The 56,299-nt window shown below is 69.7% G+C and carries 53 protein-coding genes (2 of these 53 only partly in view); 23 read left to right on the top strand and 30 right to left on the bottom strand.

Annotated features, from left to right (window positions below; all coding sequences use genetic code 11):
- Window positions 1-782: the beginning of an IucA/IucC family C-terminal-domain containing protein gene (locus ACTMTI_RS33630; protein ID WP_441124683.1), read on the bottom strand. Its footprint begins 784 nt before the window's first position; the window shows 782 of its 1,566 coding nt (coding positions 1-782); its start codon is at window positions 780-782; its stop codon lies beyond the left edge, outside the window.
- A 79-nt stretch (window positions 783-861) separates the two neighbouring features.
- Here ACTMTI_RS33630 and ACTMTI_RS33625 point away from each other — a divergent pair, with 79 nt between their 5' ends.
- A complete protein-coding gene (locus ACTMTI_RS33625) occupies window positions 862-2,385 on the top strand; it encodes an IucA/IucC family protein (RefSeq protein ID WP_441124682.1) in 1,524 nt (507 codons plus the stop codon).
- On the opposite strand, the gene ACTMTI_RS33620 is transcribed toward ACTMTI_RS33625, so the two are convergent.
- Window positions 2,382-3,482, bottom strand: a complete 1,101-nt coding sequence (locus ACTMTI_RS33620; protein WP_441124681.1) for a sialidase family protein — start codon at window positions 3,480-3,482, stop codon at window positions 2,382-2,384. The genes ACTMTI_RS33625 and ACTMTI_RS33620 overlap by 4 nt on opposite strands.
- Window positions 3,483-3,699: 217 nt before the next feature.
- Here ACTMTI_RS33620 and ACTMTI_RS33615 point away from each other — a divergent pair, with 217 nt between their 5' ends.
- The gene (locus tag ACTMTI_RS33615) at window positions 3,700-5,103 is read left to right on the top strand and encodes a dihydrolipoyl dehydrogenase family protein (protein WP_441124680.1); all 1,404 of its coding nucleotides are present in this window, start codon (window positions 3,700-3,702) and stop codon (window positions 5,101-5,103) included.
- An 11-nt stretch (window positions 5,104-5,114) separates the two neighbouring features.
- Here ACTMTI_RS33615 and ACTMTI_RS33610 read toward each other — a convergent pair whose 3' ends face one another.
- The 3 genes from ACTMTI_RS33610 to ACTMTI_RS33600 form a co-directional block, all read right to left on the bottom strand.
- Entirely contained in the window at window positions 5,115-5,525 is a 411-nt protein-coding gene (locus tag ACTMTI_RS33610) for an STAS domain-containing protein (RefSeq protein WP_441124679.1), read from the bottom strand.
- A 145-nt stretch (window positions 5,526-5,670) separates the two neighbouring features.
- The gene (locus ACTMTI_RS33605; RefSeq protein WP_441124678.1) at window positions 5,671-6,666 is read right to left on the bottom strand and encodes a hypothetical protein; all 996 of its coding nucleotides are present in this window, start codon (window positions 6,664-6,666) and stop codon (window positions 5,671-5,673) included.
- The gene (locus ACTMTI_RS33600) at window positions 6,663-7,877 is read right to left on the bottom strand and encodes a hypothetical protein (protein ID WP_441124677.1); all 1,215 of its coding nucleotides are present in this window, start codon (window positions 7,875-7,877) and stop codon (window positions 6,663-6,665) included. The genes ACTMTI_RS33605 and ACTMTI_RS33600 overlap by 4 nt, the downstream gene beginning before the upstream one ends.
- Before the next feature lie 274 nt (window positions 7,878-8,151).
- Here ACTMTI_RS33600 and ACTMTI_RS33595 point away from each other — a divergent pair, with 274 nt between their 5' ends.
- The 5 genes from ACTMTI_RS33595 (at window position 8,152) to ACTMTI_RS33575 (ending at window position 14,606) form a co-directional block, all read left to right on the top strand.
- Window positions 8,152-10,302 carry a transglycosylase domain-containing protein gene (locus ACTMTI_RS33595; RefSeq protein WP_441124676.1) on the top strand — a complete coding sequence of 717 codons (2,151 nt, stop codon included), beginning with the start codon at window positions 8,152-8,154 and terminating at the stop codon, window positions 10,300-10,302.
- A gap of 225 nt (window positions 10,303-10,527) precedes the next feature.
- The gene (locus tag ACTMTI_RS33590; RefSeq protein WP_441124675.1) at window positions 10,528-11,499 is read left to right on the top strand and encodes a LacI family DNA-binding transcriptional regulator; all 972 of its coding nucleotides are present in this window, start codon (window positions 10,528-10,530) and stop codon (window positions 11,497-11,499) included.
- The gene (locus ACTMTI_RS33585) at window positions 11,486-12,730 is read left to right on the top strand and encodes a serine/threonine-protein kinase (protein WP_441124674.1); all 1,245 of its coding nucleotides are present in this window, start codon (window positions 11,486-11,488) and stop codon (window positions 12,728-12,730) included. The genes ACTMTI_RS33590 and ACTMTI_RS33585 overlap by 14 nt, the downstream gene beginning before the upstream one ends.
- Before the next feature lie 305 nt (window positions 12,731-13,035).
- Entirely contained in the window at window positions 13,036-14,085 is a 1,050-nt protein-coding gene (locus ACTMTI_RS33580) for a lytic polysaccharide monooxygenase (protein ID WP_441124673.1), read from the top strand.
- Window positions 14,082-14,606, top strand: a complete 525-nt coding sequence (locus tag ACTMTI_RS33575; protein ID WP_441124672.1) for a hypothetical protein — start codon at window positions 14,082-14,084, stop codon at window positions 14,604-14,606. Before ACTMTI_RS33580 ends, ACTMTI_RS33575 begins: the two co-directional genes overlap by 4 nt.
- Before the next feature lie 169 nt (window positions 14,607-14,775).
- Here ACTMTI_RS33575 and ACTMTI_RS33570 read toward each other — a convergent pair whose 3' ends face one another.
- The 3 genes from ACTMTI_RS33570 to ACTMTI_RS33560 form a co-directional block, all read right to left on the bottom strand.
- Window positions 14,776-16,353 carry a cellulase family glycosylhydrolase gene (locus ACTMTI_RS33570; RefSeq protein WP_441124671.1) on the bottom strand — a complete coding sequence of 526 codons (1,578 nt, stop codon included), beginning with the start codon at window positions 16,351-16,353 and terminating at the stop codon, window positions 14,776-14,778.
- A gap of 65 nt (window positions 16,354-16,418) precedes the next feature.
- On the bottom strand, window positions 16,419-18,974 hold the full coding sequence (locus ACTMTI_RS33565; protein ID WP_441124766.1) for a glycoside hydrolase family 9 protein: 2,556 nt from the start codon (window positions 18,972-18,974) through the stop codon (window positions 16,419-16,421).
- Complete coding sequence (locus ACTMTI_RS33560) at window positions 18,917-21,817, bottom strand: glycoside hydrolase family 48 protein (RefSeq protein ID WP_441124670.1); 2,901 nt, start codon at window positions 21,815-21,817, stop codon at window positions 18,917-18,919. The genes ACTMTI_RS33565 and ACTMTI_RS33560 overlap by 58 nt, the downstream gene beginning before the upstream one ends.
- A gap of 321 nt (window positions 21,818-22,138) precedes the next feature.
- Between ACTMTI_RS33560 and ACTMTI_RS33555 the strand changes: the two genes are divergently transcribed.
- Window positions 22,139-24,490 (top strand): glycoside hydrolase family 6 protein, encoded by a 2,352-nt coding sequence (locus ACTMTI_RS33555; protein ID WP_441124669.1) that lies wholly within the window; start codon window positions 22,139-22,141, stop codon window positions 24,488-24,490.
- 233 nt (window positions 24,491-24,723) lie between these two features.
- Here ACTMTI_RS33555 and ACTMTI_RS33550 read toward each other — a convergent pair whose 3' ends face one another.
- From ACTMTI_RS33550 to ACTMTI_RS33530, 5 genes are all read right to left on the bottom strand, one after another.
- On the bottom strand, window positions 24,724-25,140 hold the full coding sequence (locus ACTMTI_RS33550; protein ID WP_441124668.1) for a DUF1992 domain-containing protein: 417 nt from the start codon (window positions 25,138-25,140) through the stop codon (window positions 24,724-24,726).
- A gap of 9 nt (window positions 25,141-25,149) precedes the next feature.
- Window positions 25,150-26,049, bottom strand: coding sequence for a dihydropteroate synthase (gene folP / locus ACTMTI_RS33545; RefSeq protein ID WP_441124667.1), 900 nt, complete (start codon window positions 26,047-26,049; stop codon window positions 25,150-25,152).
- A 46-nt stretch (window positions 26,050-26,095) separates the two neighbouring features.
- A complete protein-coding gene (locus tag ACTMTI_RS33540) occupies window positions 26,096-26,569 on the bottom strand; it encodes an ATP-binding protein (protein WP_441124666.1) in 474 nt (157 codons plus the stop codon).
- A 118-nt stretch (window positions 26,570-26,687) separates the two neighbouring features.
- On the bottom strand, window positions 26,688-27,737 hold the full coding sequence (locus ACTMTI_RS33535) for an NAD-dependent epimerase/dehydratase family protein (protein WP_441124665.1): 1,050 nt from the start codon (window positions 27,735-27,737) through the stop codon (window positions 26,688-26,690).
- 51 nt (window positions 27,738-27,788) lie between these two features.
- Window positions 27,789-28,970 (bottom strand): zinc-dependent alcohol dehydrogenase, encoded by a 1,182-nt coding sequence (locus ACTMTI_RS33530; RefSeq protein WP_441124664.1) that lies wholly within the window; start codon window positions 28,968-28,970, stop codon window positions 27,789-27,791.
- Between the two features lie 260 nt (window positions 28,971-29,230).
- Between ACTMTI_RS33530 and ACTMTI_RS33525 the strand changes: the two genes are divergently transcribed.
- The 4 genes from ACTMTI_RS33525 to ACTMTI_RS33510 are packed head-to-tail and all read left to right on the top strand — an operon-like array spanning window position 29,231 to window position 34,909.
- A complete protein-coding gene (locus ACTMTI_RS33525) occupies window positions 29,231-30,280 on the top strand; it encodes a polyprenyl synthetase family protein (RefSeq protein WP_441124663.1) in 1,050 nt (349 codons plus the stop codon).
- A gap of 12 nt (window positions 30,281-30,292) precedes the next feature.
- A complete protein-coding gene (locus tag ACTMTI_RS33520; protein WP_441124662.1) occupies window positions 30,293-31,267 on the top strand; it encodes a 4-hydroxy-3-methylbut-2-enyl diphosphate reductase in 975 nt (324 codons plus the stop codon).
- Window positions 31,264-32,673 (top strand): family 2B encapsulin nanocompartment shell protein, encoded by a 1,410-nt coding sequence (locus ACTMTI_RS33515; protein WP_441124661.1) that lies wholly within the window; start codon window positions 31,264-31,266, stop codon window positions 32,671-32,673. The genes ACTMTI_RS33520 and ACTMTI_RS33515 overlap by 4 nt, the downstream gene beginning before the upstream one ends.
- A gap of 52 nt (window positions 32,674-32,725) precedes the next feature.
- Window positions 32,726-34,909, top strand: coding sequence for a terpene synthase family protein (locus ACTMTI_RS33510; protein WP_441124660.1), 2,184 nt, complete (start codon window positions 32,726-32,728; stop codon window positions 34,907-34,909).
- Here ACTMTI_RS33510 and ACTMTI_RS33505 read toward each other — a convergent pair.
- The gene (locus ACTMTI_RS33505; protein WP_441124659.1) at window positions 34,894-35,238 is read right to left on the bottom strand and encodes an STAS domain-containing protein; all 345 of its coding nucleotides are present in this window, start codon (window positions 35,236-35,238) and stop codon (window positions 34,894-34,896) included. The two genes, ACTMTI_RS33510 and ACTMTI_RS33505, sit on opposite strands and share 16 nt — an antisense overlap.
- A 459-nt stretch (window positions 35,239-35,697) precedes the next feature.
- Here ACTMTI_RS33505 and ACTMTI_RS33500 point away from each other — a divergent pair, with 459 nt between their 5' ends.
- Window positions 35,698-36,234 carry a C40 family peptidase gene (locus ACTMTI_RS33500; RefSeq protein WP_441124658.1) on the top strand — a complete coding sequence of 179 codons (537 nt, stop codon included), beginning with the start codon at window positions 35,698-35,700 and terminating at the stop codon, window positions 36,232-36,234.
- Window positions 36,235-36,468: 234 nt separating this feature from the next.
- Here ACTMTI_RS33500 and ACTMTI_RS33495 read toward each other — a convergent pair whose 3' ends face one another.
- Complete coding sequence (locus ACTMTI_RS33495) at window positions 36,469-36,789, bottom strand: hypothetical protein (protein ID WP_441124657.1); 321 nt, start codon at window positions 36,787-36,789, stop codon at window positions 36,469-36,471.
- Window positions 36,790-37,453: 664 nt separating this feature from the next.
- On the opposite strand from ACTMTI_RS33495, the gene ACTMTI_RS33490 reads away from it, so the two are divergent.
- On the top strand, window positions 37,454-38,359 hold the full coding sequence (locus ACTMTI_RS33490; protein WP_441124655.1) for a helix-turn-helix domain-containing protein: 906 nt from the start codon (window positions 37,454-37,456) through the stop codon (window positions 38,357-38,359).
- A gap of 89 nt (window positions 38,360-38,448) precedes the next feature.
- Here ACTMTI_RS33490 and ACTMTI_RS33485 read toward each other — a convergent pair whose 3' ends face one another.
- Entirely contained in the window at window positions 38,449-38,895 is a 447-nt protein-coding gene (locus ACTMTI_RS33485) for a MarR family winged helix-turn-helix transcriptional regulator (RefSeq protein WP_441124654.1), read from the bottom strand.
- Complete coding sequence (locus tag ACTMTI_RS33480; protein WP_441124653.1) at window positions 38,892-39,509, bottom strand: type 1 glutamine amidotransferase family protein; 618 nt, start codon at window positions 39,507-39,509, stop codon at window positions 38,892-38,894. The genes ACTMTI_RS33485 and ACTMTI_RS33480 overlap by 4 nt, the downstream gene beginning before the upstream one ends.
- 61 nt (window positions 39,510-39,570) lie before the next feature.
- Here ACTMTI_RS33480 and mads6 point away from each other — a divergent pair, with 61 nt between their 5' ends.
- Both mads6 and ACTMTI_RS33470 read left to right on the top strand, forming a co-directional pair.
- On the top strand, window positions 39,571-40,920 hold the full coding sequence (mads6, locus tag ACTMTI_RS33475) for a methylation-associated defense system protein kinase MAD6 (protein ID WP_441124652.1): 1,350 nt from the start codon (window positions 39,571-39,573) through the stop codon (window positions 40,918-40,920).
- Entirely contained in the window at window positions 40,917-41,429 is a 513-nt protein-coding gene (locus ACTMTI_RS33470; RefSeq protein ID WP_441124651.1) for a GNAT family N-acetyltransferase, read from the top strand. Before mads6 ends, ACTMTI_RS33470 begins: the two co-directional genes overlap by 4 nt.
- A 20-nt stretch (window positions 41,430-41,449) precedes the next feature.
- Here the strand turns inward: ACTMTI_RS33470 and ACTMTI_RS33465 are convergent, their stop codons facing one another.
- Complete coding sequence (locus tag ACTMTI_RS33465; protein WP_441124650.1) at window positions 41,450-42,253, bottom strand: FKBP-type peptidyl-prolyl cis-trans isomerase; 804 nt, start codon at window positions 42,251-42,253, stop codon at window positions 41,450-41,452.
- Between the two features lie 98 nt (window positions 42,254-42,351).
- Between ACTMTI_RS33465 and ACTMTI_RS33460 the strand changes: the two genes are divergently transcribed.
- Window positions 42,352-43,398 (top strand): DUF2293 domain-containing protein, encoded by a 1,047-nt coding sequence (locus ACTMTI_RS33460; protein WP_441124649.1) that lies wholly within the window; start codon window positions 42,352-42,354, stop codon window positions 43,396-43,398.
- On the opposite strand, the gene kynU is transcribed toward ACTMTI_RS33460, so the two are convergent.
- The 7 genes from kynU to ACTMTI_RS33425 are packed head-to-tail and all read right to left on the bottom strand — an operon-like array spanning window position 43,391 to window position 47,865.
- Window positions 43,391-44,587, bottom strand: coding sequence for a kynureninase (kynU, locus tag ACTMTI_RS33455; protein ID WP_441124648.1), 1,197 nt, complete (start codon window positions 44,585-44,587; stop codon window positions 43,391-43,393). The two genes, ACTMTI_RS33460 and kynU, sit on opposite strands and share 8 nt — an antisense overlap.
- Window positions 44,588-44,591: 4 nt before the next feature.
- Window positions 44,592-45,698: an ABC transporter substrate-binding protein gene (locus tag ACTMTI_RS33450; RefSeq protein ID WP_441124647.1), complete on the bottom strand. Its 1,107-nt coding sequence runs from the start codon at window positions 45,696-45,698 to the stop codon at window positions 44,592-44,594.
- Window positions 45,699-45,710: 12 nt separating this feature from the next.
- On the bottom strand, window positions 45,711-46,100 hold the full coding sequence (locus tag ACTMTI_RS33445; protein ID WP_441124646.1) for an amidohydrolase family protein: 390 nt from the start codon (window positions 46,098-46,100) through the stop codon (window positions 45,711-45,713).
- Complete coding sequence (locus ACTMTI_RS33440) at window positions 46,070-46,216, bottom strand: hypothetical protein (protein ID WP_441124645.1); 147 nt, start codon at window positions 46,214-46,216, stop codon at window positions 46,070-46,072. Before ACTMTI_RS33440 ends, ACTMTI_RS33445 begins: the two co-directional genes overlap by 31 nt.
- A complete protein-coding gene (locus tag ACTMTI_RS33435) occupies window positions 46,213-46,638 on the bottom strand; it encodes a RidA family protein (RefSeq protein WP_441124644.1) in 426 nt (141 codons plus the stop codon). Before ACTMTI_RS33435 ends, ACTMTI_RS33440 begins: the two co-directional genes overlap by 4 nt.
- The gene (locus tag ACTMTI_RS33430; protein WP_441124643.1) at window positions 46,635-47,432 is read right to left on the bottom strand and encodes a 2-keto-4-pentenoate hydratase; all 798 of its coding nucleotides are present in this window, start codon (window positions 47,430-47,432) and stop codon (window positions 46,635-46,637) included. Before ACTMTI_RS33430 ends, ACTMTI_RS33435 begins: the two co-directional genes overlap by 4 nt.
- Window positions 47,425-47,865: an aldehyde dehydrogenase family protein gene (locus ACTMTI_RS33425; RefSeq protein WP_441124642.1), complete on the bottom strand. Its 441-nt coding sequence runs from the start codon at window positions 47,863-47,865 to the stop codon at window positions 47,425-47,427. The genes ACTMTI_RS33430 and ACTMTI_RS33425 overlap by 8 nt, the downstream gene beginning before the upstream one ends.
- A 138-nt stretch (window positions 47,866-48,003) precedes the next feature.
- Here ACTMTI_RS33425 and ACTMTI_RS33420 point away from each other — a divergent pair, with 138 nt between their 5' ends.
- From ACTMTI_RS33420 to ACTMTI_RS33410, 3 genes are all read left to right on the top strand, one after another.
- The gene (locus tag ACTMTI_RS33420; RefSeq protein WP_441124641.1) at window positions 48,004-48,546 is read left to right on the top strand and encodes a VanZ family protein; all 543 of its coding nucleotides are present in this window, start codon (window positions 48,004-48,006) and stop codon (window positions 48,544-48,546) included.
- 153 nt (window positions 48,547-48,699) lie between these two features.
- Complete coding sequence (locus ACTMTI_RS33415; RefSeq protein ID WP_441124640.1) at window positions 48,700-49,452, top strand: GntR family transcriptional regulator; 753 nt, start codon at window positions 48,700-48,702, stop codon at window positions 49,450-49,452.
- Between the two features lie 123 nt (window positions 49,453-49,575).
- On the top strand, window positions 49,576-49,818 hold the full coding sequence (locus ACTMTI_RS33410; RefSeq protein ID WP_441124639.1) for a hypothetical protein: 243 nt from the start codon (window positions 49,576-49,578) through the stop codon (window positions 49,816-49,818).
- Between the two features lie 343 nt (window positions 49,819-50,161).
- Here the strand turns inward: ACTMTI_RS33410 and ACTMTI_RS33405 are convergent, their stop codons facing one another.
- Complete coding sequence (locus tag ACTMTI_RS33405) at window positions 50,162-51,115, bottom strand: hypothetical protein (RefSeq protein ID WP_441124638.1); 954 nt, start codon at window positions 51,113-51,115, stop codon at window positions 50,162-50,164.
- A gap of 159 nt (window positions 51,116-51,274) precedes the next feature.
- On the opposite strand from ACTMTI_RS33405, the gene ACTMTI_RS33400 reads away from it, so the two are divergent.
- Window positions 51,275-51,796: a gamma carbonic anhydrase family protein gene (locus ACTMTI_RS33400; protein WP_441124637.1), complete on the top strand. Its 522-nt coding sequence runs from the start codon at window positions 51,275-51,277 to the stop codon at window positions 51,794-51,796.
- Here ACTMTI_RS33400 and ACTMTI_RS33395 read toward each other — a convergent pair.
- The gene (locus ACTMTI_RS33395; RefSeq protein ID WP_441124636.1) at window positions 51,768-52,670 is read right to left on the bottom strand and encodes a hypothetical protein; all 903 of its coding nucleotides are present in this window, start codon (window positions 52,668-52,670) and stop codon (window positions 51,768-51,770) included. The genes ACTMTI_RS33400 and ACTMTI_RS33395 overlap by 29 nt on opposite strands.
- A 55-nt stretch (window positions 52,671-52,725) precedes the next feature.
- Here ACTMTI_RS33395 and ACTMTI_RS33390 point away from each other — a divergent pair, with 55 nt between their 5' ends.
- The gene (locus tag ACTMTI_RS33390; RefSeq protein ID WP_441124635.1) at window positions 52,726-54,069 is read left to right on the top strand and encodes a hypothetical protein; all 1,344 of its coding nucleotides are present in this window, start codon (window positions 52,726-52,728) and stop codon (window positions 54,067-54,069) included.
- Window positions 54,070-54,253: 184 nt separating this feature from the next.
- Window positions 54,254-54,445, top strand: a complete 192-nt coding sequence (locus ACTMTI_RS33385) for a hypothetical protein (protein WP_211370473.1) — start codon at window positions 54,254-54,256, stop codon at window positions 54,443-54,445.
- 129 nt (window positions 54,446-54,574) lie between these two features.
- Here the strand turns inward: ACTMTI_RS33385 and ACTMTI_RS33380 are convergent, their stop codons facing one another.
- From ACTMTI_RS33380 to ACTMTI_RS33370, 3 genes are all read right to left on the bottom strand, one after another.
- The gene (locus ACTMTI_RS33380; RefSeq protein WP_043615428.1) at window positions 54,575-54,856 is read right to left on the bottom strand and encodes a metal-sensitive transcriptional regulator; all 282 of its coding nucleotides are present in this window, start codon (window positions 54,854-54,856) and stop codon (window positions 54,575-54,577) included.
- A gap of 94 nt (window positions 54,857-54,950) precedes the next feature.
- Entirely contained in the window at window positions 54,951-56,018 is a 1,068-nt protein-coding gene (locus ACTMTI_RS33375) for a glycosyltransferase (RefSeq protein WP_441124634.1), read from the bottom strand.
- Window positions 56,015-56,299 carry the 3' end of a hypothetical protein gene (locus ACTMTI_RS33370; RefSeq protein ID WP_441124633.1) on the bottom strand. It continues 546 nt past the right edge of the window, so the window shows 285 of its 831 coding nt (coding positions 547-831); its start codon lies off the right edge, out of view — the gene reads right to left on this strand; it ends in the stop codon at window positions 56,015-56,017. Before ACTMTI_RS33370 ends, ACTMTI_RS33375 begins: the two co-directional genes overlap by 4 nt.

Genomic DNA, 56,299 nt, shown 5'->3' with positions numbered 1-56,299 from the left:
CGGCGCACGTCGTTCGTGACCCGCACGTCGAGGCTGAACTTGCAGAACAGGTCCGGCTCCGGCAGGTACACCGTGCGGATCGACGAGGTCGGCACGGCCACCGCCGTCGCGTCCAGCCGGCGCAGCCGGCTGTCACGCAGGCCACCGAGCAGCTCCACCTGCCAGGGGTGGGCGGGCAGCGGCGCCAGGCCGTCGCCCAGGCCGAGCCGGTCGAGCGCGCTCGTGTCCCCCTCCTGCACCAGGAGCTCCGCGGGCACGCCCAGGAGCGGCAGGGCGAAGCTCGCGTACGCCTCCGGCGAGTAACGCAGCCACGTCTCAGGGCCCGACCCGCCACGCGCCTTGGGCGCCGGGTGGTAGCGGTGCCCGGCGACGAGAGCCTGCTCCGAACGCACGTACGGGTCCGCGGGCGGCGTCGCGGACCGCCTGGCCAGCAGCAAGGCGGCCATGACGTCCCGGCTGTGGAGCACCTCGGCGAGCAGTCCGTCGTTGGCCACCCCGGTGCCGGCGCGGAGCTCGGCCGACGTCAGGGCGAGCAGGTCGTCCAGCGACAGCGGGCACCAGCCGCCGGGCGTGTGGAGCGCGGGCGCGGCCGGGAATCGCTCGCCGCCGACCCGCAGCACGTGACCGGTCGCGGGCAGCACGAACGTCCGCGGCTCGGGACGGGGCCGGGCCACCTCCCTGATCAGGCAGTTGAGCAGCGCCGTCACCGCGAGGGCGGCCGCGTCCGCCCATGCCTCGCGCTCCGGCCCGCGGGTCGGGAGGAGGCCGTCGATGGGTACCATGGCGACCTACTCCCGCCTTTTGTACCCATTCATGCCCACAAGGTAGCTATCAGGCATCCTTCTGGAAATAGTGTGAAATATGGGGCGGTTGGAGGAGGTATTCGCAGCCGAGCTGGCCCTCGTACGGCCCGATCTGTCCACGCGGTACGCGCGGGCGCTGCCGGGCGCGCGGGCCGCCGTCATGGGCCGCCTGTGGCGCAGCCTCCTCGCCGAACCCCTGCCCGGGGCCGCCCGGGGACAGGGCGAAGTGCTGCTGGCCGACGGGCGCCGGTTGACCGGCCCGCCGCGGCTGCCGTACGACCTCGGCGGCGAGCCGGTCCTGTGGCTGGACGGCCGCCCTTGGACGCACCCCGCCGAGTTGCTGGCCGCCCTCGGCCTGCCCGGCACCGCCCGGCTCGTCGAGGACCTGGACAACAGCGTCGCCTCCCTGGCCCTGTCGCGCGCCGGCGCCACCGCGACCGTCCCGGAGAGCCCGGAGGACTACGAGCAGAGCGTGGTCGACGGCCATCCCTACCATCCGTGCTGCCGCAACCGGCCGGGCGTCTCCGTGGCCGAGCAACTCGCGTACATGCCCGAACACCGCCCCGTCGTCCCTGTCGACCTGGTCGCGGTGCCCGTCGCGGACTGCCTCGTCACGGGGTCGTGGCCGGCCTCGCTCATGGCCGGCGACCGGTTGCTCCTGCCCGTGCACCCCTGGCAGACCCGGCACCTCGACCTGAAGCCGTACGCCACGGGGGCGATCCCGGCGCGCCCGCTCATGTCCGTACGCACCCTCGCCCCGCTCGACGGCGGCCCGCACCTCAAGACGGCGTTCAGCACACGGATGACCTCGGACGTCAGGGACATCTCACCCGGCTCGGTCCGCGCCTGCGTGGCCCTGTCGCGCCTGCTCACGGACCTGTCCGCGCGGCTCGGCGGCCGCCCGCGCATAGCCCGCTACCTGGCCGGCGCCGCCGCCCCGGTGAACGGCGAGCACAGCGCCGACCTGTCGGCCATGCTGCGCGAGCCGACGTCCGCCCTCGCCCCGAAGGCGACCGTGCTCCCCGTCGCGGCAGTCACCCGTGAGCTGGCCGGCGACGCGGCCGGATGGCTGGCGGCGTTCGCGCGACTCGCCATGGCGGACGCCCTGGGCCTGCTGACGCTCGGCGTGGCCCTGGAGGCGCACGGCCAGAACCTGCTGATCTCGCTCGACCGCCACGGCCGCCCGTCCCATCTGGTCTACCGGGACCTGGCCGACGTCAGGATCAGCCCCGCCAGGCTCGCCCGCAGCGGGATCGAGGTGCCTCCGGTCGGCGCCAGGCTGCTCAGCGACGACCCCGGAGTTCTGCACGCCAAGCTGTTCGGCTCCCTCATCGGGACGACGTTCGGCAGCCTGATCTCCCTCTTCTGCCGGGGCGACCGCGCCGCGGAGTCCCGCATGTGGAGGATCGTGGCCGCGGCCGCGCGGCAGGCGTCCGACCGGCTCCCCTGCCGCCCGGAGGACCGCGACGCCCTGTTCGGGCCGGACATCACGGTGAAGGCGCACCTGCTCACGCAGCTGGAAGGCGCCCCGCCGGGAGACAGCTGGACGAGGCTGCCCAACCCGCTCGCCACACCGGCCTAGCGCGCGAGCTCCGCGACGGGGATCCGGCGGAAGGCGATGCTCTCGTACGGGCCGAAGTTCCCGGTCTCGAACAGCAACCCCACTGTGTCCCCGTCCAGCCTGACCAGGTCGGAGTAGGCGGCCGGCAGCCCCGACACCGAGTGCGCGACGCGCCAGGTGACGCCGAGGTCGTCGCTCGCGCGCACCGTCATCAGGGCACGCGCGTCGGGCGCCGCGGGACCCGAGAACAGCAGCACGTCCGGGGACCCGCACCACAGCACGCTGCCCTCCACCACCGGGCCGACCAGGCCGGCCTGGGGGCGGAAGGGCAGTTCCAGCGACTGGCCGCCGTCGGAGGAATAGGCGTCGGCCCTGGTGCCCGGGGCGGTGGATTCGGTGCGGGTGTTGAAATAGACCCGCCCGTCGGGCAGCTCGGTGGCCGTGGTCTCGTTGACGTTGACGTAGCCGTCCGGGTTGTCGTCGACGTACCCGATCCGCCAGGTCTGGCCGCCGTCGTCGCTCAGCAGCGCGTGGCCGCCGTTGTACTTGCCCTCGGTCCCGTTGTCGGAGCCGGCCGGGGGCAGCGAGTGGTTGGCCGGGACCACGATCCGCCCGGCGTGCGGGCCCTGGCGCAGCTCCACGGCGTGTCCCGGCGCGGTCGCGTACCAGCGCCACTCCGGCCGCTTCACGCTGCCGGTGATCTCCCGGGGCGCCGACCACGTCACCCCGTCGTCCGCGCTGACCTGCACGAACACCCGCCGCCCATCCGCCGCCGCCACCTGGCCGCGTCTGATCTTGTCCTCGGTGGCCGACGGGCCCTGGCGGACGAAGACGAGCACGATCCTGCCGTCGGCCAGCGCCACCGGCGCCGGGTTGCCCGCGGTGCCGCGGCGCGGCTCGGTGGCGACGACCTGCAGATCGCCCCATGTCTGGCCGCCGTCGGCGGACCGTTTGAGCACCAGGTCGATGTGGCCGGAGTCCCCCGCCGAGCCCCGCCGCCCCTCCGCGAACGCCAGCACCGTGCCCGCCCTGGTGACCACCGCCGCGGGGATCCGGTAGGTGTGATAGCCGTCCGTGGCCCGCCGGTACGGGACCGACATGGGGTAACGATCTGCCATGCGGGGCACGCTACGGCCTCCGGGTTAACGGCGCACAAGGGGTGCGTGAAGACGAGCGTGGTCACCGGTGGAACCGTGCCCATGGGGGTGCGCGAGACCGCGTACAAGGGACTGCCGGGGGCCCGCCGCGTCCTGGAGATCCCGGTACGCCCGCCGCTCCTTCGGCTTCTCGGCGTGAAAGAGTGCTTCTCACGGACGAATGCTTCTGGAGGCTGGGGTGGCTGACGAGTTCGACGTCATCGTGATCGGTGGCGGTCCGGCAGGTGAGAACGTCGTGGACCGGGCCGTACGGGGCGGCCTGACCGCGGCTCTCGTCGAGGAGCGGCTGGCCGGCGGCGAGTGCTCCTACTGGGCGTGTGTGCCGAGCAAGGCGCTGCTGCGGCCGGTCGATCTGGCGGGCGAGGTGAGCCGGGTTCCGGGGCTCTCGCTCGGGCCGATCGACGTGGCCGCGGTGCTGGCGCGGCGCGACGAGGCCGTCGGGCACTACGACGACGCCGGCCAGGTGCGGTGGGTCGAAGGCGTGCCGGCCGAGTTCGTGCGCGGGCACGGGCGGCTCGACGGCGTCAAGAAGGTGCACGTCACCACGGCGAGCGGCGGCGAGCGGGTGCTGACCGCCAGGCAGGCCGTCGTGCTGGCCACCGGCAGCACGGCGGTGGTGCCGCCGGTGCCGGGCCTGGCCGAGGCGGAGCCGTGGACCAGCCACGAGGTGACCGCGGCCACCGAGATCCCCGAGCGGCTGGCCGTGCTCGGCGGCGGGGTGGTGGCCTGCGAGATGGCGCAGGCCATGCACGGGCTGGGCGCCCGGCAGACCACCGTCCTCGTCCGCGGCGGGCTGCTGGGCAGGATGGAGCCGTTCGCCGGTGAGCTGCTCGCCGAGTCGTTCGCCGCCGCCGGGATCGAGGTGCGCACCCGTACCGACGTCGTCGAGGTGGAGCGGCCCGAGCCCGGTGGGAAGGTGACGGTGCGGCTGGCCGAGGGGCCGCCGGTGGAGGCCGACGAGTTGCTGGTGGCCACCGGCCGCAGGCCCGCCACGCGCGACCTGGGCCTCGGCTCGGTGGGCCTGCCCGACGACGCGTCCGTCGAGGTGGACGACAGCATGCGGGCGACCGGGATCCCCGAGGGCTGGCTGTACGCCGTGGGCGACATCAACGGGCGCGCGCTCCTCACGCACATGGGCAAATACCAGGCCAGAGTCTGCGGTGACGTGATCGCGGCGCGGGCGCGCGGCGACGAACTGCCCGCGATGCGCGACCTCGCCGGCGGCTACGGGGCCCCGCAGGTGGTGTTCACCGATCCGCAGGTCTGCGCGGTCGGCCGTACCGAGGCGGCGGCTCGCCAGGCGGGCTTCCGGGTGCGCGTGGTGGACTACGACCTGGGCGCCGTCACCGGGGCGTACCTGATGGGCGCCGACTATCGCGGCCGGGCCAGGGCCGTCGTGGACGAGGACAGGAAGGTGCTGCTGGGCGTGACGTTCGTCGGGCCTGGCGTGGCCGAGCTGTTGCACGCCGCCACGATCGCGGTCACCGCCGAGGTGCCGCTCGACCGGCTCTGGCACGCCGTGCCGTCGTTCCCGACGGTCAGTGAGGTGTGGCTGCGCCTGCTGGAGACGTACGGGCTATGAACCGGGCACGCTCAGCCGCGGCATGACTGCGCGGTGGCGCGCGACCACTCCGGCGCGGGGCTACCGGGCTCTCCCGACTGCAGCATCAGCTCCGCGACCGTCTCCTCGACGCTGTCCCGCAGCTCCACGTGGGACAGCAGGTCCGTCAGCCGCAACACGGACAGCAGGTGGTGGGAGGGCCGTACCAGGATGATCCGTCCGCTGCCCTCCTCCTCCATCCGCTGCATCACCATCGCCAGCACGCCGATGACCGAGGAATCGTAGAAGTCCAGGTCAGCGAGGTCGAACACGAGGACGGGACCTGCGGACCAGTCCCATACGGCATTGATGCAGGCGCTGAACCGGACCCGTCCCGCGTGGTCGAGCTCGCCGCTGGCGCGGAGCACGGTGCACTGAAGGTATCGGGTCGTCTCGATTCGCAAGCCGCTCCTGCTCACATATTTCCACTGCCCGCTGAGCGGCGTTATCACAGGTGATCGCGAATTTTCCTCGGCGATTAAGCCACACGATCCCTCTGGTTACCCAGAGGAATCGTGAGCAGCTCGTGGACGGCCGAGACGGGGCGGGCTAGTACGAGGTGCCGGACTCCAGGGTCGGGATGGCGCCCTGGCAGGGAGCCATGATCACCAGGAGCGGCGACGCGGCCGGGCTGGACAGCTCCAGCTCGGTGATGTTGCCCTGCACGTGCTGCTGCGGCTTGCCCACATCACCATCCCGGACGCTGAGGACCCGCTGCACCGACGGCGCCGCGGACCGCATGAGCTTCCTGGTGGCGTGGCGCAGCCAGCGTAGCTCCCCGTTGATCCGCCGCCACGTCGCCGGGATGACGCTGGCCGGCTCCGCCTTGGTGCCGAGCCGGAGCGTGATCCGACCGGATCCGAACGTGTCGGGCAGCACCGGGTTGACCACGAACATGCCGGAGCGCAGCAGGCGTACGCCCTGCCGGTTGAGGTTCGCCAGGCCGCCGGCGCTGATCAGCGAGTACAGCTCGCAGCGGGCGCCGTCGAGCGTGTCGGGGTCGAAGTCGACCGCCGGCGGCTCGTCGAACACGATCTTGTTCAGCCGCACCCCCGCCGCGCCGTCCGCCGCCACGCGTCCCGCCAGCGCCCGGCGTACCTCTTCGCAGACGCCGTCGCCCTCCATGATGTCGAGCAGTTCGACGGAGATCAGCCCGTCGTCGGGGATCTCCTCGGCGGCCAGGTCGAAGGCCACCTGGGCGTTCGCCTTCCGGCCCTTGAGCAGCACGCACTGGCGTAGCCGCCCTTGGGAGCGGATCTGCACGAGCCGGGGCAGGGAGCTCGGGGGCTTCGGATCGTCGGTGTTCCAGCCGCTGACCGACAGTTCGTCCGCCGACACCGACATCCGCACGCGGAGCGGGCGGCCCTGGGCGGCGATCTTGAACCCGGCCAGCCCGGAGGTCTCGAACCTGCCCACGATATGCGTGCCCCGGTGCAGGTTGTCGGTCACCTGCAGCGCGGCGATCTGGCCGCTGAGCAGGTGTGCGGGTGGTATCGCGGGAAGGACCACCTGATCGAGGTCGGTGGCGGATCCTACGCTGCTCATCGAGTGCTCCTCGCGGGGGTGATTGAGGTGGACAGCCCTGCCGGGTGGTGGAAGTCGAAACGGGTGAGCAGGGGTTCACGCCGTTCCCACATGCGGCGCACCGCGCTGAAGAGGGGATCGCCGTCGGGGTCCGCGTGCCGGAGGCTGACGGCCAGCATCCGCGTGTAGTCGTCGCCGTCGCCGTGCTCCCAGTGCGGCAGGATCTGGGTCGGCACGTCGGCGCCGCAGCGGCGCAGCCAGAGCCGCAGGCGGGCGCGCTCGCGCTGCTCGGAGTCCAGGAGGGACTCGCCCTTGGAGTGCCTGGCGACGGCCTCTTTCAGCAGCACGTGCTGATCCGACGGCGAGCGGGCGACATGCGTGGCGCCACAGCCGCTGCCTTCTGACCAGCCGGCCTGGATGACGGGGATGCCGAAGGCGGGCAGATCGCTGTCGCCGAACGCCACGGCCACGTCCGTCAGGCTCCACAGGAGGTTCTTGGACAGGACGCCGGCCACGTATTTCACACGGGAGTGGCCCGCGGCGACGGGGTCGTGGAACAGCCAGTTCACCGACTCCTCCGACGCGGCGAACTCCGCCGTCGTCTCGAACAGCTCCGCGTCCTGACCGGGCACGTGGCCGAAGACGGTGATGGTCGGCAGGCCGGGGTCGAGGCCCAGACGGGCGAAGCCGTAGCTGCGGAGCTGGCGGCGTTCGGTGTCCGTACGGACCTGGTAGCCGCGTTTCGCGCGCCAGGCCACCCGTTCGGCGCTGGGCCTGATCAGCTCACGGTGCGGCCAGACGTGCTGCTCGAAGAACGCGCCGACCTTGCCGGGCAGGTCCGCCTGGAAGGAGCGCGGGCGCTCATCGGGAAACAGCGCATACGCCTGCAGCGACCCGGTGCCGTGGACATGCACGACCGGGACCTCCCTGGGCACGCCGCGGTCCACCCTGCCGGTGACCAACGCGACCGGCGGCGTCTCCGGCTGGATGTCGCTCGCCGCCCCGAACGCCTCGGCCAGCCGCCGCGACTCCGGGTCGCCCAGCACGACCAGCCGCGCCGCGGCCACCTCGCTGATGGCCTTGGCGACCATGAGCGTGCGCGCCACGACCCTGATGTCCTGGTCGAACGCCTCCGCCACGACACATCCCGCGCCCCGGGGGCTGTCTCCCCAATACGTACGGGCGACGTGGAGCAGACGATCGAGGTGCTCGCCATCCCCGACACGACGCATGAGATCCTCCACCGAGGCCAGGTAGAAATGCCCTGGTAGACGTTGCCAGACCGGCGGCCGATCACTGGGCGGCCGACACGCTTCTTTGCCGGTCCCTGACGGAAACTCGGCCGCGCCGATGCCGTACCGCGGCGCATGATCAGCGGAATGTGCCGGAAATCACGGCATCTCGGCAGAACAATCTGCCCGCCCGCATGGTCCAAGTTCTTACCAGGAGCACGCCATCGGCGGGTTTAGGATGCACCCTATTGCCACAAGGGGGAGGAATTTCCGCATGGGTTCCCGTATGTCGAGTATCGCGCGCCTTACCGGGGCCGCGGTAGCAGCCGGCGTGGTGGCCGCTGCGATCGCGTTGCCCGCCGTCGGGGGCACCGGAGCGATGTTCGTCTCGGCATCGGAGGATCTCGGCATCAAACCCGAGGACCTCAAGGAGCCCCCACTCGCGGAGAGAACGACGGTGCTCGACGCCAAGGGCAACGAGATCGCGCAGTTCTACGAGGAGTACCGCGAGAACGTCTCGCTCGACCAGGTGGCCGAGATCATGAAGACGGCCATCATCTCCATCGAGGACTACCGCTTCTACGCGCACGGCGCGATCGACATCGAGGGCACCGTCCGCGCCCTGGCCAAGAACGTCACCTCGGGCGGCATCGCCCAGGGCGGCTCGTCCATCACCCAGCAGTATGTCAAGCAGGTCCTGCTCAACTCGGCGACCACCGACAAGGAGCGGAACGCCGCGCTCGAGGCCAGCTACGCGCGCAAGCTCAGGGAGCTGCGTTACGCGATGGCGATCGAGAAGAAGTACACCAAGGACCAGATCCTGGAGAAGTACCTCAACATCGCCTACTTCGGCGCCGGCGCCTACGGGGTGGAGGCGGCGGCCAAGCGCTTCTTCGGGGTCAAGGCGGCGGAGTTGACCTTGGTGCAGGCGGCGACGCTGGCCGGCGCCGTGCAGGACCCCAATGCGACGGACCCCAACCTGGGCAAGGAACAGAAGGATCGGCTGCTCCAGCGGCGCAACGTGGTGCTCAACCGGATGGCCGAGCTGAAGAAGATCACCCCTGAGCAGGCAGAGGAGGCCAAGGCCAAGAAGCTCGGCTACAAGGGCACCCCGTTGCCCGGCGGCTGCTCGGCCAAGACCGTCACGGCCTCGTACTTCTGCGTGTACGTCCGCAACGAGATCCTGAGCAACCCGAACTTCGGCAAGTCGGCCAAGGCCAGGAGCCAGTTCCTCAACCGGGGCGGCCTGGAGATCCAGACGACGCTGGACCCGCAGATGCAGGAGGCCGCCGAGAAGGCCATCAAGAAGCACGTGTTCGCCTCCGACAACCCGGTCGCCTCCGAGGCGCTGGTCGAGCCGGGCACGGGCGCGATCAAGGCCATGGCCTCCAGCCGCAAGTACGGCAACAACAAGCGCAAGAAGGAAATGTCGTACAACGTCGTGGCGGACGCCGTGCACGGCGGCGGCACCGGCTTCCAGGCCGGCTCGACGTTCAAGACCTTCACCCTGCTCACCGCGCTGAAGCAGGGCATGAAGATCAACGACGGCCTCAGCGTGAGCAGCGGCTACCGCGCCCCCTATTACTCGTCGTTCAAGAACTGCAAGGGCGAGAACATCGGCGACCCCAGCCACACCGTTACCAACGACGAGGGCGGCGGCGGGTTCAAGTCGCTGGCCACCGGCACCTGGGGGTCGGTGAACACCTTCTTCATGGCCCTGGAGCAGAAGGTGGGCCTGTGCAACGTGATCAAGACGGCCCAGTCGCTCGGTATCAAGCGGTCCGACGGCCAGAAGCTGCAGGAGTACTCCACCTTCACCCTCGGTATCAACGAGATGGATCCGGTGACCGTCGCCAACGCCTACGCCGCGATCGGCGCGCGTGGCAAGTACTGCGCCCCCATGGTCATCACCAAGATCACTAACCGCGACGGCAAGGTGACCAACTACAAGCCGAAGTGCAAGCAGGCACTGGACCCCGAGGTGGCGGACGCCGCGGCGGACATCCTGTCGGGCGTGTTCACCAAGGGCACGATGCGTAGCGTCGGCGGCATCGGCCGCCCTGCCGCCGGCAAGACCGGCACGACGGACTCGCAGGCCACGGCCTGGTTCGCCGGGTTCACCCCGGACCTCGCGGGGGCGGTCAGCATCGGTGACCCGCGCGGCGCGATCAACAACAAGCTCAACAACATCACCATCGGCGGCCGCTACTACGGATCCGTCTTCGGCGCCTCGATTCCCGGGCCGATCTGGAAGGACACCATGATCGCCGCGCTGAAGGGCGTGCCCGCGACGGACTTCACACCGGTGAACACCGCCCGCTTCGGCGGCTGCGGCCAGAGCTGCCAGCCCGTGCGGGTGCAGCCCGACGACGGCGACGAGCCCGACGAGCTGGATGACGTGGAAACGGGCCTGGGCCTGGATTGATCGACATCGAAAGCCCCTCCGGGACTTCAGTGCGACAAATCGGACGACGAATATGAGGTGATTCACTCCGTCCACAAAAAACCCGGAGAGTTACCAACGCCACTAGCTCCACAAATTCGGAGTGCGTCCGCACAATGGGACGCACTCCTTGCAAAGGCCCTATTAACAGCGGCGAAACATTGGTACCTTGGGAGCGCTCCCAGGATCTTTTCCGCGAGGTGCTCCATGACCGAGCAGCCCACACTGGCACAGGTGGCGGCCGCTGCAGGGGTTTCCCCCGCGACCGCATCTCGAGTCCTCACCGGCTCGGTGCGGGTCAGCACTTCGACCCGCCGCCAAGTCTACGACGCCGTTTCCCGCATGGGATACGTCCGGCAACGGGCGCCCAGGGGAACGGCCGCCAAAACCATGGCCGACGGCGTAACGGCCGTGATCTGTGACCATCTCCCCCGTCTGTTCTCCGAGCCCTATTACGCCAGGCTCCTGTCCGCCGCAGGCGCCGTGATCGCCGAGCACGGCACCCACCTCATGGTCACGACCGTGACCCCCACCTCATCCACCCTCCCCGCGCTGTCCGGCGCCGTGCTCATCATCGGCGCCAGAGAGCGCCACCCCTTGGCGATCAAGCTGTCCACCTCGGGCGTCCCCGTGCGCAACATCGGCCGCCCGCCCCACGACCTCAAACTCCCGTACGCCGACGTCGACAACTTCGACGGCGGCCGCCAGGCGGCCGAGCACTTCCTGCTGTCAGGACGCCGCAACGTCGCGGCCATCGGCGGCCCGCCATCCCTGCCCGCCGCCCGTGACCGGCTGGAGGGCCTGGTCCGCACCCTGCAGGCGGTCGGCGCCCCTGACGTGCCGGTGGCGTACGGCGACTTCACCGCCGCCTCGGGCACCCACGCCATGCAGTGGCTGTTACGCCATGCCCCTGGACTGGACGCCGTCTTCGTCGCCTCCGACCTGATGGCGGCGGGCGCGATGCAGGCCCTGCGCAGGGCAGGGCGCAAGGTGCCCTCCGACGTCGCGGTGATCGGGTTCGATGACGCCCCGGTCGCCAAGCACACCGTCCCCGCGTTGACCACGATCCGCCAGCCCGTCGAGGAGCTCGCCACGGTCGCCACCCGGCTGCTCCTGACGGGAGCCGCGGGGATCGACCCCGTCCTCCCCACAGAACTGGTCGTCCGTGAGTCGGCTTGAGCCTGGGGATGTCCTGGCCCGTCGGTATCTGCTGCTGGATCCGCTGGCCCGCGGGGGCATGTCGGTCATCTGGCGTGCCTTCGACCAGTCACTGCACCGTATGATCGCGGTCAAGGTGCTCACCTCCTCGCTGCACACCGACCACGGCGAGCGCATCGCCGTACGCAGCGAGGCCCGTGCCGCGGCCAGGTTCATCCATCCCGACACCATCGAGATCTACGACTACGGCGAGACCGTCACCACGAGCGGCGGCGTCGCGGCCTATGTGGTGATGCCACTGCTCGACGGCACGCCGCTGGCCGAGCGCATCGAACAGGGCCCGCTGCCGTGGACCGAAGCGGCGGCCATCGCGCTGCGGCTGGCGCGGGTGCTGATGGCCGGGCACGCCCGCGGCCTGGTCCACCGGGACGTCACGGCCGAGAACGTGCTGCTCACCGCGGACGGGCCCAAACTGCTCGACTTCGGCATCGCGGCCTGGGCCGGCGATCCGGAGGACGACCGCGGCACTCCCCCCTACGTCGCCCCCGAACGCCTGCTCGGCGCCCCGACCCATCCCGCGGTCGACGTGTACGCCCTGGGCGTGCTGCTGCACACCATGCTCACCGGGCGGACGCCGTACCCGGAGACCACGTGGGAGGAGATCGAGGCGGCCTGCCGTACCTCTCCCCCTCCCCGGGTCGCGGGGGTGCCGCACGCGATCGCCTCGCTCTGCCAGAGCTGCCTGGCGCACCGGCCGGAGAAACGACCGACGGCGGCGGAGATCGTCGCGGGGCTGACCTCCGCGCTCGGCACGGCGACCCTGGGCCGGCACGTCCGGCGGGGGCTCACGGTGGCGGGGTCCGCGGCGGTCGCGCTCTCCGCGTTGCTGTGGTTCCAGCAGACAGGGCTCCAGCAGCCGGAGAAGGCCGTGATGAGGTCCTCGCCGCCGCCGACGGCGCAGCGCGTCGAGCGGTCGCCGGCCGCGGCGGTCACCGTCGAGCAGGCGGTGGACCACTTCACGACCGTGCTGGAGGCCAGGACGCCGTGCGGCGCGACCGACGCCGACGTCGTGCTCGACCTCAAACAGGTCCTGCGCGGCGCCGTGACGCCGCGGGGCCCGCACGGGTCCGCGACGGAGGGAGTGCGCAGGAAGCTGTCCGACCGCATGCGGGAAGGCAGGCTCGCGCCGGCTTGCCTGAGCGAGCTGGAGGCCAGGCTGGACGACATCGACAACGCGCTCCAGCGAGATTGACGACAAGAGGTTGACGAGGGGTACGGCAGCACCCGCCGTACCCCTCCGGTCGCGCCACGCGTGCCCCTCGCAAAAGCACGCCCACGCGAGCTCCACACATGCCACAGCCTACTGGGAGCGCTCCCATCTCGCCGCCTTGAGCGGCGCCCGACTTCGCCCAACAGCGCTGGAGCAGCAGCTGGGCACCAAGATCGGCTGAAAGTTTCATCGTGCGTTGTCGAAGCGCCGGGCGCGTGATTCAATGCGCTGGCCGGGCGGGCTGTTCGTGGGCAGGTTTCCTCTGTCGTCAGCGCAAGGGAATCCCCATGAAATTAAGCAAGTCGGCGGCGATCACCGCCGTCATGGTCCTGATCACGACGATTCTGATGGTGCCCACGCAGGCACAGGCGCACGGGGTGTCGATGTTCCCCGGCGCCCGCACGTTCCTGTGCTGGCAGGACGGACTGCGGGAGAACGGCCAGATCATCCCCTACAACCCCGCCTGTGCGGCGGCCGTCCAGCAGAGCGGCGCGACCCCCCTCTACAACTGGTTCGCGGTGCTGCGCTCGGACGGCGCGGGCCGGACCACCGGCTTCATCCCCGACGGGCAGATCTGCAGCGGCGGCACCGGCGGGCCGTACGACTTCTCGGCGTACAACGCGGTCCGCTCCGACTGGCCGCTGACGCACTTGACCTCGGGCGCCAGCATCCAGATGCGGCACAGCAACTGGGCCAGGCACCCCGGCGCGTTCAACTACTACATCACCAAGAACGGCTGGAACCCGGACGCGCCGCTGAAGTGGTCCGACCTGGAGCCCTTCGGCAGCGTCACCAACCCGCCTGAGAGCGGCGGCGCCGGCGGGCTCAACTACTACTACTGGAACGCCCAGCTCCCGTCCGGCAAGACCGGGCGGCACATCATCTTCACGCACTGGATCCGCTCGGACAGCAACGAGAACTTCTACAGCTGCTCCGACGTCGTCTTCGACGGCGGCAACGGCGAGGTCACCGGGGTCGGCCCGGGCCAGAGCACGCCCACCGCCACCACGACGGCCACACCGAATCCGGGTGCCTGCACCGCGACGTGGAAGGCCACCGACACCGGCTGGGCCGGCCACTTCCAGGGCGAGGTGACCGTGAAGAACACGGGCAGCAGCTCCATCAACGGCTGGACGGTCAGCTGGACCTACAACGGCGGGCAGGGCTTCGAGGGCTCTCCGTGGAACGGCGTGCTGAGCGGGCAGCCACCTAACGTGGCCGTCAAGAACGCCAACTACAACGGGCAGCTGGCGCCGAACGCCACGACCACGTTCGGCTTCAACGCCACCGGCTCGGTTCCCAACCCCGCACCCACCTTGACCTGCACCAGCCCGTGATCAGAACACGTCGCGGGCTCGTCGCGGCGATCGTCACCCTGGCCAGCCTGACCCTGGCCGGGGTGATGTTTTTCGCCGCCAGGCAGCCGTCCGCCCAGTTGCACGCGGAGCTCGCCGCCGAGGTGACGCGGATACTCGAGCAGTCCTCTCCCGAGGAGCACCAGCACCACGGGCACGGCTTCAAATCCCGGGTCGTGTGCGCGGTCGAGCCGTTCGGCACCGCGCCGGCCGACGCGTCGTCCCTGGTCGAGGTGCAGTGGGTGTACGCCCGGCACATGTGCGCGGTCACCGGCGAGAGCAGCGAGTGGTCGGTCTCCGTCCGCGCCTCCGGCCCGCTCGCCGTGCGGCTCGGCGTCATTCCGCCGCAGGTCAAGGTGCCGGAGCCGGGAACGGGTTATCCCGAGCGGGTCAGGCAGCTCATCCCGGCGCGCTACCACGAGCAGGCGTTCGCCGAGTTCGAGGACGACGCGGCGATCGAAGCGGCTCGTGAAAGGTTCGCCCAGGTGAGCCAGGTGAAATAGGTGCAGACACCGCTACCTGTGGTGGACCGCTGAACGCGGCCCACCATAACGGACGCGGCCGACTGGAGGAATCGGCCGCGTCCGTCCCATCCGGGCGGGATGGTGTTCATCGGGCAGGGATATGAAGTTGTGGCCTCACCTCCTCATACGCAGCGGGGGGCTGCTGTGTTCAATTGGCGCACGTGTACCCGGAGGGCAGGGACGTGTTGCCGTTCGGGCGACTGGCCTGGAACCCGAAGCTCGTGCTCGCGTTCGGCGCGAGCGTGCCGTTGTAGGTCAGGTTCTTGGCCGTCACGGTCTGGCCGCTGACCGTCACCGTGGCGTTCCAGTAGCCGGTGATCGTGTGCCCGGCGGGCAGCGTGAACGTCACCGTCCAGGCGGTCTTGGTGGCGGTGCTGGTGTTGGTCACGCTCACCTGGGCGACGTAGCCGTTGCCCCACTGGCTCTGTACGCTGCCCGCGGCCGTGCAACCGCCGCCACCGCCGTCGGTGAGCGTGGTGAACGACCCCGTCGGTGACGGGCTCGACTGGTTGCCCGCCGCGTCCCTGGCCCGCACGTACACCTGGTACGTCCTCGCCGGCGAGAGCCCGGTCAGCGTGATGGAGTTCGTGGCCGTGGCGCCGAGCGACGTGCCCCCCGAGGCGTAGACGTCGTAGCCGGTCACGCCCACGTTGTCGGTGGAGGCCGGCCAGGTCAGCGTGGCTCCGGACGAGGTGATGTTCGACGCGGAGGGGGTGCCCGGCGTGCTCGGCGGGGTGGGGTCGCTGGTGCCGCCGCCGTAGATCGAGGCCTCCTTGGCGGTGGCCGCGATGCCGTTGGCGCCGTTGAACAGCCGCCGGCCCCAGTCGGTGAGCTGGGTGACGTCGAAGTTGACGACCTGGTCGAGATATTCGACGCCGCCGCCGTTGCCGCTCCACGACCAGCCCAGGTAGCCGAGGCCGCGGCTCACGGCCTGCGCCATGATCGTGTCCTCGTCGGGGTTGCCGTCGGAGTGGTTGTGCCCGAACTCACCCACGACCAGCGGCAGCCCGGCGGTCTTGAACGCCTCCATGTACGCGGTGACCTCCGCCGCCGTGTCGAAGACGCCGTACATGTGGATGGCGAAGATCGTGTTCTTGTCGGGGTCGCTGTCGAAGACCGCCCGCGCGTTGTCGCGCATGCCGAACTGCCAGTCCTGGCCCCAGTTCGGCGCGTCCACCATCAGCGCGTGGTCGAAGCCGTTGTCACGCAGCTTCTGGATGGCGGCCGTGGTGCGCGCGGCCCAGCCGGGGGTGACGGCGTTGTTGCCGATGGGCTCGTTGCCGATGTTGACGATGATGTAGTCCTCCTGGCCGACCAGGGCGGACTTGACGCTGATCCAGTAGTCGGCGGCCTGGTCGAGGGTGTAGGCGCCGCTCTGCTCGCCGTACCCGGTGGTGTCGTGGTTCTCCAGGACGCAGATGAGCTTGTTCTGCTTGCACAGCGAGACGACGTTGGCCACGTCGGAGACGCCGTTGGCGGGCCAGCGGCCGCCGCTGAGGACGACGCGCACGGTGTTGGCCTTCAGCGACTTGATGCCGGCGAACGCCTTGGTCTGGCCGGTGTACCAGGCGTGCGGGTGGCTGGTGCCACGCATGATGAACTCCTGGCCGTTCCGCTCCAGGATCTTCGCGCCGCTGACGTGAATGCCGACCGCGGCGTTCGCCGGGCCCGCGGGGGCGACGAGCATGACCAGGAGGACGGTCAGCGCGGTGAACACTGCTCTCATGAAGTGCCTTTCACTGAGCTGTGGAGCCGCCCCCGCCGCTGCTGCGACGGGGGCGGGGTCTTCAGTCAGGCGGGGGTGCAGGTGATCGGGTCGGGGACGGTGGAGGTGCCGTTGGCGATGAAGCCGAACGTGGTGGTGGCTCCGGGGGCGAGCGCGCCGTTGTAGCTCTCGTTCTTGACCGAGACGCTGGAGCCGGTCTGGGTGTGCTTGCCGCCCCAGAGCTGGGTGATCGAGCTCTGCGTGGTCCAGACGACCGTCCAGCCGCTGATCGCCGCGGTGCCGGCGTTCTTCACCGTCACTTCGGCCTGGTATCCGCCGCTCCAGGAGTTCATCACCTTGAACGCGGCCGTGCAGCCGCCCGGGGGCGGCGGCTGGTCCGTGGTGGCGAACGTCGTGCTGTCGGACGGCACCGAGGTGTTGCCCGCCGCGTCCCGCGCCACCACGTGGGCGGTGTAGGGCGTGGCAGGGGTGAGACCGCTCAGGTCGAAGGAGGCGCCCGTGGCCGTGCCTACCTTGGTGGACCCCAGGTAGACGTCATAGCCCGTCACGCCCACGTTGTCTGTGGAGGCCGACCAGCTCAGCCTGGCGGTGGAACCCGTGATCCCGGATGCCGCCGGTTTGCCAGGCTTGCTGGGCGCAGTGTCGTCCTCTTCCTCCGGCCCCGGCGGCTCACCCCAGATCTTGGTGGCGCCGCTGTAGAGGGTGATGTTGCCCGTCCGGACCGGCGTCGTGCCCGGCGTGGTGGGGATGTTGCGGTACGACCAGTCGTTGGCCGGATCCCACGTGCCCGAGCTGCTGATCCTGAACTGCACCTCCCTGCGGTGCTGCGACTGCCCGGCCGGGGCGATGGCCTGCCCGGAGCAGTCGATGTTCACGTAGTACGTGCCGCCGCCCGCCGAATGCAGCGTGGGCGCCTTGCACTGGGTGTAGGCCGACGACACGCTGATCTGCGAGGCCGTCGTGCTGCCGTCGAGGGTGAAGTAGTAGCGGAACGAGCCGTCGGACAGGACCCTGGCGGGCCACGCCGACTGGTTGCGGACGATGGCCTTGATCTCGGTGAAGCCGGCCCCCGAGGCGTTCACCCCGGCCTCGACGAAGATCTCGGGCCCGTCCGGGGTCTCCGCGGGCGGGAAGTTCGCCGCGGGCGCCCCGCCGTACTCCTTGTAGAGCCGGGCCAGCGCGCTGGTGAAGCCGGCGTTGTAGTCGGTGGCGACCTCGTTCATGACGTAGTCGTCACGCTTGTCGGTGTAGGCGTCGTTCGGGTCGGGCGGGCCGCCGACGAGCGCGCCGTACAGGGTGTGGCGGGTCTGCTCGGGGCTGCTGATCTGGTCGGTCCACGAGCCGTGCGCCGTGCGGTGATGCGGGTTCTTCGGCGGGTTGGCGCCGAAGCCGATCACGTAGGAGGAGTTGCGCGGGTTGTCGCCGAGCGCGTAGTTGATCTGCCGTACCGCGAAGTCGTGGTAGCGGCTCTTGCGCGTGGCGTCGGTGATGGAGTCGCTGTGCACGAGCGCCGCGAAGGAGGTGTTGGCCGCGTACCGCAGCGAGCCCCACCGGTCCAGCACGGCCTGGCCGCCCGGCGAGTACTTCACCTTGGCCCCGTCGACCCCCACCGTCCAGTAGTCGAGCCAGCGGTTGGCGTCGTCGAGGTAGCGCTGTTTGCCGGTCAGCTTGTGCAGCAGCACGTACGCGCCGTAGGACTTGTCGTCCCAGGCGATCGTCCACTTGTACGACTTGGTCGTGCTCTGCGGCTCGGTGCCGAGACTGTCGTAGCCGGTCTCGGCCTTGGCCAGGTAGGAGGCGTCGTTCGTGGCCCGGTAGAGCCAGATCGCACCCCACACCAGCTCGTCGTTGTAGCCGCTCCAGGAGTTGTAGTAGCCCTGTGCGTCGGTGATGCAGTCGCTGTACTTCTTCCTGACGGTGTCGGCGAAGGAGTAGAGCTGCTTGGCGTGCGTCAGCAGCGTGTCGGCATACGACGGATTCGTCGGGCGGAAGACCATCGAGGAGGCCGCCATCGCCGCCGCCGTCTCACCCGCCAGGTCAGATCCGCCGCAGGAGGCGTCGATCTTGTACGCGGGCCGCGACATCTGCATCGCCTCGGCCGGACCCCACCAGGCGTGGTCCGTGCCCCCGTTGCCGACCTGCCCGTAGAGCACGTTCGACGACGGATGGGCCTTGATGAAGTAGTCGTTGACGAACTTGAGGTTGTTGAGCAGGTGGGTGAGCTGGCCGGAGGAGGCGTACGCGTCGCGGTACTCGACCGCGCCCCAAGCCAGCATGGTGGCGGAGAACGCCATCGGGAGGCCGAACTTGACGTGGTCGCCCGCGTCGTACCAGCCGCCCGTGAGGTCCACGCCGACGTCCTTGCCGTCGTTCGTGCCCGAGTCGCCGCGCCAGGAGACGCGGTTCCAGTCGGGCAGCGGCCCCGACTGCTGAGCCTCGTAGAACCACAGCGACTTCTGCAGCGCCTCGCCGTAGGCGAAGGCCGGCGCAGCGGCGCGGGCCGCCGGCCCCGCCCCGATCAGGGGCAGGACCAGCGACACCGCGGCTATCAATGCTGCCTTTCTCACGGGAAGAGCCGCCCGTACTCGGCGAGCGCGACGGCGACGTCCACCTGCGCCCAGAACCGGTGGTAGTTGAAGACCGGCGCGGGACCGGTGCCCTTCAGGAAGGCGTCGACCTTCGGCCAGTCGGGGTCGTTCTTGTAGAAGGACCTGATCGAGATGAACGTCGAGCTGGAGTTGATGGCGTCGCCGTTGGGCATCTCGCCGCTCCAGCCCGGCGGCACGTAGACCGGGTCGTCGATGCGGTTGTAGTCCTGCTTGGTCTCCGGCACCGACACGCCCTTGGCGTCGCGCCTCTTCCACACGCCGTCGAGCAGCGCCTTGGCGGTGTCCCTGGCCTCGGCGTGGTTGGCCTTGGCCGCGTAGTACATCAGCACCTTGGCGTACGAGCCCGCCACGCCCACGTCCTGGGTGTGGTCCACGACGGTCACGCGCAGGTTGGGGTTGGCCGGCGGCATGCCGGTGGTGGCGTTGAAGTCGCCCGCGGGCTGGCCGGTCCAGCGCAACGTGGACGGGATCTGGTAGCTGCCGTCGGCGTTGATCGTGGTGTTGTCCAGCGCCCACGTCACCCACTTGTCGAGCAGGCTCTTGGCGTCGGCGTTGCCTGTGGCGTAGTAGAGCTCGGCCACCCGCTCCATCGTCCATGCCTGGAAGCCGAACCACTGGTTCGACGGCGGGTCATGGTAGACCGGCTGCCAGTCGTAGGCCATGCCGTGGAACTTCGGCAGCCCGCTCGGCGGCGCCGCGTAGTGGCCCTCCCAGCTGTTGGTCGCGCCACCGGCGATGGCGCCCTCGGCCGACTGCAGCCACTTGTAGAACTGCAGCTGGCGGGTCAGGCTGGTGCTCCAGTCGGCCGCGCCGGTCGCGCTCTTGGGCTTGAGCTCGGCCACGTTCGACAGGGCCCAGGCCGCGAACGGGTTCTGGTAACCGGAGTGGTTGTGGCTGGAGCCGATGCGCCAGGCCCATCCGGCGCTGGCGTCGGTCGCGCCGCCCCAGGCGTAATACCAGTTGAGCAGGTAGGCGGCGGAGTCCTTGCCGGTGCCCGCCGGGCACGAGGGGCTCGTGCAGCCGGGCTTCTTGAAGTACTTGTCGTACATGGCGTAGCGCAGGTAGTCGCCCATCTTGGCGGCCTTGGACACAGTCGCGGAGATGTCCGAGGCCTTGTTCTGCGCCTTGGCCCAGGTCAGCGCCCAGTACGCGACCTGCACGGCACGCGCGTCGGCGTCGGGGGCGTTGGTGTACTTCCACTGCTTGGCGTAGGAGCTGTCCTTGATGAACAGGTCCAGGTAGCCGTTCGTGCCGCCGTGGGCGAAGGTGTCGCAGGACGGCTGCGGGATCGTCTCGAAGACCGACTCCTCGGGGCCGCGCTGGTAGGTGTTGATGTAGGCGGGCTTGGTGGTGCCGTCGCCGCAGCGGCCGAAGCCGTAGGTGTTGTCGACGTCGAGCAGCCAGTGCATGCCGTAGATGTCGCGGGTGCCGTACGCGCTCTGCAGCTCACTGGCCAGCGGGTCGGCGCCCACGGAGACGCCGGGGTCGATCTGCGTCGGGTAGTTGCTGATCGTGTTCGACTCGGCCGCGTAGGTGGCCGGCTTGGCCGGGTTGTAGAAGGAGTTCGTCGGCTGGTCGGCGGTGGCCGGGATGATGTACTTCTCCATCGAGGCCCACGCGTTGTTGAACTTCGACCAGTCGCCGGTGACCTGCCCGTAGACCGCCTCCAGCCACAGGTAGTAGCTGTAGGCCTCGGACGTGGTCTCGTGCCCGTGGTCCGGCGCCTCGACCATGAACGTCTCGATCGAGTGGTACGGCACGCCCTCGGGCGAGAAGTAGCCGTTGGCCGGGTCGTGCAGTTCGTTGTACATCTCGACGAAGCGCTTGACGTACTCGTTGTCGCCGCCGACGTCGTCGTCCGCCTCGTTGATGATGACGTCCACCGGGTCATAGCCGGGGGCGCTCACCCTGATCACGGCCGAGCCGCTCGTCGTGTCGCTGTCCTGGGCCGCCGACAGCGAGACGTTCTGCACGGTGTTCCAGTTGGACGGCGTGAAGGTCCTGCTGGTGCCGCCGCCGACGGTGATGTCGGCGTCGCCGCTGACCCGTGCGAGCGAGACGGTCACGTTCGCCGAGGGCGCCTGCGACAGCTTCACCCCGAAGCTCGCACTCCCCCCTTCCGGCACGGACAGGGTCGTCGGGCTCACCACGAGCGCGGGACCCGCGTTCTGGGAGACCGTGATCCCGACCGGCGCCGAGGTCGTGGTCAATCCCCCGTTGTCGGTGGCGCGCGCGGTGACCGAGTAGCTGCCCGCCGCCACGCCCGTCCAGTTGTAGCTGTACGGCGCCGAGGTGTCGGTGCCGAGCAGCGTGGAGCCCTGGTAGAAGTCGACCTTGGAGATCGTGCCGTCGGAGTCCGCCGCGTTGGCCGCGATCGGCACGGTGGCTGGGGCGGTGAACGTCTGGCCGGCGGTCGGCGAGGTCAGCGACACGGTGGGGGCCGCGTTGTTGCCGGTCCCGCCGCAGGTGACGCCGTTGACGCTGAACGAGGTCGGGCTCGGGTTGCTGCCCGTCCACGTGCCCTGGAAGCCGATGTTCGTCGAGGCCCCGGTGCCGAGACTGCCGTTCCACGACATGTTGGTGCCGGTCATGCGGGTGCCGGACTGCGTCCAGTTGGCTCCCCAGCCGGTCGGGGTGTACTTCTGGCCCGTGGTCGGGAAGTCGAAGGCCAGCGACCACGACGTGATGGGGTCGCCGGTGTTCTTCAACGTGATGCTCGCGGTGAAGCCGCCCTGGTTCGAGCCACTCGTCCACTGGTTGGCCGTGTACGTCACGTCGCACGCCACGGCGGCCTGGGCGGGACCGGCCGCCAGAGCCGTGGTCGCGCCCGCGACGAGGACGAGGGTCGTGGCCACGGCGAGACGCCTCGATAAGCGCGACAGAAGGGAAGGAGGTCTGTACTTCACGGGGTCTCCATGGGAGTAGGGGTGTGGGAGCGCTCCCATGAGGGATTGTCGGTGCCCTCCGGCGTATGTCAACGGAATGGCTTTGCGGTAACCCCCGTGTTTCCTCTCACCAGGCTGCCCGGGATGAAAGTTTCATCGGCGTTGCGGGACATTCAACGAGCATGTGGGGCAGCGGACACCTTCATGAGAGCCGCCCTCTGTACAGGGCCCCGAGTCCGGCTCACCATGGGAGCGCTCCCAGCCATCGAGCAGTACTGGAGATGATCGCTCGTGAGACTCCAACGCGGCCTCCGCAAATGGGCCGTGACGATGACCGCCGCGAGTGTCGCGGCCTTAGGGCTCGTCGTCGGCCAGAGCACGGCCGCGAACGCCGCGGTCGCCTGCGATGTGACGTACTCTGCCAACTCGTGGACGAGCAGCCCGGGACAGGGCGGTTTCACCGCGAGCATCACGTTGAAGAACACCGGCGACCCCATCACGTCGTGGTCGCTGGCCTTCGACTTCCCGACCACGGGCCAGAAGTACACCCCGACCGGCTGGGGAGCCAACTGGACACAGTCCGGCACCCGAATGACCGGCACCAACATGCCGTACAACGGCAGTCTCGGCACCGGCGCCTCCGTCTCCGTGGGGTTCAACGGCACCTGGTCGGGCACGAACCCGAACCCGGCCTCGTTCAGCGTCAACGACACCACCTGCGGTGGCGTCGGCCCGGGGACCCCCTCGGTGGTCACCTCGGCCAGCTCCGTCGCGGTCAGCGAGGGCGGCACGGCCACGTTCACGGCCCGCCTCTCCGCGGCGCCGAGCTCCAACGTGACCGTCACCACCACGCGGACCAGCGGTGACGCGGACCTGTCCGTCAGCTCGGGCGGCTCGCTGACCTTCACTCCGTCCAACTGGAACACCGCCCAGACGGTGACCCTGGCCGCCGCGCAGGACTCCGACACCACCGCGGGCACGGCCGCCTTCAGCGTGGGCGGCAACGGCGTCACCGGGGCCACGGTGAACGCCACCGAAGTGGACGACGACGCCGTCCAGGAGCAGTCGATCATCGTGACGCCGACCGCGGTGACCGTGCCCGAGGGCAGCACCGCCACGTACACGGCGCGGCTGGCCACTCAGCCCTCCTCGAACGTGACCGTCACCTCGACGGCGGGCAGCGGCGACGGCGACCTCACGGTCTCCTCCGGAGGCAGCCTCACGTTCACCACGTCCAACTGGAACACCCCGCAGACGGTGACCCTGGCCGCCGCGCAGGACTCCGACACCGCCAACGGCAGCAGGACCTTCACCATCGCCTCCACCGGGCTGACCTCCAGGATGGTCACCGCCACCGAGGCCGACGACGACGGCGGGACCAACCCGACCCACGTCGAGAACCCGTACGCCGGCGCCACCGGCTACGTGAACCCCGACTGGTCGGCGAAGGCCGCGGCCGAACCGGGCGGCTCCGCGGTGGCGAACACCTCCACCGCCGTGTGGATGGACCGCATCGCCGCCATCGCCGGCTCCTCCTCGGCCATGGGCCTGCGCGCCCACCTGGACGAGGCCATCAGACAGGACGCCGCCAACGGGTCCGCGCCGCTGACGATCCAGGTCGTCGTCTACAACCTGCCCAACCGCGACTGCTCGGCGCTGGCCTCCAACGGCGAGCTGCTCATCGCCCAGGACGGGTTCAACCGCTACAAGACCGAGTACATCAACCCGATCGCGGCCATCCTGCGCGACCCCAAGTACGCCAACCTGCGCGTCGTCACGATCATCGAGCCCGACTCGCTGCCGAACCTGGTCACCAACCTCAACGCCTTCGAGAAGTGCCGCGAGGCCAACGGCCCCGGCGGCTACGTCGACGGCGTCAGGTACGCGCTGGACCAGCTGCACCCCATCACCAACGTCTACACCTACATCGACGCCGCCCACCACGCCTGGCTCGGCTGGGACTCGAACTTCCAGCCGGCCGTCGACCTCTTCCACCGCACCGTCTCCGGCGCCGCCGCCGGGGTGGACAGCGTGGACGGCTTCATCGTCAACACCGCCAACTACTCCATCACCTCCGAGCCGTACTTCACCATCAACACCACGGTGAACGGCACGTCGGTCCGGCAGTCCAGCTGGGTGGACTGGAACTACTACATCGACGAGCGGACCTTCGCGACAGAGCTGCGTACGCGGCTGATCGCCAAGGGCTTCCGGTCCGGGCTCGGCATGCTGATCGACACCTCGCGTAACGGCTGGGGCGGCAGCGCCCGCCCGACCGGGCCGAGCACTTCGCTGAACGTCAACGAGTTCGTCGACCAGTCACGCGCCGACCGCCGCATCCACGCCGGCAACTGGTGCAACCAGAGCGGCGCCGGCATGGGCCAGCGGCCCACCGCCAGCCCCGCGGCCGGCTTCGACGCCTACGTCTGGATCAAGCCTCCGGGCGAATCCGACGGCGCCAGCAAGGACATCCCGAACAACGAGGGCAAGAAGTTCGACCGGATGTGCGACCCGACGTACACCGGCAACGAGCTCAACAAGTTCAACATGTCGGGTGCGCTGCCCGACGCGCCGCTGTCGGGACAGTGGTTCTCGGCGCAGTTCCGTGAGCTGCTCAGGAACGCCTACCCGCCCATCAACTGAAACCCGACCGGCCGGAGGGCCATGGCGCCCTCCGGCCATGGGGCCGGACCGGATCCGACCCCTGACCCAGTGAAGCTGAGGGACCCGCCTGACCCGGGTCCCTCACCGATCGGAGGGGCCCGCCCGACCCGGGGCCCTCACCCGATCGGAGGGCCCGTCTGACCCGGGGCCCTCCCGGTAGCCGAGGGACCCGCCTGACCCGGGTCCCTCGGCTACCGGGAGGGGTCCGGACATCACGCGCCCGAACCCCTCTGGTTGGCCTGCCGCCACTCCGACACGATCTGGTCGGCGTCGAAAGGCATCAGGTTGAGCGGCGGCCCCGACAGCCCTGTCCTGATCGCCTTGCGGATCTTGTGGTTGATGTCCTCGATGATCTCCCGCGCCTCGGTCTCGGACCTGGCCCCGCGCGCCTCGGCCAGCGCCGCCTCCGCCTCCTTACGCAACGCCAGCGTGGGCGGCAGCGGCATCGTGAGCCCTTCGCTCTCCACCTTCTGCTTGATCCACCACATGTCGTCGTGCGGCCGGTCGAGCCCCGGCAGCGGCTTGCCCGCACCTGGCAGGTCGTCGAACTCGCCGCGCTCCATCGCCTCGCGGATCTGCCTGTCGATCCAGCTCTCGAACGGGACGCCGGGTGGCTTGCGTTCGGTCAAAGCATCTCCTCATGCCAGATTGTGACTGGGTGCGATAGGGCCGCGCCAGCCGAGCACGGCCTCGGTCATGCGGACGGACGCGAGGGTCGCGGGCACGTCGTGCACGCGCAGGATGCGGGCGCCCTTGACGATGGAGACGACGTTGGCCGCGATCGTGCCCTCTGTCCGCTTTCCTTGGGGGCGGTCGAGCGTCTCCCCGATGAAATCCTTGTTGGACAGGGCCACCAGGGTCGGATATCCAATCGAGGTGATCTCTTCAAGGCGGCGCGTCAGCTGCAGGGAGTGGAAGGTGTTCTTGTTCAGGTCATGGCCGGGATCGATGATGATCTTGTCGGGGCCGATCCCCGCCTTCAGCGCGAACTCGACCCGCTCCCGCAGGAAGTCCGCGACCTCGGAGACGACGTCGGCGTAGCTCGGCCTGAAGACCCGCCGGCCGGGCCCGCCGAGACTGTGGGTGACGACCACGCTGACGCCGGCCTCCGCCGCGACCTCGGCGATGCCGGGCTCACGCAGGCCGTTGGTGTCGTTGATCACGTCGGCGCCGGCCTCGATGGCCGCCTTGGCCACCTCGGGGCGGTGCGTGTCCACCGAGATCACGGCGTCGGTGACGGCCCTGACCTCGGCGATGACGGGGGCCACTCGGTCGATCTCCTCGTCCACGCCGATCTGCGCCTGAGCGGCGCTGAAGGCGAACCCCCCGATGTCCACCCAGTCCGCCCCGTCGGTCACGGCCTTGCGCGCCGCGTCCACGGCGCTGGCGAGCTCATACGTGCGGCCCTGGTCGTGAAAGGAGTTGGGGGTCCTGTTGACGATGGCCATGATGGCGACCTGGCGCTCGAAATCGAACTCCCGCCGCCCGATGCGCCGAACAGGGGAAATGATCCCGGAGGAAGGCTTCTCGGCGCTCACGTGGTGGTCCCTTTCCGTCTCCTGCGAGACTACCTGCGCCGGAGGGTCAAGCGGTGAAGCGGCGGCCGGGCGAGCGCTTGCCGACCGAGACCCTGATCCGCCTCATTGTCCCGTTCCCGGTGGGATCGCAAGAGCGCGGCAACCGCATGGTGCACCGGACCGTGGTGCCCACGGGACCGGTGCGGAATTCGGCCGTGTCGCACAGCCGGCGGATGAGGAAGATCCCCCGGCCGCCGGAGGTGAGGTCGGACGGCCGGTGCAGGTCCTCGACGACCGCCTCGGGGATGCCCGGCCCGTGATCGGTCGTCTCCGAGGCGATGACGCCGTTAACCGTCCACAGTCTGAGGTGCCCGCAGCCGCCCGCGTGCTCGACGGCGTTGACGACGCACTCGTGCACGGCCAGCACGAAGTCGGCCAGCCTGGCTCCGCTCAGCCCGCAGTTCTCGGCCTGCTCGGCCACCGCCCGGCGCAGCTTCGTGATGTCCTCGAGGATGAAGGACTGGGTCAGCAAGATGCGCATGGCAGGCTCCTCCGACATGGCCTGGCCGTACGTGAGCGCCGCATGCGAGAACCTGTCGCCCGCGGAATGAGGGGTAGGCCCCGGGCTGATGGCAATTACCCTCCGCCGGCTTCGGCTCTCATGGACGTCCGCCCACGCCCGTGGCGAGCTCCTTGACCCGGCCGACCGGACCGCCGTCGGGGGCGAGCGGCGCGGTTTCCATGCCGGCGCCTTGGCGCAGTCCCTCCAGGAACTCCCGCATGGCCTCCCACGAGGAGTGCCGCGGCGTCCAGCCCAGCACCTCTCTGGCCCGGTCCACGTTCATGACGGGGATCCGCAGGGCCAGGTCGAACAGTCCGGGCGCGGCGGGCAACAGCCTCAGGTGCCATCCCGCCGCCATGACGGCCCTGGCCAGTCCCCGCGGAACGGGCATCGTACGGGTGCCGAGCAGCTTGGCCAGGTCGTGCGGGTCGAGCACGGGCTCGGCGGCGAGGTTGAACGCCCCTTTCACCTGTCGGGTGACGGCCAGCCGGTACGCCTCGGCCGCGTCCTCGGCATGCAACGCCTGTAGGCGCAGCCCGGGGATGTCCGGCACGAACGGGATCCGCCCCGCCCGGATCAGCCGCCGCGGCACGAGCGGCCCGCCGAACAGCCGCCGCTGCTCGGTCGCGGCAACCCGCTGGAAGATGAAGGCCGGGCGCATCCGCACCACGCGGATGCGCGGATGATCGTGCTCGAAGACGTCGAGCACGCGCTCGACGTACGCCTTCTCGCGCCCGTACGCGGCGCCCGGCCAGCCGTGCGTGGGCCAGCTCTCGTCCACCGGACGGTCCTTGGGTCCCGGCGAGTACGCCCCCACGGACGAGGCGTGCAACAGCGCCGGCACCCCGGCCTCGGCCACGGCGCGGAAGACCCGCATGCTGCCGAGCACGTTCGCCCGCCAGGTCGTGGCCGGATCCCGGGTCGGCTGGAACAGCCACGCCAGATGCACCACCGCGTCCGCGCCGTCGAAGATCCGCGTCAGGTCGGCGCTGGCCACGTCGGCCTGCCGCCAGTCGGTGCGGTCGATCCGCCATCCGGGCAGCCGGCGCGCGACTCCCACGATGGACGTCACGGCGGCGTCCGCCGCCAGCGCGCGCACCACACTGGTGCCCACGTTCCCGGTGGCTCCCACCACGACGACTCTCATGACCGCTCCGCTGCCCGCTCTCCGGGCAGCGAAACCAGCATGACCTGGGGTTTACGGCTTCAGGAGAATCTTGATGGCTCCGTCGGCCTTCTTCTGGAACATCTCGTACGCCCGCGGCGCCTCCTTCAGAGGCATCTGGTGCGTGGTCAGGTCCATCACGCCGAGCGGGTCGGCGTCGTCGGTCACCAGCGGCATCAGCTGGCTGATCCACCGCCTGACGTGGGCCTGGCCCATGCGCAGCGTGATGCCCTTGTCGAACATGCGCAGCATGGGCAGCGGATCGGTCATGCCGCCGTACACGCCGATGATGGAGATCACGCCGCCCCGGCGTACGGAATCGATCGCCTGGTTGAGCGCCGCCAGGCGGTCCACGCCCGCGTTCGACATCAGAGGCGCGGCCAGCGCGTCGGGCAGCATCCCGGCGAGCGTCTGGGCGAGCTTGGCGGCCGGCGAGCCGTGGGCCTCCATGCCGACCGCGTCAATGACCGAGTCCGTGCCGCGTCCCGAGGTCCGGTTGCGGATCTCCTCGGGGACGTGGTGGACCTCACTGGCGTCGATGACCTCGATGTCGTGCCGGCGGGCCATCTCCAGGCGCTCGAAGACGCCGTCCACGCCGATGACCCGGTGACCGAGGTGGCGGGCGATGCGGGCGCACATCTGGCCGATGGGACCCAGGCCGAAGACGGTGACGCTGCCGCCTTGGGGGATGTCCGCGTACGCGACGGCCTGCCAGGCGGTCGGCAGCACGTCCGACAGGTAGATGAACCGCTCGTCCGGCGGCCCCTCCGGCACCTTGATCGGGCCGAACTGGGCCTCGGGCACCCGCAGGTATTCGGCCTGGCCGCCGGGCACCTGGCCGTAGAGCTTGGTGTAGCCGAACAGGGCGGCGCCGGTGCCCCGCTCGCGCACCTGGGTGGTCTCGCACTGGGCGTAGAGCTCCATGCCGCACATGTGGCAGTGGCCGCAGGAGATGCTGAACGGGATGACCACGCGGTCGCCTGGCTTGATGTTGCTGATCGCGGGCCCGATCTCCTCGACGATGCCTATGGGTTCGTGCCCGAGAATGTCGCCTTCCGCCATGAACGGCCCGAGCACCTCGTACAGGTGCAGGTCGGAGCCGCAGATCCCGCTGCTGGTCACCTTGATGACCGCGTCGTTGTGCTCCTTGATCGACGGATCGGGCACTTGCTCGACCCGCACGTCGCGCTTGCCGTGCCAGGTGACTGCCTTCATGGTGGTCTCCTCACTGCAGATGCCCGACTCGTACCTCGAAATGCCGCATACCCCCACATACGCCGACAAACGGCCGCGCTCTGCTTGAGGCTGGACTGCGCTCCTCCAGCGCCCGGCGCTCATTCGGCGCGCCGCATTCGGGTCCGGGTCAGGGCCGCTCGACCAGCGCGCAGCCTCCCGCGCCACACAAGGCACTTTACACACTCTGTATTCAATGAGTAACTGGAGGTAGTGACCTTTTGACAGAAGGAGCCGTGCGAATGCCGGTGAGCTTCACTCAACACTCCCTTGGTTCACGTATTGACCAGCAGCTGAGCGGTTTTCTGGACACCTGGCGCGCCACCGTTTCCGATCCTGACGTCGAGGCCGCCTACCGGCTGCTGGCCGACTTCGTGCTCGGCGGCGGCAAGCGCATCCGGCCGCAACTGTGCTACTGGGGCTGGCGCGGCGCCGGCGGCGAAGACTGCGAGGAGATCATCAAGGCCGCCGCGGCGCTGGAGTTGTGCCACGCGGGACTGCTCATCCACGACGACATCATGGACGGCAGCGCGCTGCGCCGCGGGCGCGTCACCGTGCACAAGAACCTCGCGGGGCTGCACCAGGGGCCGGGCGCGGAGGCGTTCGGCCAGGCGGGCGGCATCCTGCTCGGCACGCTCAGCCTGGCCTGGTCCGACGCCATGCTGTCGTCGTGCGGGGTGGAGCCGCCGCGGCTGCGGGCCGCCCACCACATCTTCGACGCCATGCGCACCGAGGTGATCAGCGGCCAATACCTCGACATGCTCGCCCAGCTCCGCTCGGGAGCCAGCGTGCCCGAGGCGCTGATGGTGATCCGCTACAAGACCGCCAAATACACCGTCGAGCGGCCGCTGCAGATCGGCGGCGCGCTGGCCGGCGCCCCTCCGGAGTTGCTGGAGTCGTACTCCCGCTTCGGGGTGCCGCTCGGGGAGGCGTTCCAGCTGCGTGACGACGTGCTGAGCACGTTCGGCACGGCGGCGGAGACCGGCAAGTCGGCGCTGGACGACCTCCGCGAGGGCAAGCACACGGTGCTCATCGCGCATGCCGTGCGGCGCGCCTCGCCCGCGCAGCGCGCCCAGCTCAAGCGCTGGCACGGCAACCCGGAGCTGACCGAGGAAGGCGCGGCGGAGCTGCGCGGCGTCCTGCTCGACACAGGGGCGGTGGCCCGGGTCGAGGAAATGATCGAACAACGCGTGCGCGAAGCCGTGCAGGCGCTGGCCGAGGCGCAGATCAAGCCGGAGGCCCTGAGCGCGCTGACCGTGCTCGCCGATCGGCTCGCGCACCGAACCAAGTAAGGGGATCCCCACATGGGACGGGTACTTCTCGCTGCCCCGCGCGGCTTCTGCGCGGGCGTCGAACGCGCGATCGTCACGGTCGAGGAGGCGCTGAGCCGCTTCGGACCGCCTGTTTACGTGCGCAAGCAGATCGTGCACAACACCTCCGTGGTCGACGACCTCACCAGGCGCGGCGCGGTCTTCGTCGACGAGCTCGACGAGGTCCCCGACGGCGCGCTGGTGGTCTTCTCCGCCCACGGCGTCTCGCCCGCGGTGAAGGAGGAGGCGGGTCGGCGCGGGCTGCGTACGATCGACGCGACCTGCCCGCTGGTCACCAAGGTCCACAAGGAGGCCGCCCGGCTGGCGGAGGCGGGCTACGAGATCGTGCTCATCGGCCACGCCGAGCACGAGGAGGTCGAGGGCACGCTGGGCGAGGCCCCCGGCCTCATCCACGTCGTGGACCCGGCCCGGCCGGACGAGGTGAGCGCCCGCGGCTCGGGGCAGGTGAGCTGGCTGTCGCAGACCACGCTGGCCGTGGACGAGACCATGCGCGCGGTCGCCGCGCTGCGCGAGCGCTTCCCCCAGCTGGCCGACCCGCCCAGCGACGACATCTGTTACGCCAGCCAGAACCGCCAGGAGGCGATCACCAGAATCGCCCCGTGGTGCGAGCTCGTCCTCGTCGTCGGCTCGGCCAACTCCTCCAACTCCCGGCGGCTGGTGGAGGTGGCGCTGAACGCCGGCGCGGACGCGGCCTACCTGGTGGACGGGGCCGCCGACGCCGACGAGCGGTGGCTGCGCGGCGTGCAGAGCGTCGGGGTCTCCGCCGGCGCCTCCGCCCCGGAGCGGCTGGTGGAGGAGTTACTCGGCTGGCTCGCCGTCCGCGGCTACGCCGACGTCGAGCAGGTGACCCTGACCGAAGAGACCCTCACGTTCTCCCTCCCTCCCGAACTTCGATCCAGTCCCGTTCACGGCCAGGCCCAGCACGAAGACAGGCAGGTGCGCAAATGACGGAAACGACGCAGACGACCGCCACGCAGAACGGCAACGGGCAGCTCAGCCTGAGCACCGAGGCCGCCAGGCAGCTTGCGACCACGACCAAGACGCCGCCGCAGATGCAGGAGATCACCTCTAGGTGGCTGCTGCGGCTGCTGCCGTGGGTGCAGTGCTCCGGTGGCGTGTTCCGGGTCAACAGGCGGCTGACGTACACGCTCGGAGATGGCCGCATCACCTTCAGCAACACCGGCTCCGACGTGCGGGTCATCCCGGCCGAGCTCACCGAGCTGCCCATGTTGCGCGACTTCGGCGACATGAACGTGCTCGAAGCGCTGGCCGGTCGCTTCACCCAGCGCGAGGTCGAGCCCGATGAGGAGATCGTCACCGAGGGCAGCCCCGCCGACCAACTGGTGCTGATCGCCCACGGCCGGGTACGCAAGACAGGCACCGGCGCGTACGGCGACGAGCAGAGCCTCGGCATCCTGGCCGACGGCGACTACCTCGGCGAGCAGGCCCTCGCCGACGGCGGCTCGTTCCCGTTCAGCGCGCGGGCCAAGACGGCGACCACCGTGCTCACGCTCTCCCGGCGGGACTTCGAGGAGGTCGCCGAGCGGTCGCCCGCGCTGCGCGAGCACCTGGCGAGCTGGCGCGCGAGCAGCGAACGCGCCCACAACGACTACGGCGAGGCCGCGATCGACATGGCCTCGGGCCACACCGGCGAGCCCGTGCTGCCCGGCACGTTCGTCGACTACGAGCAGAGCCCGCGCGAATACGAGCTCAGCGTGGCCCAGACGGTCCTGCGCGTGCACACCCGGGTCTCCGATCTGTACAACCAGCCGATGAGCCAGCTCGACCAGCAGCTCCGCCTCACGGTCGAGGCTTTGCGGGAGCGCCAGGAGCACGAGCTGATCAACAACAGGGAGTTCGGCCTGCTCCACAACGCCGACTTCAGCCAGCGCATCCGGACCCGTTCGGGCCCGCCCACCCCGGACGACCTCGACGACCTGCTGGCGGTCGTGTGGAAGGAGCCGGCGTTCTTCCTGGCCCACCCGCAGGCCATCGCGGCGTTCGGCAGGGAGTGCAGCAAGCGCGGTGTCTACCCGCAGTCCAGCGAGGTCAGCGGGCACCGGGTGCCGGCCTGGCGAGGGGTTCCGATCTTCCCGTGCAACAAGATCCCCATGTCGTCCACGATGACGACGTCTTTCCTGCTCATGCGCACCGGGCAGGAGAACCAGGGCGTCGTCGGACTGCACCAGACCGGCATCCCCGACGAATACCAGCCCAGCCTGTCGGTGCGGTTCATGAACATCAACGAGCAGGCCGTCATCTCCTACCTGGTCAGCGCCTATTACTCGTGCGCCGTCCTGGTGCCCGACGCGCTCGGCGTGCTGGAGGACGTCGAGGTCGGCAGGACCGGATAGCTCCTGTAGGCGCACGTCGAGGTGGCCCACTGCCCTTTGTGAAGGAGTGACCATGAGTCAGCCGTTCGAACTGCCGGACTTCTACCTGCCGTACCCGGCGCGGCTCAACCCGCATCTCGAAGAGGCACGCACGCACTCCAAGCAGTGGGCGCGCGACATGGGCATGCTCGACGGCTCGGGCGTCTGGGAGGAGGCCGACCTGGACGCCCACGACTACTCGCTGATGTGCGCGTACACCCATCCGGACTGCGACGGCGAGGAGCTCTGCCTGATCACGGACTGGTACGTGTGGGTCTTCTTCTTCGACGACCATTTCCTGGAGGTCTTCAAGCGCACCGGCGACTTGAAGGGCGGCAAGGCATACCTGGAGCGGCTGGCCCGGTTCATGCGGATGGGTGCGGATCTCACCATGCCGGAGCCGGCCAATCCGGCCGAGGCGGGACTGGCGGATCTGTGGGTCCGCACGGTGCCCGGCATGTCGGCGGAATGGCGCGAGCGGTTCGCCGAGAGCACGCGCAACCTGCTCAACGAGTCGCTCTGGGAGCTGGCCAACATCAACAAGGGCCGGATCGCCAATCCGGTGGAGTACATCGAGATGCGGCGCAAGGTCGGCGGGGCACCGTGGTCGGCCGGGCTCGTGGAGCATGCCGTGCGTGCCGAGGTGCCGGCGCGGATCGCCGCCACCCGGCCGATGCGGGTGCTGAAGGACGCCTTCTCCGACGCCGTCCACCTGCGTAACGACCTGTTCTCGTACGAGCGGGAGGTGGGGGACGAAGGCGAGCTGAGCAACGGCGTGCTGGTGCTGGAGACGTTCCTCGGGTGCACCACGCAGGAGGCCGCCGACGCCGTCAACGACCTGCTGACCTCACGGTTGCAGCAGTTCGAGCACACGGTGTTCACCGAGTTGGGGCCGCTGTTCGTGGAGCACGCGATCGACCCGCTCACGGCCGCGGGCGTGCTCGCGTACGTCAAGGGGCTGCAGGACTGGCAGTCGGGCGGGCACGAGTGGCACCTGCGCTCCAGCCGCTACATGAACCAGCGGGCCGAGTCGCGCCGGCCGCTGGGCATGTCGGCGGTCGTCAACCCGCTGGGCGCCAAGCGGGTACGTAACTTCACGCACGTCCCGTACCAGCGGGTGGGGCCCACGCGGATCCCCGACCTCTGCGTGCCGTTCCAGCTGCGGCTCTCGCCCCATCTCGACGCCGCCCGCCGCAACGCCGTGGACTGGTGCAGGGAGATGGGGTTCCTGGAGGCCCAGCCGGGGGTCACGGGGTCGGCGGTGTGGGACGAGGAGAAGCTGATCGACTACGACCTGCCGCTCTGCGCGGCCGGCCTGCATCCCGACGCCTCCCCCGAAGAACTGGACCTGGCGTCGTTCTGGCTGTGCTGGGGGACTTATGGCGACGACTACTTCCCGGTCGTGTTCGGCAGGTCGCGCAACCTGGCGGCGGCCAGAATCGCGGTGGCGCGGTTCTCGGCGTTCATGCCGCTGGACGGCTCGGCCACGCCGCCCGCCGCCGGCGCGTTGGAGCGCGGCCTGGCCGATGTCTGGGCTCGTACGACCGCGCCGATGCCGCTCGCGGACCGCCGCAAGCTCCGCACGGCGGTCGAGCAGATGTGCGCGGGCTGGCTGTGGGAGCTGGACAACGAACTGGCCCATCACATCCCCGACCCGGTGGACTACTTGGAGATGCGCCGGCTGACCTTCGGCTCGGAGATGACCATGAGCCTGAGCCGGCTGCGGCACAGCAAGAAGATCCCCCAGGAGCTGTATGAGAGCGGTCCGATGCGGGCGCTGGAGAACGCCATGATGGACTGCGGCCTGCTCGTCAACGACATCTTCTCCTACCAGAAGGAGATCGAGTTCGAGGGTGAGCTGCACAATTGCGTCCTGGTGGTGCAGAGCTTCTTCGACTGCGACTACCCGGCGGCGCTGGCCATCGTCGACGACCTGCTGAGCGCGCGGATGAAGCAGTTCCTGCACCTCGTCGAGCACGAGCTGCCCGTGGTGTGCGACGACTTCGGCCTGGACGCCGCGGCCCGGCAGGAGCTCGACGCGTTCGTGGCCGAGCTGCGCGACTGGCTGGCCGGGATACTCAACTGGCACCGTTACTGCCGGCGCTACGACGAGGAGTCCCTGCGCCGCCACAACCGGCCGCCGCGTGCCGCGCTCGACGGGCCGACCGGGCTGGGAACGTCGGCCGCCGTCGCCTTCGCGGGCTATAGAGGCAGGTGATGGGTGCGGGGCTCGTAGAACCAGCCCATCATGCGCAGCAGCCGCCGCTGGTACGACGTGACGTTGTGCAGCCGGATCCATCGCTGCGACAGGGGCAGCATGGGCATGACGAGGACGCGTAGCCCCGAGATGTCGATGAAGGTCAGGGCGCCGGTGTCGACGACGATGTGCGCGCCCTGGCGGCAGCTCTCCAGGGCACGAGCCAGCGCAGGACTGTTGGAGGCGTCGATTTCGCCGATCAACGCGACGAACGGAACGTCCGGCGCTCCACGCAACACGATCTTAAGCTGCTCGTCCTGATAGACGAGTCGCTCCTCGACGCCGCTCACGGCCCTTCGCACCCCCCGGACACGCACACTCTGGGGGCTTGTACGAACCTGCAACCAACAGGGGATGACCGCCGATGCACCTGGCGATTAACCCGCCACCAGGCTACACGACATTCGTTACACTTTGTAATTTTCGCCGGAAAATGACGTAATTATTACAATTGCCGACTAGCTGCTGGAACGCCGTCGAGCCGGGCGTCCCCCGCGAGCCAGACGCCACGCCGCCGCCGGTCGGCGCGCAGCCCAGGGGTACATCATTCGACCCAGATATATCAGGATTAAATCCGATATGCCCGAATTGCGTGGCGGGCGATTTTCATCTTATGGCTATACGCGTGCCCCGTATCACCCAAATCCGTTTTATCGCCATAGGGCAGGAGGAATCTTAGCGGAAGAACCACCGGGGTACGCGCCGGCGAGTATTCGGCGCGACCGAGTATCGGGAGCGCTGAATATGCCATGAATGGAGTACGGCCGCTGCTGCTCATAGCACTGACGCACGCGATTCTGTCCGCCCCGCATTCCACTCCCGCACTGGCCGCCGACTGTGCCGGTATTTGCCCGCAGGCCGTCCATCCGGTCCTGCCCGAGCGGTCGGCGAGCGGGATCGTAGCGGTGCGGGCGGCGCTGGAGATGATCGGCGTCCCCTACTCGTGGGGCGGCGGCGGGCCGGGCGGGCCCGGATACGGGATCGGCAAAGGGGCCAAGGTCTGGGGATTCGACTGCTCGGGGCTGGCGGAATACGCCTGGGCGCGGGCCGGGGTGCTGATCGGCTCGACGACGCACGAGCAGTGGAAGTCGGGGGTCCGGGTGCCGAGGGAGGAAGTGGAGCCGGGGGATCTGGTCTTCTACGACAGCGATCCGCAGCGTCCGGGTCCCGAGCACGTCGCCGTGGCAGTGGACGCGACGCGGATGGTGCACGCGCCGTACACCGGCGAGTTCGTACGGGTGGATCCGCTGGACAGGCGGACGTTCCTAGGGGCGGTCCGGCCCTGATGTGACGGGGGAGACGGCCACGCGGCCCAGGCCTTCCTGCAGTGATCGGCCTGAGCCGCGTGACGCCGAAATCTTGGTGCGCACCAAGCCCGCGCCGTGGCTCGCGCGAATTCCACGGCCGGTTCTTTCGGTTCACCTCAAGGCACCAGGAAGGCGATCTTGGCCGGGCGGGCTTCCGTGAATATCGACCGGGAGCCGCCGATCAGCTTCCTGCCTGCGCCATGTGAGGAGTCGTCAGTTGCCGCCCGTGTTCAGGATGCGGGTGTCGCCCACGGACACCGGAACGGCGACCTTGCCCGTGTCGCTGATGTTGGCCGCGTTGTTGAGCGCGTTGTTGGCCACGGGCACGTTCACGGTGTCGAGCGCGTCCACGGTCTCGAGCGCGCTCACGCTGTGGAGCGCGCTCACGTCGAACGGCAGGGCTGCGACCCACTGGCTCAGGACGCCGTGTCCGTGGATCTGCGGGGTGGGGCCGACTTCGGCGGAGGCTGCGGTAGCGGAGAAGCCGAAGGCTGCGGCCGCGATAGCGGCACCGGCCAGAATGCGACGGATCATGTGTATTTTCCTCCATGGATCAGCGCGGGAATTCCCAGCGCCGTAGTCGTTTGTGCAGGGCTGCAAGGTGCCGGAAATAACCATCGCCGCAGACCACGAAAATCGCAACTCAAAAAGGCATCATCGAGGTCAAGGAGGCGCCTCGATTTCTTGGCGATCGATTTTCCCACGCATCGGCCGCACGCGGTGCATAGGATGCGCCACGAGGCTGGGAAACGACATTTATTTGAGTCGGCCGCGAGAACGTCGAGACAATCCTGCAGCACCTTTTAGGGAACGATCACCCGTGACTTGAGAATCGCCGTACGCCACTCGGCGTATCCGGGGCGCCGCCCACCGGCCGACGTCAGAGGCGGACAAAGCGGCTCTGTGCCCTGGGGGCGGCTGTCTTCGGGCGCTGCTCGCTCACGACCGCCTGGTCGCCGTCGAGTCGCCGCACGCCTCCGGCGTCACCCGCGCCACGACCCGCTGACACCCGGCAGGACGGTGCCGGGGCACGACAAAAGCGACTAAAAGCCAAAATACGTCGGACCCATACATTCGTAGCGTGCGCTGATAACAGCACGTATCTCCGCCGGACGAAAATGGGATCGTCCACACCGACCGGCGTGGCAGGATTGGTTGTGGGCCGAGAACGTGGCGAAGCGCCGATCGAGGAGCAAAGATGAAGTCTGCTCACGGCTTGAGTGACCTGACCAGCACCACAGGAGTCGATTCCGCCCAATCCGGGCCAACAGCGCTTAGACTTCTCATTGGCACACAATTGCGCCAGTTGCGCGAGTCTCGGGGCATCAGCCGCGAAGACGCCGGATATGCCATTCGAGGCTCACATTCGAAGATCAGCCGGATGGAATCCGGCCGCACCAGCCTCAAACTGCGCGACGTGGCCGATCTGCTCACCCTTTACGGCGTGGCCGACGAAGCCGAGCGCGCGGCCGTGCTCACCATGGTCCGGCAGGCCAACGCGCACAGCTGGTGGCACGACTACCGCGACGTCATCCCCTACTGGGCCGAGGCCTATCTCGGGCTCGAGCAGGACGCCGCGCTGATCCGCACGTTCGAGGTCCAGCTCATCCCCGGCCTGCTGCAGACGGAGGACTACGCCCGCGCGGTGATCAAGCAGGGGCACCCGCACGACTCCGCCGAGCAGATCGAGCGCCGGATCGCGGTACGCATGCGCCGCCGGCAGATCCTGGCCCCGCCCACATCACGCAAGTTGTGGGCGGTGCTGGACGAGGCGGTGCTGCACCGCCGGGTCGGCGGCGAGGCGACCATGCGCGCCCAGCTCGAGCACCTCGCCATCCTGGCCGGGCAGCCGCACATCACCCTGCAGGTGGTCCCGTTCAGCTCCGGATGCGCCATCGGCGGCGTCGGCCCCGTCACCATCCTGCGCTTCACGCAGACGGAGCTGAACGACGTCGTCTACCTCGAACACCTCACCGGCGCGCAATACCTCACCAAGGAGTCCGAGGTCCGCGACTATCGCCACCTGATGAACGAACTCGGCGTGCACGCCCCGCCCCCGGCCGAGACCCCGGGGATCCTGCGCCGGATCATCGACGGTCTTTAGGCGCACGGGCGACACCGCACAAAACGCCTGCCTCTTCGACCGAGGCGAGGGGGCCGGGGCAGGCCGCCGCCACACGGGTCGGGCAACAATCAGGGGCCCTCGTCAAGGCGGTCCAGCGCCGCCGACAGGCGCCGCAGTGCCTCCAGGCATTCCCGCGCCCCGTCGAGCCCCAACTCCCCCACCAACCGGTCGGCGAGCGCCTGATGACCAGGGACGATCTTGGTGATCGCCTCCCTGCCGGCCGCCGTGGGTTGCAGCAACTTGGCCCGCCGGTGTGCCGGGTTGGGCCGGTATTCGGCCAGCCCCCGCTCCACCAGCAGGTCCGCGGTCCGCTGCACTCCCTGCCTGGTCATCCCCATGGCCCGGCCGATCCCGGCCACCGGCAGCGGCTCGCGGAGCACCGCCCCGAGCACCTGCCACCACGCCGCGGTCATCCCGGCGGGCCGGGCCAGCTCCTCAGACACCTGGAGGAACTGGCCGTTGAGCCGGAACGTCCCGAGCGCCAGGCCCGAGAGCAGGTCCGCCGTCTCGCTCATGCCTTCATCAACACTTCGAAGGCGGCGGCATCGCTCCGGCCGAACAGCCGGAACCAGGCGTCCAGCACCTCGGGCCGGTAGATGTCGAGCCGCCGGAAGATCTCCCTGGCGAACGCCACCGGCTCCGTGGGCCCGGCCGTGATCAGGTCGCCGTCGAGCACCGCGTCCCCGTAGAGGTAGTGCTCGGCGCCCGCGTAGCCCTCCTGGGCCGCCAGATATTCCAGCACGGCGCTGGTGTGGTCGCGGTCGTCCAGCAGTCCCTCCCTGGCCAGCCCGGCCGTGGCGCCGCAGATGGCCGCGACCGGCACGCCCGCCGCCAGGAACTCGCGGGCCTTGCGGGCGAACGGCGCCAGCGAGTCGCCCGCGTCCCACAGGTCGGCTCCCGGCAAGATGAGTAGCGCGCTGTCATCCGGGGAGAGTCGGTCGAGCGCGAGATCGGGGGTGATCCGCAGGCCGCCCATGGTGACGACGGGGTCGGTGGTGAGGCCCACCGTGACGATCTCGAAGCCGCCGGGCTCGCGATGGAAGCGCTCGCTGCGCAGGTGCGCGGTCGCATGACCGGTCTCCCAGTCGGCGAGGGTGTCGTAGACGGCGTGGTGAACGGTTCGCTTCATGACAATAGCTTGTCATTTCGACAGCATGTTGTCAATGGCTTCCCGTGGGAGGATGGGGCCCATGGCAGAGATCGTCGGCGGGGGACGTCCAGTCAACGACGCCGAGCGGAGGGTGATCGCATACTTGCGCGACCACGCGCCCGCCGACTGGCTGCTGCTGCACAACATCGAGGTCCCACGCGGCCACGATGTCTTCGAGGTCGATCTGATCGTGCTGACCGGCCACTCGATCGTGGTCGTCGACGTCAAGGGCACCCGGGGGCGCATCGAGGTGTCCGGCATGCGCTGGTTCCCGCCGCGCAGGGAGGCGTTCGGCTCGCCCGTGGCCAAGCTGCGGGGCACCGCCAAGGCGCTGAAGGGCCTGCTGGTGTCCAGGGCCACGCAGCTCGAACGCGTCTACGTCGACAGCCTGGTCGTGCTCACCTCGCCCGACGCCGAGCTGGTCGACCCCGCCGGGCGCGACGCGGTCAACGTCACGACCCTGCCCGGCCTGCTGGCCACGCTGAGCGACGTCTCGCGGATCAGGCGGGGCTGCAGCCCGGACGCGCGACCGTACATGACGGCGATCCTCGACGCGCTCAACCAGACCGTGCGCCGCAGCACCGCGCCGCCCAGGTTCGGCAACTGGGAGGTCGAGGAGCAGCTCGGCGGTGACACCAAGGTCACCGAATATCGGGCGTTCAACGTGACGCTGCCGGGCAGCGAGACCGTGCTGCTGCGGGTCTACCAGGCCGATCCGATGGCCGACAACGAGGCGCGGGCGGCCGAGCGGCAGCGCATCGCCAACGCTTACCAGACGCTGGCCAGGATCCCGCCGCACCCGTGCGTGGTGCGCTCGCGCGACTTCTTCGCCATCGACGACGAGAGCCGGTTCGTGCTGGTGCTCGACGACGTGCACGGTCAGGCGCTGCACCTGTCGCTGGGCAAGGGCGCCCGGATGGGCGTGATCCAGGACCTGCTCAGCGGCCTGGCGCACGCGCACGCCAACGGCGTCGTGCACCGGGCGCTGACGCCCGCCTGCGTGCTGGTCACCGACGACGGGCACGCGGTGCTGACCGGGTTCGACTACGCCAAGCCGGGGCCGCGCAACTACACCGTCGCCCACGAGCTGAGCAACGTGCTCGACGCGCATTACGCCGCGCCGGAGTGCCAGGAGCGGCCCGACCGGATGACCACCGCGTCCGACGTCTACGCCGCCGGGGCGATCGCCTACCAGCTCCTCACCGGAGAGTTCCCGACCAGCGCCGACGCCCAGGGCCCCGACGTGCCGGAGGTGGTGCGCAGGATGCTCGACCACTCCCCCGCCAAGCGGCCGACCGCCGCCGAGGCGCTGGAGGCCCTGCTGAGCCCGCCATCGCCCCAGGAGTCCCGGCTCAGGCGACTGGTACGCCGCATAGTGTCCGGATCATGACCATAAAGCTACGTGCCGTCGACGAATACGACCTCCCCTTCCTGCAAAGGCTCATCAGCGACCCGGACAGCACCGGCGATTTCCAGTGGTACGGCTGGCAGAACCCGCACCGTCTGCGCAAGCGCTGGGAGGACGACGGAATGCTGGGCGACGACGGCGGCATCCTGATCATCGCCGGGGGCGACGACCGGATCGGCTTCGTGTCGTGGAGCAAGGTCATCGCGAACCGGGCCAGCTACTGCTGGTCGATGGGGGTGATCGTGGCGCCGGAGTTCCGCGGCAAGGGCCATGGCACCGAGGCGCAGAAGCTGATCGCGCGCTATCTGTTCGATCACACGACGGTCAACAGGGTCGAGGCGACGACCGAGATCGACAACGTGGCCGAGCAGCGGGCGCTGGAGAAGGCCGGGTTCACCCGCGAGGGCGTCATGCGCGGCGGCGGGTTCCGCGCGGGCAAGTGGCACGACGGCGTGATGTACAGCATGATCCGCTCGGATCTGGACCGCTGAGTTCACGCGGGCAGGGCTGATCACACGGGCGTGAGCGTGTCCAGGATGTCGATGACGTAGAGTCTGGGCTCGCCCTCCGCGGAGGCCACGGCCACCCGGCTGCCGACCCGCCGCCCCGTGAGCGCGTCCAGCCAGGCCCCGGGCACGGAACCCGCCTTCAGGGGAAACGCGCTGGGGCCGCCCCGCCGGTATGACGAGTCCACGACCACCCGCGACGGCCAGGACGCGGCCACGTACTGGATCACCACCTTCGCGCCCGCCACGACCTCCCGCCCCGAGCCGTCGATGAGCGTGCGGGGCGGCGCGCCGGGCGCGAAATCGGCGGGGATCACCGGCAGGGCACGGCCGACCAGCCGCGCGTCGGGCGGGTAGCCGCCCAGGATGTCGAAGACCACCACCAGCGTGTCCGCGGGCGAGACGCCGGCCAGTGGCACGCCCGGGCCCAGCGCCTCGGCGGCCGGGCCGACCAGCATGATGCGGCTGCCCGCGGGCCGGCCGATGAGCGACTGCCGCCAGGTCTCCGGCACCTGCCTGCCGTCGAAGATGACGGAGGTGGGCTGGTTCACGTCGTAGGTGTTCATGTAGGGCCGGTTGCCCGACCAGCGGCGGATGTCCACGTCCGCGAGCACCACGTCACCCGGCACCGTACGCCGCCCGTTCCCCACCGACAGCACCGTGATCCGCGGCGTGCGGCCCGGCTTGCCCTTGGGGATGGCGACGACCGGCTTGCTGCCGAACGCGCCGGTGACGACGGGCTGCGTGCCTTCCTCACCCAGGCCGCATGAGGTGGCGAGCATGAGGACGGCAGGCCAGAACAGGCGCACGTTGATCCTCCTATCCGGAGGAGTTCCTAGCCCCGATGAGCAAAAGCAAAGCTTCGTGACCGGCCATCTCGCGACAAAGACGCGAGAGACTGGAGCGCGTGAGCAAGCCGAACCTGGCGCGCCGGGTCGCCGAAGCGGCCGAGATCGCCCTGACCACCCGCAAATACGTCACGTTCATCGACGTCGTGACCGGGCTGCGCTGGCTGCATTCCAGGCACGTGGACACCTGGCGGCAGGGCCGGGTCGCCACGCTGGCCGAGCTGGCGGCCGTGGACGAGGACCGCCTGCGCACCACGGCCGCACTGCTGCGGGAGTGGGCCCTGACCAAGGGGCTCAAGCCGGTCGACACCCCATACGTGGCCGGCACCCGTGACCGCCGCGAGCTGCGTTTCACCTCGCGCCACCCGCAGGAGGCCTTCCGCGTCCACTGGCTCTCGCCCGACCTCAGCGAAGCCCGCGTGCGGCGGCTCACCGAGGCACAGAGCAAGGCGCCCGACCTGGTGGCGGTGGCCCCGCTCCACGACTGGACGTGCGCGGACTGCGGGGACACCGGCCCTTACCTGATCGTGGAAAACGACCGGCCGCACTGCCTGACCTGCGCGGACATGGACCACCTGGTGTTCCTGCCGGCCGGGAACGCCGCGCTCAGCCGCCGCGCCAAGCAGGAGAGCGGCCTGTCGGCGGTGGTCGTGCAGTTCAACCGGCGGCGCAAGATCTACCAGCGCCTCGGCCTGCTGGTGGAGCAGGCGGCGCTGGACGCCGCCGAGGAGCGCTGCCTGGCCGACGAGGAGCTGCGCCTGCGCCGCCGCGAGCGCGACCGGGTCCGCAGGGCCGAGCAGGACGTGGACTTCCAGGCCCGGATGGCGGCCGAGATCGCGCGGTTGTTCCCCGGTTGCCCCGCGCAACGGGCGCGGGAGATCGCCGAGCACGCCGGGCAGCGCGGCAGCGGCCGGGTGGGCCGGTCGGCGGCGGCCAGGGCGCTCGACGAGAACGCCATCACGCTGGCGGTGATCGCCTCGATCCGGCACCTCGACACCGACTACGACAGCCTGCTGATGTCGGGCGTGCCACGGATGGAGGCCCGCGACGTGATCAGGGAGCGCATCGAGGCCAAGCTGGCGGAGTTCCGCCGCCCTGTCAGGTGACGGTCAGGCGGTGGGCGTAGCGCTCGTCCCGCCAAAGCTCCTTGTCCAGCACCTCCAGCAGCGTGGCGGCCGCGTCGTAGACGTCCGCGTAGCCGATGTACAGCGGCGCGAACCCGAACCTGAGGACGTCCGGCGCCCGGAAGTCCCCGTGCACGCCCCGGTCGATCAGCGCCCGCATCACCGGATAGCCGTCGGGGTGCCGGAAGCTCACCTGGCTGCCGCGCGCGGCGGGGTCGGCGGGCGAGACCAGCTCCAGCGCGTCGCCGACCAGGTCGATGAAGAGCGAGGTCAACGCCATGCTCTTGGCCCGGACCTGATCCATCGGCACCCGCTCCCACACGTCGAGCGCCGCCTCCAAAGCCGCGAACGACAGCACGTGCGGGGTGCTCACCGCGAACCGCCTGATTCCCTCCGCCGGGCGGAAATCAGGCTCGAACGCGAACGGCGCGGCGTGGCCGCACCAGCCGGACAGGACGTTCTGGGCGGTGGCGTGGTGGCGCGGGTGGACGTACAGGAACGCGGGCGCGCCGGGACCGGCGTTGAGGTATTTGTACGTGCACCCGACAGCGAAGTCGGCCGCCGACACGTCCACCTCCATGGCCCCCACGCTGTGGCACACGTCCCAGATCATGAGCGCTCCGGCCTCCTGGACCCGCGCCGTGATCGACGGCACGTCGTGGCGGGCGCCGGTGCGGTAGTCGACCTCCGACAGCAGCACCGCGGCCACGTCGTCGAAACGCCCGGCCGCGAAGTCGCGTACCTCGTAGCCGCCGAGCAGCCCGGCCAGCCCCTGCACCATGTAGTGATCGGTGGGGAAGGCCCGCACGTCGGAGACGATCACCCGGCGCTCGGGGCGCAGCCGCAGCGCCGCCGCCACCGCCTGGAAGATCGCGATCGAGGTCGTGTTGCCCGCCACGACCTGGCCGGGACCTGCGCCGATCAGCGGGGCCAGCCGGTCGCCGGCGGTGATCGGCTGGTCGAACCAGCCGGCGCTGTTCCAGCCGCCGACGAGCTGCCTGCCCCACTCGTCCTCGACCGTCCGCCGCACCCGCTCGGCGGCGTGCCGCGGCAGCGCGCCGAGCGAGTTGCCCACGAGGTAGACGATCCCTTCCGGCAGCACGAACTCGTCTCTGAACGCCCGCAGCGGATCATCGGCGTCGAGGGCAAGGCAGTGGTCGCGGTCTGTCACCCATTCACTCCTGTTGTGGGGGGATGGTGGCGATTACCCGGTTCACTCCATTCTGATACTGGCGGACGTACCAGTTCTGCACCGGGTTGTGCCGCGCGTCGAGCCGGAACGGCCCGCGCGGCCCCGCCAGCTCCCCCACCTCGGCCAGCTCGCGGGCCAGATCGCGGCCCCCGTCCAGCGCCGCGTCGATGAGCCGCATGGCGTCCCAGCTCTGCAGCGCGACCGCGGAAGGCGTCCTGCCGGTCCTCGCCCGCCAGCCGGCCACGAACGCGGCGTTGTCCGGGTTGTCCAGCGCGGGCGAGTACATCCCGACGCTGGTGATGCCCTCCGCGTCCGGGCCGATCGCCCGGAGCACGTCTTCGTCCGTGAGGTTCTGGCTGGTCAGCAGCTCGATCCTGGCGTCGTAGCCGAGCTGTTTGAACGCCCTGGCGAACATGACCGCCTCGGCGCCGGCGTAGAAGGCGTACAGGAGCTCCGCCTGCGGCGGGATCTGCGCCAGGTAGGGCGCCAGGTCCGCGGGGCTGCCGTACGGCGTGAGGATCCGCTTGAGCGGCTGGGCGCCGTACCCGTCCGTGAAGCCCCCCAGCGTCTCGATGCCCGCGGAGTAGTCGGAGGCCATGAGGACGACGTTTCGCCTGCCGTACCGCTCGGCGGCGTACCGACCGGCGGCGTAGCCCTGGGCGTGGTTGGTGTACGAGACGCGGAAGACGTTGGGGCCGCCCAGCGCGTCCGCGCCCGCGTTGGCGATGACCACTGGGGTCCGCCCCGCCGCCTTGACCACGGCCTCGGCGACGGGCGAGGCGATCAACCCGGTGATCACGTCCACCCGCTCGTCCTCGATGAGCCGCCTGGCCTGCTTCTGGCCCTCTTCCGGGTTGCCGGCGTCGTCGGCCACGACCAGCGTGGCGGGGTGGCCACCCAGGGTGTCTCCATGGTCGTCCAAGTAGAGGCGCATGGCGGTCTCCATGTCGTCGCCGAGCATGGCGTACACACCGGTCTGCGAGATGATCGCGCCGACCTTGACCGGCGGGTTGTCCTCGTCAGGCGGCGGCAGCGACCCGCCGCAACCGGCGACCATCAGCACCACAAGCCCCAGCACGGGTACGCGCATGGGGAGCTCCCTTCAGCCCAGGAACGCCTCGGCGTTGGCTGCGAGCAGCTTGGCGCGGGCCGTGCTGGACAGGAAGCGGGCATGCCGGATCAGGTCACCCGCGGGTGACTCGCCGAGCGGATAGGGAACGTCGCTGCCGAACATCATGTGGTCCTCCCCGAGAGTGTCGACGAGCAGCCGCAGCGCGCGCTCGTCGAAGACGGCAGAGTCGACGCTGAACCTGCCGAGGTAGTGGGACGGCGGCCGCTCAGAGACGCCGAGATGAGGATCGTCGCTTCGCGCTCCGATTCGGCCCTCAGTCTGGGAGCCCCGGGCCGGCCCAGCTCGGGACGGCCCTTGGGCACGTGGTACGTGTGTACGTCGATGACCATCTAGCCCTTGCCAGGATGCAGCGCGCCGCACTGCTCGCTCTCGGTGATGATCTCGTGTACCTGGTAGAACAGCTTGTTGCCGACCGGCGGCTTGAGCAGGTGGGCGTGCTCGTCGATCCACTTGGTGAAGTCAATCGGCGCAATCATGATCGCTCCGGTGGATGGTAGGCGACGGCTTGCATCTCGATGAGGAGGTGCGGATGCGGCAACTGGTGCACCGCGACGGTGGTCCTGGTGGGGCCCTCCTCGTCGAAGAACTCGCCGTAGGCCTCGTTGTAGCCGGTGAAGTCGTTCATGTTCACCAAGTACGTCGTGATCTGCACGAGGTCGGCGAGCGACCCGCCGGCGGCCTTGAGAATGTCGCCGATGTTCTCGATGACCGCCCTGGTCTGTGCGCGGATGTCCAGGTTCGTCGCCCCGTACCTGTCCACCTCCACGCCCACGAAGGTGTCGTCCGTTCTGCGGCAGTTCGTGCCTGATACGAACAGGAAGTCGCCGGCCCGCTTGACGTGCGGGAATCTGCCGCGCGGGGTGGCCTTCCCGGGCACGCGCATGGCCTTGGGCCTCACTTGCCGAACACCGCCCGAACAGCGCCCAGCCCCTCGATGCTCGCCTCGAAGACGTCCTCCGGCTCGACCGGCACCACCGGGCCGAGCGCGCCGGTCAGCACCACGTCCCCGGCGCGCAGTGCGTAGTCGCCGCGGCCGAGCTCCGAGGCCAGCCAGACGGCCGCGTTGAGCGGGTGACCCAGACAGTCGGCGCCCGACCCCGTGGAAACCTCCTGCCCGCCACGGGTCATCGTCATCCCGGCCGCCCGCAGGTCCAGCCCCATGAGAGAGACGGGGGTGGCGCCCAGCACGAACGCGCCCGCCGCGGCGTTGTCGGCGACCATGTCGGCCAGCGTGATGTCCCAGTCGGCGATCCGCGAGTCGGCGATCTCGATGGCCGGCAGTACGAAGTCCACCGCCCTGATCACGTCGGCCACCGTGAAGGGCCCGCCGACCAGGTCCCCGCCGAGCACCAGCGCGACCTCGGCCTCGGCCAGCGGCTGCAGGAACCCGTCCAGCGGGATGGGCAGCCCGTCGGAGTGGGCCATGTCCGCGAAGAGCATGCCGAAGTCCGGCCGGTCGATGCCGAACTGCCGCTGCAGCCGCGGGTTCGTGATGCCGATCTTCCTGCCGACCAGCCGCCGCCCCTCGTCGAGCGCCCGCCGCGTGTTGATCTCCTGCACGGCGTACGCGTCGGCCGCCGTGGCGATCAGGTCCCTGATCGGCGCGCAGGGCTTTCCGGTACGCGCGGCTTCGACCAGCCGGTCGGCGGCCTGGGACCGCGCGTCCACCGCCTGGGACCATTCATCATGCATCGGGCTGCTCCAGTTTGATGGTGATCGTGGTGGGTTGAGAGTGGAAGCCGTTGGCCAGGTCGATCGCCTCGGCCTCGGTGTCGAAGGGGGTGACGTGGCACACGGGGCCGGAGATCTCCTCCCTGTTGCAGCGGGACCACTCCGACAAGCCTGACACCACCTTCGGTTCCACGAAATAACCGGAATCGCGCTGATCGCCGAACACCGGGACGCCGCCTCCCGCGAGCACCTTGGCCCCCTCCGAGCGGGCCAGGGCGTAGTAGGAGAGCACCCCTGGCAGATGGAAGGCCTCGTCGGGGAGCACCGCCCAGTCGCGTGCCGCCTCCCTGGCCGCGCGGACCGCCCGGTCGGCGACCTCCGGGCCGGCCTCGCAGACCTGTCTGCTCACCGCGCCCGCGGCCACCGGCTCGCCGCCGATGAAATGGGTCAGCACAACGCGCTCCTCATCTCTCTGGTATAGGTCTCCGCGTGTTCGCCTGCCTATATGTAGGAGATGGGAGGAAAAGCTCCGGGAAGACCTGTCCAGATGGACATCTTCCGGTACCCCTAGATCACCGGCCATCATGGTCCGATGGCGCGGACGTGGGAATTGTGGGGAAACGTCATTATTGCTGGTACGTTTGCGCTCCCCCTGGCCTTGCTAGCAATCTTGCTCCTCTCCCGCCATCGCGCTCGCGCCGGCCATCCTGCGCCGCTGCGTACCTCGATCGCCGACGTCGGCATCCTGGTCGGCACCGCACCGTGGATATGGATGATCCTCACCCCGTCCAGCGGCCAGAACGGCGTCGGCCTCGTCCCGCTGCAGGACCTCGCCGCGGTCGCCGAGGCACCGTGGCAAACGGTGTTCGTGCAGGTGGGCGGCAATCTGCTGGTGTTCGCGGCACTGGGTGCGCTGCTACCGGTACGCACGGCCGCGATGGCCCGTCTCGGCCGGGTTGCGGTCGTCTCCGCGGCATTTTCGGTCCTCGTCGAGACCCTCCAGTACGTCCTGAGACTGGGTCGTTTCTCCTCCGTGGACGACGTCATCCTGAACACGGCAGGCGCCGCGATCTTCGCTCTGATTACTCGCCGCTGGTGGGCCACCCGGATACCGGCCGGATCCGTTCCGCGTTAACGGCCTGTGAAAACCCCGGCGGAATTCACCACTCGGGCACGATCCACTCAAAAGAAGCTCGGGAACAACCTTGTTATCTGTGCGATCGTGGACAGGACGGGGCAAGTTCTCTGGAGACGCCACAAACTGGTTGGTGACAGAGGGTGATCAAAGTTGTCTGAATCCCCGGTACCCCACGAGCCCCCTATCTATCGCCGCATCGCCGACGGTCTCCGCGCCCGGATCCTGTCCGGCGAGCTGCGTGACGGGGACCGACTACCGGGCGAGAACGCACTGATGGCCGAATACGCAATCGCACGGGCCACCGCCAGGCAGGCGCTTGCCGTACTGATCAACGAAGGGCTGGCGGTACCCAAACGAGGTTCGGGGGTTTACGTGCGGCTGTTCAAACCGATTCGCAGACACGGCTCGCGCCGCCTGTCACGAGAGCAGTGGGGTCAGGGCCGGGCCATCTGGGACGCCGACACCCGAGGCCGGCCGTTCACGGTCGACCACGTCGAGGTGGCGCTGGAGGGCGCCACTGAGGACGTGGCGGGCCTCCTCGAGAGCGGCGAGGTATGGGTACGCCGGCGCCGCTACTCGGTCGACGCCAGGCCCGTGCAACTGGCCACCTCCTATTTCCCCGCGCGGCTGGTCGAAGGCAGCGCGATCACCCTTCCCGACACCGGACCCGGGGGCGTCTACGCCAGGCTGGGCGACCTGGGCGTGCCCCCCGCCCACTTCACCGAGGAGGTGCGGGCCCGCATGCCCACGCCGCGCGAGAGCGCACTGCTCGACCTGCCCGGCGGGACGCCCGTGATCGTGATCGCGCGGACCGCGTACACGTCGGGCGGGCTGCCGGTCGAGGTCAACGAGATGGTCCTGGACTCGGCGGCGTACGTACTCCAGTACGACTTCGACGCCTAATTCAAGGTGATCTGTCAAGCGATAGGTTGACCTGTCCATTGCGATCACTTGATATCTCTAGAGAAGTCCCTCATCTTCGAAGGAGATGGAACCTCGCCTGGGGCCCGGGGAAGGTGGACAGCGATGTCCTTTGATCGGCATCTCGCCGAGATCGCCCGGGAGCACCCCAAGTGGACCATCTGGCGGAGCGACGCGGGCCGCTGGTGGGCCACGAGACACCATCCGCTGAACGCGGCGCAGCGTGCTGCCGGATGTGCGATGACCATCGACGCGGACGACCCGGAGGGCCTGCGCGAGCTGCTCCGGGACCAGGAGAGACGGGCCGGCGAGCCACACCGGTGGCGGGCCGGCCCCGGACCTCCTTGACGTCCGCCGTGGAGCGTTCCGCGGCGGGCGCGCACAAGCAGCCCGGTGCCGGGTCCAGCGTCTCGGCGGCCCCGGCACCGGGCCCCCAACCAGGAGGGGCCACGAACGCGGAAGCCCCCGACCCTATCGGGGGCGGGGGCTTCCGCCCCGGCTCCGACCCGATCCACCGCCTCGCCCTGCGCCTGGTGCCCGTCCCGGCCGCACTACCAGCGCCTGGTGCCCGTCCCGGCCCCTGCGCCGCGCGCGTCGATTACCTGCGGCCGCGCCTGCAGGAGGGCGAATTGGGCGTGACGGGGCCGCGCCGGGCAGGGGTTGCCCGCCCGGCGTGAGGCATCCCGCCGCGTTACTTGTTGGCCTCGGACAGGCGGACGATGTGCACGTCGGTGTCGTCGGAGACGCGCTCCTCCTTCGGCTGCTCCTCCTCGTCCCGCTCCACGATGACCCGCACGTCCTCCTGCGGCGACGGCGTCAGCGCGGCCTCGGGCACCAGCGGCCCCGCCGCCGACTCGCTGTGCATCAGGTCGCCGAGCACCGAGCTGATCTCGTTCAGCCGCCGCACGACCTCGGTATGCGTATTGGTCAGGTATTCGACCCGCCGCCCAGCCTGCTCGTCCAGAGTCGCGGTGCGCTGCTGCGCCACCGCCAGCATGGACTCGGCCTCGTTGCGCGCGCCCGTGAGCAGCTGCTCGGCCTGGGCGTTCGCGGACTGCAGCAGTTGCTCGGACTCGGACTGCGCAGCGGAGACCAGGCGCTCAGCCTCGGCGCTCGCCTCGCGTACGGACTCCTCCGCCTCGGCGCGGGCGGCGCCGAGCTGCTCTTCGGCGTCCGCGCCGGCCTGGGCCAGCATCCGCTCAGCGGCCTGCGTCGCCTCGTTCACCCGGCGCTCGGCCTCGGCCTGGGCGGAGGTGAGGATCTTGTCGGCGGTCTCGCGGGACGAGGTCAGGAGCCGGTCGGCCTCCGACTTGGCCGCGTCGCGCACGCTGGCCGCCTCGGCCTCGGCGTCCGACCGCTTCGCCGCGGCCTCTTCCTCACCGAGCTTGAGGATCTGGGCGAGCCTGGGGCTGAGATCGTCGTAGCTCTGCGGCGCCTCGACCATGCGCCGTCTGGCCTCCGCCAGCTCGATGCGGCCCTGCTCGGCCTGCTCGATCGCCCGTGCCAGCCGTTCTTCCAGATCCCGGATTTGGTTGCGGGTGCGGATCATGTAGTCATGGACCTGGCGGCGGTTGTAGCCGCGCATCACGACTTCGAAGGTGTCCTCTTGCATCAGGTCGGGAATACTCTCGTGCTGGTTCATCATGGGGGTTACCTAAGGGTGGTTTGCGTGAGGCGGGGGATAACTGCGGGTTGTGAGGGTCTGACGACGAGACGTCAGGAAACGACTTTCCTGCCATCTGCCCACGTCCGCAACCGGAACGCCATACCCGGGCCGCGGAGCTCGAGAATTACGATGGGTCGAATGTACATAGCAGCGTTGGACAACGGAGCAGTCCCAGACATACACCCTGAGGCGTACATCGCGCCCGGCGCCACCGTTGTCGGGAGGGTCCGGGTGGGCCGGGCGTCCAGCATCTGGTACGGCTCCGTCCTGCGCGGCGACGACGAGCGGATCGAGATCGGCGAGGAGTGCAACGTACAGGATCTGTGCTGCCTGCACGCCGATCCGGGCGAGCCGGCGATCCTGGAGGACCGGGTGAGCCTGGGCCACAAGGCCATGGTGCACGGCGCCCACGTGGAGTCCGGTGCGCTGATCGGCATCGGCGCGATCGTGCTGGGCGGCGCCCGCGTCGGCGCGGGGGCGCTGGTGGCGGCCGGAGCGCTCATCGGCCCGGGCAAGAAGATCCCGTCCGGCGTGCTGGTCGCCGGCGTGCCCGGCAAGATCGTACGCGAGCTCACCGCCGACGACCGGGACTCTTTCGCCCGCACGCCGGACAACTACATGGCCAAGGCGCTCAGGCACCGGCAGGCGTCATCGCTTTGATCAGGACCTCGTCCGACACCGATGCGTTGTTGAGCGGGTCGGCGTACTCCGGCAGCTCCGGCCGCAGGAACCGGACGAAGTCGACGGTCAGTTTGAGATCGGGCTGGCCCTTGACCAGCTTGGCGTTGCCCTTGGTCGCGTCCTTCTTGAGCGTGCTGTAGCTGTCCCAGTCGGTATAGGCGGTGACGCCCCACTGCAGCGCGTCGGGGAGGGTCGAGGGCCAGCGCCGGCCGACCTTCCACTTGCCGCCCTCCTCCTTGTACAGCGCGACGAAGACACGCCCGACCCGGGCCAGGGCCAGCTCCACCCAACCGCTCTTGACCGGCACTTCCTGCGGCTTGGAGCTGCCGTCCTGGGTGTATTTCACCTCGACCTGGCCGCTCTTCTCGCCCGTGCCGATGGTGACCGACACCCAGTTGGGCTTGGCGTACGAGCCGGGCTGACGGGCCATCAGGCCGCCGAGCGAGAACTTCCGCTTGGGCCAGCCGCCGCTCTTCCCCTCGACCTTGACCCGGGCGTGCATGAGGATGTCGCCGGCCAGATCCTGGTAGACGAAGGGGCCGCGGAAGCCGTCGAACCAGGCCGAGGTCCTGGGCTCGAAGTACATCGAGCCCTTCACGGTCTTGTTCACGTCCAGCTTGGCGATCCGGTCGACGTCCTTCTCGGTGTCGCTCAGCTTGGTCCACATCGCCAGGTCCGACGCGTTGGCGAACTCCGTCGACGCCTGGCCGACCTCCCCGCCGGGCGCCGGCGGCGTCGCCTTGTCCAGCGTGAGCACTCCGGGTCCGGTGGGCGTCGGCTGTGCCGAGGTCGTCGTACCGCACCCGGCGAGCACGTTCACGATGGCCACTAACGCTGCTACCTTCGCCCTCATAGCGGCCATTCTGCCGTGTAATGCCAATGGGTTGATCCCGGTCGTCCCAAGTACGATGGCGGCCGTGCCACCCTGGGATGCGTTCACCGCCGCCGAGGCGGAGGTCCGCGCGATGGTCGCCGACCCGCGCTGGCAGGGGATTTCCGTGCCCGATCGCGCCCACGTCCTGGCGGCCAGGATTCTTGTGACCCCAGATGGCGACCGCTGGTTGTTCGGCGCCCACGCGCGGTGGCATCTGTACGACCCCGCGGACGGCCGCTGGCACCTCGCGCCGCCGCCCAGGGGCACGCGGGCACGGCAGGTCCAGCATCCGGCCGCGGTGCTGCCGGACGAGGTGCTCCCGCGCGGCCCGGACTTCCACGCCGAGCCGGGCTCCACCCAGGCCTTCATCGGCCCCGACGTGTCGGGGGACCTCACCGAGCGGCTCCGGGTGCTGCTGCGGGCCAGCGGCCGCAAGTCGGAGCTGGACTACCCGCTGACCGCCTTCGACGAGATCTTCGCCTCCGACGTGCCCGGCACGGTGGCGGCCGTGTGGGGCACGATCATGTGGTGCGCGTACGCGCCCGCCTTCGACGGCAACGAGCGGCTGATCACCGTGTTCGGCGAATACCTGCGCCGCCCGCTGCCCGGCGACGAGTGGGTGCGCTGGCTGGCCGCGCCGCCGCTGCTCGACCTCGTCACACTCGTGGCCGAGCGGGCCCGGGCCGGCCGTTCGCGCGCCGCGCTCCGGCTGGCCGCCGTGATGGCGGACACAGCGCAGATCCTGATGTGCGACAGCCGGTTCAGGCCGCGCGCGCTCGCGCTGCTCACGATGGTCGAGCCCTTGTTGCGGCGGCCGGGGCTCGACGACGCGCTCCCCGACGACGAGGCGGTACGCGCGGCATGGCTCAGCCGTTGCCCCGTGCGGCTGGGCCGGGCCCTGCTCGTCGAGACGGACCCGGGCCGGCATTTCGCCCACTGCGTGTACGACCTGGCCGAGGCGCTGTCGTTCATGCCCGACCCGGCGAAGGGGACGGCCATGTTCCTGGCCGACCTGTCGGACTCCAGGGGGCTGTTGCCGGAGCGGCTGGATCACCGGCTCAGGATGGCCTACGAGGAACTGGAGCGGGCCGGGCGGACCGGGACCTCCGCCGCCGAGACGACCGCGCCCGACGGCTTCTCCATACCGGCTCGGCCCATCGGGGTGTCGACCGCGCCCGCGCCGGCGCTGGAGGTGGCGCCGCCGGATCGGGCGAGCGCGGCGGCGGTGCTCGGGGCCGCGTACGCCACGGGGCTGGCGTGGGGCAGGCTCACCGGGGCCAAGGTGCCGGAGCGCGGGCTGGCCGGGCAATCGGTGATCGTGCGGAGACTCATCCACGAACGCGATGATCATCACGAAGACGGCATAGGTCACAGTTAAACCACAAATACCGTTATTTCACCCTAACCCCACGTCTATCGTTCTAACACCCTACCCAACAGTAAATTCGCTGAATTGTGATCTCGGATTCGGGAAATGATCCCAGTGGTCCCCGTGGCGCGGAAAGGAATGACTCCGATGGGCCATGTCGCCAAAGGCGGGCCGCGCCGTAACCTCGTAGAGGGTGTGGGCTGCGGAAGGAAAGGACGACGCGGTGGGGCACGACGACCTGGACTCTCGGGTCCACGACCGTGTCGCGTTGGACGAGATTGCGCTCTACGCCGAGGTGCTCACGGCCGTGGCTGTCAGCGAGCGGCGGCTGACCTTGGACGAACTCGACGACGCGCTCGGATTGCGGACTTCGGCGAGCCGCTGAAGGACCATCACGATTACTAGCCCCGGGGACCTAGTCCCGGAACTCCATCGGATCCGGGATATCGGTTTCCGGGGTTTCTCATAACTAGTTACTTGTGCCGCCCCGGCTCCTACGAAGGGACGAGTCCCCCTAGGAGCGGACCAGTCGGGCGATCGCCGCGGAAGCCTCCTTGACCTTCGCCTCCGCCTCCGGACCGCCGCTGTTGATCGCATCCGCCACGCAGTGCGAGATGTGCTCTTCCAGCAGCCCCAAGGCCACCGCCTGCAGCGCCCGCGTGGCCGCGGAGACCTGGGTGAGCACGTCGATGCAGTAAGCGTCGTCATCGACCATCCGCTGCAGGCCCCTGATCTGCCCCTCGATGCGCCTGAGCCGGGTCAGATATGCCTGCTTGTCTCCGCTGTACCCATGCATGCTCCTACGGTACCCGGAACCCGTATGGGCAGCGGCCCGGCCACAGGTCGCGGAGTCTACGGTGGGCCGCGTTCAGCGGCCCGCCACAGATGGCTCAGCGGAGATCGGTGATCAGCTTTTCCCACTGCGCGGCCACTTCGCCGGCCGCATGACGCACCGCCGTGTCCAGCGCCCCGGCCGCGAGCGAGCGCCGCCTGCGCTCGTCGTCGATCAACGCGAGCAGCGCGGCCGCGTACAGCCGCGGCTCGTCGTCGGACTCGGGCACCAGCACCCCGTTGTAGCCGGTCGCGACGAACTCCGTCGGCCCCTTGGCCCCCTCGAAGGCCACCACGGGCACTCCGCACCCCATGGCCTCCAGCACCGCCATGCACTGGTCCTCGCCGCGCGAGGTGTTGGCCACGATCGACGCCTTGGCGAACTCCCCCGCCAGGTCCGGCGTGGTGCCCATGAAGTAGACGTGATTGTGCAGGTTGAGATCGCGCACCAGCGCGCGCAGCCGGCGCTCCTCCGGGCCGCCGCCGTACAGCCTCAGCCGCCAGTCCGGGCGCTTGTCGGCCACGATGGCGAACGCCTTGATCAGCAGGTCGTACGCCTTGACGGAAACCCACCGCCCGCCGGCGGCCACGATCCTGTTGTCCATCCGCGACCGTGGCCAGGGACCGTCCGGCAGCGCGTCCTGTATGGAGTGCACAGCGGGCCCGCCGTCGAGGAGCCTGCCCCATTCCTCCTGGGCCGGCTCCGTGGCCGTCACGACGGCGTTCAGGCGCGGGTAGAAGCGTTTGACGGGGCCGGGCACGGCCGGTCGCCCCCACTCCCGAGCGATCTTCAGCATCTCGCGCGGCGCGTGCCTGGCGGCCTGGACGCCGAGCCCCGGCCTGGTCGTGATCAGGACGTCGGACTTGAGGCCGCGCAGCACCCGCCACAGCGCCACCTCGGTGCGGACCTGCCCGCGCGGGAGCAGGTGCCGGACCCCTGGCCTGATGTCGACCACGCTGCGCATGGACACCTCGGCGCCGATGGGGAAGAACGGCTTCTCCTTCTGCCGCCGCACGCTGATCACCTCGACCTCGTGCCGCTCGGCCAGCGCGGAGGCGAGGTTGAGGGTGGCACGGACGTCGCCGCGCATGACGTAGGCGGAGGTGAGGATCAGGCTGACCTTCATCCGCCCACCTCGATGCGCAGCTCGTCGTCGGCGGTGTAGCAGGGTCTGATGGGCACGCCGTCCACCTTGGCCGAGGGATAGTGCAGCCGGCGGCGCTTGCCGTCCACGTCGTCGAGCCGCGCGCCCAGCTTGAGCGACGTGGGCACGCCCTCGACCTGGAGCGCGGGCTCCCAGGTGCCGGAGCTCGCGGAGCTCGCGGAACTCGCGGCGCCCGCCGCGGCGTCGGGATCGGCGGCAAGCACGTCCACGAGCGAGACGGCCGCGTGGAAGCGCACGCCCTG

This window comes from Nonomuraea sp. H19 (assembly GCF_052068215.1).
Taxonomy (GTDB): domain Bacteria; phylum Actinomycetota; class Actinomycetes; order Streptosporangiales; family Streptosporangiaceae; genus Nonomuraea.
This window is presented reverse-complemented; position numbering and strand designations above follow the sequence as displayed.

Excerpts from the sequence above, each read along its gene's own strand:
- ACTMTI_RS33625 (WP_441124682.1), top strand. The coding sequence starts at position 862 with ATGGGGCGGTTGGAGGAGGTATTCGCAGCCGAGCTGGCCCTCGTACGG.
- ACTMTI_RS33620 (WP_441124681.1), bottom strand. The coding sequence starts at position 3,482 with ATGGCAGATCGTTACCCCATGTCGGTCCCGTACCGGCGGGCCACGGAC.
- ACTMTI_RS33605 (WP_441124678.1), bottom strand. The coding sequence starts at position 6,666 with ATGAGCAGCGTAGGATCCGCCACCGACCTCGATCAGGTGGTCCTTCCC.
- ACTMTI_RS33600 (WP_441124677.1), bottom strand. The coding sequence starts at position 7,877 with ATGCGTCGTGTCGGGGATGGCGAGCACCTCGATCGTCTGCTCCACGTC.
- ACTMTI_RS33595 (WP_441124676.1), top strand. The coding sequence starts at position 8,152 with ATGGGTTCCCGTATGTCGAGTATCGCGCGCCTTACCGGGGCCGCGGTA.
- ACTMTI_RS33590 (WP_441124675.1), top strand. The coding sequence starts at position 10,528 with ATGACCGAGCAGCCCACACTGGCACAGGTGGCGGCCGCTGCAGGGGTT.
- ACTMTI_RS33580 (WP_441124673.1), top strand. The coding sequence starts at position 13,036 with ATGAAATTAAGCAAGTCGGCGGCGATCACCGCCGTCATGGTCCTGATC.
- ACTMTI_RS33570 (WP_441124671.1), bottom strand. The coding sequence starts at position 16,353 with ATGAGAGCAGTGTTCACCGCGCTGACCGTCCTCCTGGTCATGCTCGTC.
- ACTMTI_RS33540 (WP_441124666.1), bottom strand. The coding sequence starts at position 26,569 with ATGCGCATCTTGCTGACCCAGTCCTTCATCCTCGAGGACATCACGAAG.
- ACTMTI_RS33535 (WP_441124665.1), bottom strand. The coding sequence starts at position 27,737 with ATGAGAGTCGTCGTGGTGGGAGCCACCGGGAACGTGGGCACCAGTGTG.
- ACTMTI_RS33530 (WP_441124664.1), bottom strand. The coding sequence starts at position 28,970 with ATGAAGGCAGTCACCTGGCACGGCAAGCGCGACGTGCGGGTCGAGCAA.
- ACTMTI_RS33525 (WP_441124663.1), top strand. The coding sequence starts at position 29,231 with ATGCCGGTGAGCTTCACTCAACACTCCCTTGGTTCACGTATTGACCAG.
- ACTMTI_RS33520 (WP_441124662.1), top strand. The coding sequence starts at position 30,293 with ATGGGACGGGTACTTCTCGCTGCCCCGCGCGGCTTCTGCGCGGGCGTC.
- ACTMTI_RS33515 (WP_441124661.1), top strand. The coding sequence starts at position 31,264 with ATGACGGAAACGACGCAGACGACCGCCACGCAGAACGGCAACGGGCAG.
- ACTMTI_RS33510 (WP_441124660.1), top strand. The coding sequence starts at position 32,726 with ATGAGTCAGCCGTTCGAACTGCCGGACTTCTACCTGCCGTACCCGGCG.
- ACTMTI_RS33500 (WP_441124658.1), top strand. The coding sequence starts at position 35,698 with ATGAATGGAGTACGGCCGCTGCTGCTCATAGCACTGACGCACGCGATT.
- ACTMTI_RS33495 (WP_441124657.1), bottom strand. The coding sequence starts at position 36,789 with ATGATCCGTCGCATTCTGGCCGGTGCCGCTATCGCGGCCGCAGCCTTC.
- ACTMTI_RS33490 (WP_441124655.1), top strand. The coding sequence starts at position 37,454 with ATGAAGTCTGCTCACGGCTTGAGTGACCTGACCAGCACCACAGGAGTC.
- ACTMTI_RS33485 (WP_441124654.1), bottom strand. The coding sequence starts at position 38,895 with ATGAGCGAGACGGCGGACCTGCTCTCGGGCCTGGCGCTCGGGACGTTC.
- ACTMTI_RS33480 (WP_441124653.1), bottom strand. The coding sequence starts at position 39,509 with ATGAAGCGAACCGTTCACCACGCCGTCTACGACACCCTCGCCGACTGG.
- mads6 (WP_441124652.1), top strand. The coding sequence starts at position 39,571 with ATGGCAGAGATCGTCGGCGGGGGACGTCCAGTCAACGACGCCGAGCGG.
- ACTMTI_RS33470 (WP_441124651.1), top strand. The coding sequence starts at position 40,917 with ATGACCATAAAGCTACGTGCCGTCGACGAATACGACCTCCCCTTCCTG.
- ACTMTI_RS33450 (WP_441124647.1), bottom strand. The coding sequence starts at position 45,698 with ATGCGCGTACCCGTGCTGGGGCTTGTGGTGCTGATGGTCGCCGGTTGC.
- ACTMTI_RS33440 (WP_441124645.1), bottom strand. The coding sequence starts at position 46,216 with ATGATTGCGCCGATTGACTTCACCAAGTGGATCGACGAGCACGCCCAC.
- ACTMTI_RS33430 (WP_441124643.1), bottom strand. The coding sequence starts at position 47,432 with ATGCATGATGAATGGTCCCAGGCGGTGGACGCGCGGTCCCAGGCCGCC.
- ACTMTI_RS33420 (WP_441124641.1), top strand. The coding sequence starts at position 48,004 with ATGGCGCGGACGTGGGAATTGTGGGGAAACGTCATTATTGCTGGTACG.
- ACTMTI_RS33410 (WP_441124639.1), top strand. The coding sequence starts at position 49,576 with ATGTCCTTTGATCGGCATCTCGCCGAGATCGCCCGGGAGCACCCCAAG.
- ACTMTI_RS33405 (WP_441124638.1), bottom strand. The coding sequence starts at position 51,115 with ATGATGAACCAGCACGAGAGTATTCCCGACCTGATGCAAGAGGACACC.
- ACTMTI_RS33400 (WP_441124637.1), top strand. The coding sequence starts at position 51,275 with ATGTACATAGCAGCGTTGGACAACGGAGCAGTCCCAGACATACACCCT.
- ACTMTI_RS33395 (WP_441124636.1), bottom strand. The coding sequence starts at position 52,670 with ATGAGGGCGAAGGTAGCAGCGTTAGTGGCCATCGTGAACGTGCTCGCC.
- ACTMTI_RS33390 (WP_441124635.1), top strand. The coding sequence starts at position 52,726 with ATGGCGGCCGTGCCACCCTGGGATGCGTTCACCGCCGCCGAGGCGGAG.
- ACTMTI_RS33380 (WP_043615428.1), bottom strand. The coding sequence starts at position 54,856 with ATGCATGGGTACAGCGGAGACAAGCAGGCATATCTGACCCGGCTCAGG.
- ACTMTI_RS33375 (WP_441124634.1), bottom strand. The coding sequence starts at position 56,018 with ATGAAGGTCAGCCTGATCCTCACCTCCGCCTACGTCATGCGCGGCGAC.